The organism is Shewanella sp. M-Br (genome assembly GCF_036245925.1).
Taxonomy (GTDB): domain Bacteria; phylum Pseudomonadota; class Gammaproteobacteria; order Enterobacterales; family Shewanellaceae; genus Shewanella; species Shewanella oncorhynchi.
Window position 1 is genome coordinate 1 of sequence record NZ_BJBV01000015.1, and the last position, 57671, is coordinate 57671.

At 45.2% G+C, this 57671-nt stretch carries 53 protein-coding genes and 1 riboswitch (1 of these 54 running past the window's edge); of the genes, 26 read left to right on the top strand and 27 right to left on the bottom strand.

Annotated features, from left to right (window positions below):
• Positions 1-22: 22 nt before the first annotated feature.
• The 6 genes from AAA952_RS13505 to AAA952_RS13530 all read right to left on the bottom strand — a co-directional run bounded on the left by AAA952_RS13505 (position 23) and on the right by AAA952_RS13530 (position 4395).
• Positions 23-673 (bottom strand): hypothetical protein, encoded by a 651-nt coding sequence (locus tag AAA952_RS13505; RefSeq protein ID WP_338257722.1) that lies wholly within the window; start codon positions 671-673, stop codon positions 23-25.
• Positions 674-731: 58 nt separating this feature from the next.
• Positions 732-1241 (bottom strand): RDD family protein, encoded by a 510-nt coding sequence (locus AAA952_RS13510; protein WP_131523600.1) that lies wholly within the window; start codon positions 1239-1241, stop codon positions 732-734.
• 59 nt (positions 1242-1300) lie between these two features.
• Positions 1301-1558, bottom strand: a complete 258-nt coding sequence (locus AAA952_RS13515; protein WP_006082593.1) for a DUF2960 domain-containing protein — start codon at positions 1556-1558, stop codon at positions 1301-1303.
• Between the two features lie 29 nt (positions 1559-1587).
• Positions 1588-1938, bottom strand: coding sequence for a DMT family protein (locus AAA952_RS13520; RefSeq protein WP_006082592.1), 351 nt, complete (start codon positions 1936-1938; stop codon positions 1588-1590).
• Positions 1935-2432 (bottom strand): GNAT family N-acetyltransferase, encoded by a 498-nt coding sequence (locus AAA952_RS13525; protein ID WP_338257899.1) that lies wholly within the window; start codon positions 2430-2432, stop codon positions 1935-1937. The genes AAA952_RS13520 and AAA952_RS13525 overlap by 4 nt, the downstream gene beginning before the upstream one ends.
• 457 nt (positions 2433-2889) lie before the next feature.
• Complete coding sequence (locus tag AAA952_RS13530) at positions 2890-4395, bottom strand: carboxypeptidase M32 (protein ID WP_338257732.1); 1506 nt, start codon at positions 4393-4395, stop codon at positions 2890-2892.
• A 439-nt stretch (positions 4396-4834) separates the two neighbouring features.
• On the opposite strand from AAA952_RS13530, the gene AAA952_RS13535 reads away from it, so the two are divergent.
• A complete protein-coding gene (locus AAA952_RS13535) occupies positions 4835-5470 on the top strand; it encodes a YqiJ family protein (RefSeq protein ID WP_028761348.1) in 636 nt (211 codons plus the stop codon).
• A 36-nt stretch (positions 5471-5506) separates the two neighbouring features.
• Complete coding sequence (locus AAA952_RS13540) at positions 5507-7285, top strand: flotillin family protein (protein WP_263195724.1); 1779 nt, start codon at positions 5507-5509, stop codon at positions 7283-7285.
• 157 nt (positions 7286-7442) lie between these two features.
• Here the strand turns inward: AAA952_RS13540 and AAA952_RS13545 are convergent, their stop codons facing one another.
• Complete coding sequence (locus tag AAA952_RS13545; RefSeq protein ID WP_338257736.1) at positions 7443-9812, bottom strand: OmcA/MtrC family decaheme c-type cytochrome; 2370 nt, start codon at positions 9810-9812, stop codon at positions 7443-7445.
• Positions 9813-10167: 355 nt separating this feature from the next.
• On the opposite strand from AAA952_RS13545, the gene AAA952_RS13550 reads away from it, so the two are divergent.
• From AAA952_RS13550 to AAA952_RS13560, 3 genes are read left to right on the top strand one after another with little or no spacing between them, the layout of a single operon-like run.
• The gene (locus AAA952_RS13550; RefSeq protein WP_105251824.1) at positions 10168-10812 is read left to right on the top strand and encodes a 4Fe-4S dicluster domain-containing protein; all 645 of its coding nucleotides are present in this window, start codon (positions 10168-10170) and stop codon (positions 10810-10812) included.
• Positions 10813-10828: 16 nt separating this feature from the next.
• On the top strand, positions 10829-12952 hold the full coding sequence (locus AAA952_RS13555) for an aldehyde ferredoxin oxidoreductase (protein WP_263178123.1): 2124 nt from the start codon (positions 10829-10831) through the stop codon (positions 12950-12952).
• A gap of 18 nt (positions 12953-12970) precedes the next feature.
• Entirely contained in the window at positions 12971-13492 is a 522-nt protein-coding gene (locus AAA952_RS13560; RefSeq protein WP_028761343.1) for a hypothetical protein, read from the top strand.
• Between the two features lie 80 nt (positions 13493-13572).
• On the opposite strand, the gene AAA952_RS13565 is transcribed toward AAA952_RS13560, so the two are convergent.
• The 3 genes from AAA952_RS13565 to AAA952_RS13575 all read right to left on the bottom strand — a co-directional run bounded on the left by AAA952_RS13565 (position 13573) and on the right by AAA952_RS13575 (position 15859).
• Positions 13573-14325 (bottom strand): substrate-binding periplasmic protein, encoded by a 753-nt coding sequence (locus AAA952_RS13565; RefSeq protein WP_338257740.1) that lies wholly within the window; start codon positions 14323-14325, stop codon positions 13573-13575.
• 145 nt (positions 14326-14470) lie between these two features.
• Positions 14471-15106 (bottom strand): DUF2913 family protein, encoded by a 636-nt coding sequence (locus AAA952_RS13570; RefSeq protein ID WP_131523605.1) that lies wholly within the window; start codon positions 15104-15106, stop codon positions 14471-14473.
• A 99-nt stretch (positions 15107-15205) separates the two neighbouring features.
• Complete coding sequence (locus AAA952_RS13575) at positions 15206-15859, bottom strand: peroxiredoxin-like family protein (RefSeq protein ID WP_338257743.1); 654 nt, start codon at positions 15857-15859, stop codon at positions 15206-15208.
• A 308-nt stretch (positions 15860-16167) separates the two neighbouring features.
• On the opposite strand from AAA952_RS13575, the gene AAA952_RS13580 reads away from it, so the two are divergent.
• On the top strand, positions 16168-16506 hold the full coding sequence (locus tag AAA952_RS13580; RefSeq protein ID WP_338257745.1) for an ankyrin repeat domain-containing protein: 339 nt from the start codon (positions 16168-16170) through the stop codon (positions 16504-16506).
• A gap of 39 nt (positions 16507-16545) precedes the next feature.
• On the top strand, positions 16546-17436 hold the full coding sequence (locus tag AAA952_RS13585) for a hypothetical protein (RefSeq protein ID WP_338257747.1): 891 nt from the start codon (positions 16546-16548) through the stop codon (positions 17434-17436).
• A gap of 117 nt (positions 17437-17553) precedes the next feature.
• Here the strand turns inward: AAA952_RS13585 and AAA952_RS13590 are convergent, their stop codons facing one another.
• A complete protein-coding gene (locus AAA952_RS13590; protein WP_338257749.1) occupies positions 17554-18855 on the bottom strand; it encodes a DEAD/DEAH box helicase in 1302 nt (433 codons plus the stop codon).
• A gap of 361 nt (positions 18856-19216) precedes the next feature.
• Positions 19217-20785, bottom strand: coding sequence for a methyl-accepting chemotaxis protein (locus AAA952_RS13595; protein WP_338257752.1), 1569 nt, complete (start codon positions 20783-20785; stop codon positions 19217-19219).
• 532 nt (positions 20786-21317) lie between these two features.
• Here AAA952_RS13595 and AAA952_RS13600 point away from each other — a divergent pair.
• Complete coding sequence (locus AAA952_RS13600) at positions 21318-22583, top strand: HD-GYP domain-containing protein (RefSeq protein ID WP_168822982.1); 1266 nt, start codon at positions 21318-21320, stop codon at positions 22581-22583.
• Positions 22584-22769: 186 nt separating this feature from the next.
• On the opposite strand, the gene AAA952_RS13605 is transcribed toward AAA952_RS13600, so the two are convergent.
• The gene (locus AAA952_RS13605) at positions 22770-24557 is read right to left on the bottom strand and encodes an aminopeptidase P family protein (RefSeq protein WP_338257755.1); all 1788 of its coding nucleotides are present in this window, start codon (positions 24555-24557) and stop codon (positions 22770-22772) included.
• Between the two features lie 393 nt (positions 24558-24950).
• On the opposite strand from AAA952_RS13605, the gene AAA952_RS13610 reads away from it, so the two are divergent.
• Positions 24951-25736, top strand: a complete 786-nt coding sequence (locus AAA952_RS13610; protein WP_028761333.1) for an ROK family protein — start codon at positions 24951-24953, stop codon at positions 25734-25736.
• A gap of 349 nt (positions 25737-26085) precedes the next feature.
• Positions 26086-26174: riboswitch (cyclic di-GMP riboswitch) on the top strand.
• Between the two features lie 113 nt (positions 26175-26287).
• Entirely contained in the window at positions 26288-28894 is a 2607-nt protein-coding gene (locus AAA952_RS13615; protein WP_338257758.1) for a glycosyl hydrolase family 18 protein, read from the top strand.
• A 105-nt stretch (positions 28895-28999) separates the two neighbouring features.
• Here the strand turns inward: AAA952_RS13615 and AAA952_RS13620 are convergent, their stop codons facing one another.
• Positions 29000-29470 carry an FKBP-type peptidyl-prolyl cis-trans isomerase gene (locus AAA952_RS13620; RefSeq protein WP_338257760.1) on the bottom strand — a complete coding sequence of 157 codons (471 nt, stop codon included), beginning with the start codon at positions 29468-29470 and terminating at the stop codon, positions 29000-29002.
• Between the two features lie 250 nt (positions 29471-29720).
• Here AAA952_RS13620 and AAA952_RS13625 point away from each other — a divergent pair, with 250 nt between their 5' ends.
• Complete coding sequence (locus AAA952_RS13625; protein ID WP_338257761.1) at positions 29721-31076, top strand: short-chain fatty acid transporter; 1356 nt, start codon at positions 29721-29723, stop codon at positions 31074-31076.
• 81 nt (positions 31077-31157) lie between these two features.
• Here AAA952_RS13625 and AAA952_RS13630 read toward each other — a convergent pair whose 3' ends face one another.
• Complete coding sequence (locus tag AAA952_RS13630; RefSeq protein WP_263178143.1) at positions 31158-31637, bottom strand: HPP family protein; 480 nt, start codon at positions 31635-31637, stop codon at positions 31158-31160.
• A 276-nt stretch (positions 31638-31913) separates the two neighbouring features.
• Between AAA952_RS13630 and AAA952_RS13635 the strand changes: the two genes are divergently transcribed.
• Complete coding sequence (locus tag AAA952_RS13635) at positions 31914-32528, top strand: TetR/AcrR family transcriptional regulator (RefSeq protein ID WP_263209672.1); 615 nt, start codon at positions 31914-31916, stop codon at positions 32526-32528.
• Positions 32529-32621: 93 nt separating this feature from the next.
• Here AAA952_RS13635 and AAA952_RS13640 read toward each other — a convergent pair whose 3' ends face one another.
• From AAA952_RS13640 to AAA952_RS13655, 4 genes are all read right to left on the bottom strand, one after another.
• Positions 32622-33143, bottom strand: a complete 522-nt coding sequence (locus AAA952_RS13640; protein WP_338257767.1) for a DUF1294 domain-containing protein — start codon at positions 33141-33143, stop codon at positions 32622-32624.
• Between the two features lie 29 nt (positions 33144-33172).
• Positions 33173-34378 carry a DUF418 domain-containing protein gene (locus AAA952_RS13645; RefSeq protein ID WP_338257900.1) on the bottom strand — a complete coding sequence of 402 codons (1206 nt, stop codon included), beginning with the start codon at positions 34376-34378 and terminating at the stop codon, positions 33173-33175.
• Positions 34379-34577: 199 nt separating this feature from the next.
• Positions 34578-35015, bottom strand: coding sequence for a nucleoside deaminase (locus AAA952_RS13650; RefSeq protein ID WP_338257769.1), 438 nt, complete (start codon positions 35013-35015; stop codon positions 34578-34580).
• A 65-nt stretch (positions 35016-35080) separates the two neighbouring features.
• Positions 35081-35998, bottom strand: a complete 918-nt coding sequence (locus tag AAA952_RS13655) for a LysR family transcriptional regulator (RefSeq protein WP_338257771.1) — start codon at positions 35996-35998, stop codon at positions 35081-35083.
• A gap of 136 nt (positions 35999-36134) precedes the next feature.
• On the opposite strand from AAA952_RS13655, the gene xapA reads away from it, so the two are divergent.
• Positions 36135-36962, top strand: coding sequence for a xanthosine phosphorylase (gene xapA, locus AAA952_RS13660; RefSeq protein ID WP_338257773.1), 828 nt, complete (start codon positions 36135-36137; stop codon positions 36960-36962).
• Positions 36963-37179: 217 nt separating this feature from the next.
• Here the strand turns inward: xapA and AAA952_RS13665 are convergent, their stop codons facing one another.
• Entirely contained in the window at positions 37180-37680 is a 501-nt protein-coding gene (locus AAA952_RS13665) for a hotdog fold domain-containing protein (protein ID WP_338257776.1), read from the bottom strand.
• A 224-nt stretch (positions 37681-37904) separates the two neighbouring features.
• Here AAA952_RS13665 and AAA952_RS13670 point away from each other — a divergent pair, with 224 nt between their 5' ends.
• Together AAA952_RS13670 and AAA952_RS13675 are read left to right on the top strand one after the other, a co-directional pair.
• On the top strand, positions 37905-38819 hold the full coding sequence (locus AAA952_RS13670) for a DUF368 domain-containing protein (RefSeq protein WP_338257778.1): 915 nt from the start codon (positions 37905-37907) through the stop codon (positions 38817-38819).
• 227 nt (positions 38820-39046) lie between these two features.
• On the top strand, positions 39047-40621 hold the full coding sequence (locus tag AAA952_RS13675; RefSeq protein WP_338257780.1) for a hypothetical protein: 1575 nt from the start codon (positions 39047-39049) through the stop codon (positions 40619-40621).
• A 92-nt stretch (positions 40622-40713) separates the two neighbouring features.
• Here the strand turns inward: AAA952_RS13675 and AAA952_RS13680 are convergent, their stop codons facing one another.
• Genes AAA952_RS13680 through AAA952_RS13690 form a run of 3 tightly spaced genes read right to left on the bottom strand, consistent with a single transcriptional unit; the run spans position 40714 to position 43091 of the window.
• Positions 40714-41358, bottom strand: a complete 645-nt coding sequence (locus AAA952_RS13680; protein WP_338257782.1) for a helix-turn-helix transcriptional regulator — start codon at positions 41356-41358, stop codon at positions 40714-40716.
• Between the two features lie 50 nt (positions 41359-41408).
• Positions 41409-42683: an L-cysteine desulfidase family protein gene (locus AAA952_RS13685; RefSeq protein WP_338257784.1), complete on the bottom strand. Its 1275-nt coding sequence runs from the start codon at positions 42681-42683 to the stop codon at positions 41409-41411.
• A gap of 24 nt (positions 42684-42707) precedes the next feature.
• Entirely contained in the window at positions 42708-43091 is a 384-nt protein-coding gene (locus AAA952_RS13690; RefSeq protein ID WP_028761317.1) for a RidA family protein, read from the bottom strand.
• A 256-nt stretch (positions 43092-43347) separates the two neighbouring features.
• Between AAA952_RS13690 and AAA952_RS13695 the strand changes: the two genes are divergently transcribed.
• A complete protein-coding gene (locus tag AAA952_RS13695) occupies positions 43348-44619 on the top strand; it encodes an amino acid permease (RefSeq protein WP_028761316.1) in 1272 nt (423 codons plus the stop codon).
• 113 nt (positions 44620-44732) lie between these two features.
• Here AAA952_RS13695 and AAA952_RS13700 read toward each other — a convergent pair whose 3' ends face one another.
• The 3 genes from AAA952_RS13700 to AAA952_RS13710 are packed head-to-tail and all read right to left on the bottom strand — an operon-like array spanning position 44733 to position 47893.
• Positions 44733-46352 (bottom strand): methyl-accepting chemotaxis protein, encoded by a 1620-nt coding sequence (locus tag AAA952_RS13700; protein ID WP_168823013.1) that lies wholly within the window; start codon positions 46350-46352, stop codon positions 44733-44735.
• 44 nt (positions 46353-46396) lie between these two features.
• On the bottom strand, positions 46397-46807 hold the full coding sequence (locus AAA952_RS13705) for a phosphate ABC transporter substrate-binding protein (RefSeq protein WP_263165694.1): 411 nt from the start codon (positions 46805-46807) through the stop codon (positions 46397-46399).
• A 9-nt stretch (positions 46808-46816) separates the two neighbouring features.
• The gene (locus AAA952_RS13710) at positions 46817-47893 is read right to left on the bottom strand and encodes a porin (RefSeq protein WP_263149040.1); all 1077 of its coding nucleotides are present in this window, start codon (positions 47891-47893) and stop codon (positions 46817-46819) included.
• A 690-nt stretch (positions 47894-48583) separates the two neighbouring features.
• On the opposite strand from AAA952_RS13710, the gene AAA952_RS13715 reads away from it, so the two are divergent.
• Genes AAA952_RS13715 through AAA952_RS13725 form a run of 3 tightly spaced genes read left to right on the top strand, consistent with a single transcriptional unit; the run spans position 48584 to position 50341 of the window.
• Entirely contained in the window at positions 48584-49726 is a 1143-nt protein-coding gene (locus AAA952_RS13715; RefSeq protein WP_338257790.1) for a transglutaminase-like domain-containing protein, read from the top strand.
• A gap of 16 nt (positions 49727-49742) precedes the next feature.
• The gene (locus AAA952_RS13720; RefSeq protein WP_049821785.1) at positions 49743-50060 is read left to right on the top strand and encodes a hypothetical protein; all 318 of its coding nucleotides are present in this window, start codon (positions 49743-49745) and stop codon (positions 50058-50060) included.
• Positions 50057-50341, top strand: coding sequence for a heavy-metal-associated domain-containing protein (locus AAA952_RS13725; RefSeq protein ID WP_338257792.1), 285 nt, complete (start codon positions 50057-50059; stop codon positions 50339-50341). Before AAA952_RS13720 ends, AAA952_RS13725 begins: the two co-directional genes overlap by 4 nt.
• A 152-nt stretch (positions 50342-50493) precedes the next feature.
• Here AAA952_RS13725 and AAA952_RS13730 read toward each other — a convergent pair whose 3' ends face one another.
• Positions 50494-51018, bottom strand: a complete 525-nt coding sequence (locus AAA952_RS13730) for a hypothetical protein (protein WP_338257794.1) — start codon at positions 51016-51018, stop codon at positions 50494-50496.
• A gap of 273 nt (positions 51019-51291) precedes the next feature.
• Here AAA952_RS13730 and AAA952_RS13735 point away from each other — a divergent pair, with 273 nt between their 5' ends.
• The 7 genes from AAA952_RS13735 to AAA952_RS13765 all read left to right on the top strand — a co-directional run.
• The gene (locus tag AAA952_RS13735) at positions 51292-52245 is read left to right on the top strand and encodes a YbgA family protein (protein ID WP_173243591.1); all 954 of its coding nucleotides are present in this window, start codon (positions 51292-51294) and stop codon (positions 52243-52245) included.
• A gap of 70 nt (positions 52246-52315) precedes the next feature.
• Entirely contained in the window at positions 52316-53347 is a 1032-nt protein-coding gene (locus tag AAA952_RS13740; protein WP_338257799.1) for a MerR family transcriptional regulator, read from the top strand.
• Entirely contained in the window at positions 53334-54836 is a 1503-nt protein-coding gene (phrB, locus tag AAA952_RS13745) for a deoxyribodipyrimidine photo-lyase (protein ID WP_338257802.1), read from the top strand. The genes AAA952_RS13740 and phrB overlap by 14 nt, the downstream gene beginning before the upstream one ends.
• Positions 54837-54859: 23 nt before the next feature.
• Positions 54860-55306 (top strand): nuclear transport factor 2 family protein, encoded by a 447-nt coding sequence (locus AAA952_RS13750; protein WP_113939404.1) that lies wholly within the window; start codon positions 54860-54862, stop codon positions 55304-55306.
• Complete coding sequence (locus AAA952_RS13755) at positions 55306-56106, top strand: SDR family NAD(P)-dependent oxidoreductase (RefSeq protein ID WP_263178158.1); 801 nt, start codon at positions 55306-55308, stop codon at positions 56104-56106. The genes AAA952_RS13750 and AAA952_RS13755 overlap by 1 nt, the downstream gene beginning before the upstream one ends.
• Positions 56103-57353, top strand: coding sequence for an NAD(P)/FAD-dependent oxidoreductase (locus AAA952_RS13760; RefSeq protein WP_263178159.1), 1251 nt, complete (start codon positions 56103-56105; stop codon positions 57351-57353). The genes AAA952_RS13755 and AAA952_RS13760 overlap by 4 nt, the downstream gene beginning before the upstream one ends.
• Positions 57350-57671, top strand: the start of a protein-coding gene (locus tag AAA952_RS13765; RefSeq protein WP_131523641.1) for a DUF1365 family protein. Its footprint extends 473 nt past the window's final position; only the first 322 of its 795 coding nucleotides appear in the window; its start codon is at positions 57350-57352; its stop codon lies off the right edge, out of view. Before AAA952_RS13760 ends, AAA952_RS13765 begins: the two co-directional genes overlap by 4 nt.

The window sequence follows — 57671 nt, forward strand, 5'->3', positions numbered from 1 at the left end:
TTTTTTATTAAGTTTCATTCGTTCATTTTTTTCTTAATGCGAGTAATTCTTTCATCAGTTCAAATGAATAAATTTGAAAAGTTTCACGATTTTGTATCGTTGGTGATTGTATTATTTTTTGCATCAGAATATTTGTATTCTCAAAATAGGAAGTTCCTTCGCGCTCATTCTTTTGATATCTATATCCTTCTAAATTTTCAATATCTTCTGCAATTAAAAATGTTCTAGCCCATTGATATGATTTCTGAAATTGGTCATTAGCTTGTTCCCATGAGGCCCTGTAATCGTTTAAATTTAAAGCAATATCTCTATTTTTAGTAGAAAGTTTAGCTTCCTTTTCCAATCCACAAGAATTTATATGGGCATCAAGATAAATGTAAAAACTATCTATGTATTGTCTATAAGACTTTTCTAAATCCACTATAGCTTTATATCGTTCAGAGTGTTCAAACTGTGTTCTCCATGTATTCAAAGCTTTTCCGGCTATATATGCAGTGAACACAGTAGCAAATCCACCTAAAATAGTTACGAACTTAACAAGCCAGTCGAATAAATTTCCGATTAGTGATGAGTTTACATATTTTCCAAAAATCCAACCTAAACTTATTAACGCTATAGCTATAAAGAACATAGCCAGAATAATTAGTAAATCAGAGCTAGTTTTTTTATCCATATTGTTTATCAAAGCATATCCTTATTTAGCCCAGTTTTTTTAATCATACTTTTGACTACTAAGCGCCGTGCCAGTTACGCATTTGGTTGGCTTCTTTAGACAGTACGACCACCTCTGAGCGAGTCATCATATCCTGCAGTGCGCGCTTATCATCATTGATTAAAATCCATAAATTGCCAATGCCGAGCAGTGACCAAATGATGCGAGCGTAGGCAGTGATCAGGCTTAAGTTTTGGCCATTAGGATGCTGAATTTTAAGCCGCCAAGCGCGCATCCCTAAGGTTTGACCGCCCTTACTCCAGAATAATGCGTAGAAAGTGCCGACACACAAGGCAAGCCAGAGTTGATAAATTCCCTGATAAACTGGCGTGCCATTGAGTGCATCTGAGACATGTTCAAAGCCATTCATGCCAGCCAGTCCTGAAGCGGTGAGGCCGTAGAAAATCCCAAAGCCCATTGCGCCCGCAACCATATAGACGGCCACGGCTAACATCGAATCGTAAATTGCAGCGCCTAGGCGGCGGAAGAATCCTGCGCGGGGGAAGTTAGCATGTTCGGTATTGAGCATTACAGTGTCCTGTTATTGAAGTGCTTACAGCTAATACAAAAAACAATTAATACATTAGCCTAGGCTTCAGGTTCTTCATCTCTGACAAAGTGGATATTGCTAAAACCAAAGCGGGCAAACTCTACTTTCCTGAATTCTTTTTCAGCCTTAGCACCTTTACGAGATGTCATGGCGACTTGTTGTTCCATAGCCAAAAATTTGGTCAGATCTATGCCTTCGGCTTCGGCCACAGCTTCATATAAATCATGGTGTTTGTCGTAGCTAAAGGCGATAGTTTTAGTCTTACCTTTGAAGGTATAAGTGACTTGACGGGCCATGGGGGAGCTCTCCTGAAATAAGTCTGAAATTAATTAAATTCACTTCTAAAAATAAAATACACAGCACCTAAGATGCACAGTCCTGCCCACAGATAATCGAGCTTCAATGGTTCTTTCATATAGAAATAGGCAAAGGGGACAAACAAACTTAAGGTGATGACTTCTTGTAAAATTTTTAACTGGCCGACATTCATTACTGTGTAGCCGATACGGTTAGCAGGCACTTGCAGCAAGTATTCAAATAGGGCGATACCCCAGCTCACTAAGGCCGCAATAATCCAAGGTTTTGAGCCTAGCGTTTTCAAATGCCCGTACCAAGCAAAGGTCATAAAAATATTACTTAAGCAAAGTAAACCGATAGTGGTTAGGGTTGGATTCATTTTTCATCTCTATGATTAAATTTATAAATCATATACATAGCATCGTTAGTATAGCTGCCAAGGCATTTATCGATTGCTTTAGGTTTAAAACCCATTTTAAGCCAATAGCTGTCGGCACCTTGTACGGCTACGAGGGATAAGGAATTGAGATTATAGCGATCCGCCAATAGTGTTAGGCGGGTCAGCGCCTTAGCGCCAGCGCCTAAACCTTGGGCTTTGGCCGAAATCGCAATATCGTGTAGGTATAAGGTATCAGCCTTGGGTAAATGGGTGATGGGCTGATATAGCGCTGGCGGCATATTGGCGGTCCATGGGTGAGCCAAGCAATAACCGACAACCGACTTATCCACTTCGAACACAAAACAGGACTGAGGTGATACCTGCCATTTACTTTGCAGGACGTGCAGTGGCTCAGGATCCAGTTGTGAGTAACACTCGTCTTGGATCGCTAAAATGGCATCCCAATCCTCTGGGGTGATTGCACGCAGTAACATGGCTGACATTTATCCTGTTTCAAGAGTCCTGTTGAAGGAACTCCGTGGAAAGAGTCCTGATTCAAATAAGCTCGGCATTATAACCTCAAGCAGCGTTAAAATGCAGGCTCCAGCGGTAATATAAAGCGCTTTAAAACCCTTATAAATTGAGCTTTCAGCGCTTGTATACCCAAACAACCTGAAGATACAGGATTCAGCGGGAATTTAACGCACTTTAGGCAAGGCGGTTATTTGCAGACCTAGCGGGCTAAGTTAAAAGTAACCAACGCAGCATAAAGTGCGTTACCCCGTGGTTAACATCAGCCGCCGGGACGGAGCGCCTAGGGCACTTCACTTCCGTGTTGCATCAATTCAAAAGGTGGCCGACATTCTGTCATTGATGCGCCTTGAATTGATGCACCCTAGGCGCTCTGAAACTCGACTCTTCAGGTAGCTTGGGTATAAGTATTAGCAGCGGTTAAGTGCCCAGATATCGTTGGCGCAGGTGACGCTCAAGATATTGACCATTTAGGGTTTCGCCCGTTGCTTGGCGTATCAGTTCATCGGTTGTGAGCAAAGATCCCTTAGACCAAATGTGTTCACTCAACCATTGGAATACAGAGTTCAACTTGCCTGCATCGATCAGGGTTTCAATTGGTCCTAAGGCTTTTTCCATCGCAAAACGGCATTGGGCGGCATACATGGCGCCTAAGGTATAGCTGGGAAAATACCCTAGTTCACCAACGGCCCAATGGATATCCTGCATGCAACCGTCTTGGTAGTTGCCATCGGTATTAATCCCCAGCAGTTGTTGCATCTGCGTCGACCAAAAGTCAGGCAAATCATCTACGGTTAAGCTGCCGTCGATAAAGGCTTTTTCTGCCTCAAAGCGCAGTAAAATGTGGCAAGGATAGGTGACTTCATCGGCATCGACGCGGATAAGTTCGGGCGCTACGCGGGTGTAATGCTGTGCTAATTCTTGGGCGCTAAAATGACAATGAAGATGTTGCGCAATTTTAGGCTGCAATTGGCGTAAAAATGCCGGATTTGCCCCGAGTTGCATTTCGCAGAATAGACTCTGGCTCTCGTGGATACCCATAGAACGCGCCAGTCCTGCAGGTTGTCCACGCCACGCTTGAGGTAAACCCTGCTCATATCTGGCATGGCCTGTTTCATGGATTATGCCCATAATTGCACTACTGAAATCAGCCTCATTGTAGCGAGTCGTTATCCGTACATCGCTTGGCACGCCGCCACAGAATGGATGGCTGCTGATATCCAGCCTACCGTGGTTAAAGTCAAACCCCAGAAAATCCATTACGTCTCGGCCTAGGGCTTGCTGCGCGCTAACATCGAAGGGACCATTTAGCGTTAACTTAGGCTCGTTTGCCTGTTTAGCCAGCACTTCTTGGATAAGTGTCGGTAGCCAATTTTTCAGTCCGCCAAAGGTTTGCTCCAGCTTTGCCGAGGTCATTCCCGGCTCAAATTTATTGAGCAGGGCATCATAGGGGGAAATATTCTGGGCTTCGCCGCGGATCTGCGCTTCTTCCTTAGCAAGTGCAATTACGGCTTTAAGGTTTGGTTTAAAGCCTTGCCAGTCATTATTTTTACGTTGTTCACGCCACGCATTCTCACATTGATAGGCCATTTTAGTTTTGGCTTGCACGAGAGCGCCGGGCACTAAATTTGCCTGTTGATATTGGTACTGCATTTCCCGCAGGTTAGCTTGTTGTTCCGTTGTGAGAGATTCGTCCGTCGCGCTGTGTAAGTGTTCGGCTAAGACGGTTGAGGTTTTGAGTGTGTGGATATGTCGCGCCAGTTCAGCCATTGCATCGCCGCGATCGCTATTACCGCCCATAGGCATCATGGCTGCTTGATCCCAGTCACCTAGAGCGCTGAAATGTTCAAAGTGAGAAATTTTTTGAAAATGTGCTGTCAGTTTATCGTAACTTGGTGTTGGTACTTTGCTCTTGGGTGAGTCCATGGAATTTCCCTTCTGGCGCATCAAATTCTGCGCGAATAAATAACAATAACAGGATGATAATACAATGACGTCAACAGCATACTCAAACAACCTGAAGATGCAGGACTCAGTGGGCTGATATTAACGCTATAGTAACGCACTTGAGGCAAGGCCATTTATTGCTCCTGAAGAAATGGCATCCACGCCATATATGGCGATTACGGCTATTTGCAGCGCTAGCGGGGTAAGTTAAAAAGAGAGTTGTAGTGTTAAAGTGGTTTTCGATAGGGTACTCGTAGCGAAGATGGCCACGCGATTTTGGCGCAGCAGAGTGATAGTCAAAATCTATTTTAGGGACAATTTTTAGTTTGGAAATTGTGCTTGCCTTGCTATTCTGTTGTGGTTAAGTCGATAATTACAGTGAAATAAATGGAATGCTGTATTGTTCAAGGAGATGACTATGTGGGCGTTTTTAGTTGAACAGCCTAATTTACCTTACACCATAGCTTTTGCCTGCGTACTGGCCCTTGGTGTGTTTGAAGTCTTCGCATTATTCATAGGTTTAAGCATGTTAAGTGCGTTAGACCAATGGGTACCTGCTGATGTGGAATATGATGCTGATGTGGGCGCGGGTGGACTCACGGGCATTGCCGGTTGGCTGTGCCTAAATAGACTCCCATTACTTATTTGGTTTGTGCTTGCGCTGACCAGTTTTGCGATTGCGGGTTATATCGTCAATTTTATCAGTGTTAGTCTTGCCGGTTTTTTACTGCCGCAACTGTTCACTTTACCCATTGCTATTGTCGCCAGTGCATTTTCTTGCCGTTATTTTGGCCGAGTGCTTGCTGATCATTTGCCTAAAAATGAATCGAGTGCGATCTCGCTAGATGATCTTAGCGGCTATGTCGGCACTATCACCTTAGGTTGCGCAATTAAAGGCATGCCCTCTGAAGCTGTCGTTCGCGATAAACATCAACAAAAACATTACGTTTTAGTCGAGCCCGAAACTTCGGATATCGAGTTTGCCTCAGGCACTCAAGTCGTGCTGCTTAAGCGAGAAGGCCGAGTCTGGTCTGCTACGCGTTTTGATAATTAATCTTCCCAAGCCATAAATCAATTGAAAGGAAATCAAATGGATGTGTTAACAAACGTAGGTTCATCCGGTAGTTTTATTTTGCTCGTTGCGGGTATGGTGCTACTCGGCCTGATTGTGATCGGGTTAATTTTCGCCAAGCTATATAAACGTGCAACCAAAGAAATGGCCTTTGTGCGTACCGGCTTTGGTGGTGAGAAAATCATTAAAGATGGCGGCGCTATTGTGTTGCCTGTATTACATGAAACCATCTCGGTAAACATGAACACTCTGCGTATCGAAGTGGAGAAAACCCAGAAAGATGCGCTAATCACTAAGGACAGAATGCGTGTCGATGTGAAGGCCGATTTCTACTTGCGTGTAGCCCCACATTCCGATGGTATTTCAATGGCAGCGCAAACCTTAGGCACGCGTACAAACCGTGTTGAAGAGCTTAAAAAGCTGATGGAGTCCAAGTTTGTCGACGTGCTGCGTGCCGTGGCCGCCGAAATGACCATGACAGAAATGCATGAGCAGCGTGCCGATTTTGTGCAACGGGTGCAAAATAACGTCGCCAACGATCTTGAGAAAAACGGTCTCGAACTCGAATCGGTTTCATTAACGGGTTTCGATCAAACTGATTTGCAGTTTTTTAATGAAAACAACGCATTTGACGCCGAAGGTCGTGCGCGTCTGGCGAAGATTATCGAAGAGAAGCGCAAGGAAACCAACGATATTCAGCAGGAAAACCGCATTAAGATCGAGCAGCGTAACCTCGAAGCTGAAAAGGAATCCCTAGAGATTGAAAAGTCGGAAGAAGAAGCGCGCCTGATCCAGCAACAGTCGTTAGAATTTAAACGCGCCGATCAAAAAGCGGAGATCATTAAGCAGAAAGAAAACAAGGCTCGTGAAGAACGCGAAGCCGAGATTGCCAAAGAGCGCGCCATTGAAACCGCTGAAATCGAAAAGACCAAAGATATCGAAACCCGTGAGATTGAAAAGTATAAGTCGATTGAGCAATCGCGCATTCAACAGCAAAGGGATATCGAAGTTTCTGAGCAGGAAAAACGCATTGCGGTTGCGGCCAAATCTGAAGAAGAATCAGCAGCTCGTGCCCGTGCAGCTGAAGCCGAAAAACTGAAAGTTGAAAAAGAAGAAGCGGTAATCACAGCGCGCCAAGTGGCAGAAGCTAATCGTCGCAAAGAGATTGAAGTGATTGATGCCCGTAAGGAAGCTGAGCGTGATGCAGTCGGCGTAACAGTGCAGGCCGAAGCTGAGAAACGTGCCGCTGAAGACAGATCGAGTGCGATTCTGATTGAAGCGCGCGCCAGTGCCGATGCGAAAAAACTGCAGGCTGAAGCGGATGAAAAAGTCTATGCCGTTGAAGCTGCAGGTAAACAAGCGCTTTACGAAGCCGAAAACGTCTTGAGTGATGAGCAAATTGCCCTGCAAAAATCCCTCGCCATTTTGAAGGCCTTGCCTGAAATTGTGGCCCAAGCCGTTAAGCCGTTAGAAAACATCGAAGGTATTAAGATTCTTCAAGGTTATGGTGCAGGTCATCAATTTGCTGTGGGTGGCGAAGGTGCTCACCATCAAGGTGGCATCGCAGAGCAAGTGACCAGTGCAGCGTTAAACTATCGCGCCAATGCGCCTGTTATCGATGCCATGCTCAGGGAGTTAGGGTTAGTGAATGGCGACTCTGGAACCTTGAATGATTTATTGAACGGTAATAACACCTTAACCGCCGAAGCCTTAAGTGGTGTTACCTTGTCGAACTCTAGACCTAAGGACTATAGCCAAACGCAGGTAGTAGAGAGCCAAAGTGTGCTCAAGCCTTAATCTCAACGACATTAAACTAAGTCAAATCAAGTAAAGCGCTCGCCGTTGCTCTTTTGAGCCTTGTGCGGACAAAAGATTGATAAATAGGACGAATGAAATAAAACCGCTCACCATTATGGTGAGCGGTTTTTTTTGGCATTAAATCAAATCTAACGGCTTATTTGTGTACCTTGTCGACCCCCGATGAGCGACCTTCGGCATGACAGGTTGCGCATGACTCCTGTCCTGATTGGTAAATTCGACCACCGCTGGCATCACTTTGGTAAACCCCGCCAAAGCTGCGTGCATGGACGACTAAACTATCGATAAGCGTGTGACAAGCAGTGCAGGTTGCTAAGGTTGGTGAGTACTCAGCAATTTGCCCTATGTTGGCTGCATCGGGTGTGGCAACTAACAGGGATTGCTGTGCACTTAGCCCCTCGAGACTGAGCTGTCCTGTGCTATGACAAACACTGCAGTTATTCTTTGCATTAGGGTAAGTGAGTTCGGGACGTGGGTTATCAAAACCCACTACAGTGCGGGTTCCCGCATGCAGTGAATGCACCATTTCCCTGTAGCTCAAAGTATTGTTGATGGTGCGATAGGGCTTGATTTGGCTGGCCCCAGGAGTATGCATCACATTGGCATTGAGATACATAATTGCATCATTACTATGGCAACTTTGACATTGCCCATCGGTCAGTGCGGTTGCCGTTTGCGGTGCATGACAGGTGCCACAGCTGCTATTGGGTTCAAAAATTCCTTTCATTTGATGCGCCGACAGAACTCTATCTTCTAATCCTTGATCATGACATTGGCGACAGGCCTGTTCATCGACCTTAGCTTTTGCCGTAACAGCTTGACCTTGCAGGCTTAGCGAATTAATGGCACTGAGACTCACCTCTTGATTTGCGATATTACAGTTAACGGCAAAGCCGGTATTTTTATCGGCACAGAGCACCAGTTTACTGTAGAGTTTTGACTGACTCAGATCGCCAAAATCGGCAGCCGACAGGTTAGATATAGTGACGGTTAGCTGATTGGGCGCGGTAATTTTTAAGGCCACGTCGCTGGTGTTTGCTAATAAATCCCACACTTTACGCTGGCCGTTATTGATTGGCATATTCGCGCTATTTGTTTCACCTGTGGCAATCAACCAGAAGGATTTTATCATAGGTTGACTGGCGGGCAGTTGCTCCATTTGCTGCACTTGCAATGTCACCGCAAGGGTCTTAGCTTCAACGCTTAGCTGCGAACTCAGTAACTTAAGTTGGTAATCGCTCACCAGCTTAGTGGCTGTTTTCACGGCGGCATTGTGGAAAAGCCCGACACCTTCAGGATTAGTGCTATCAGGGTGGCAGCCGCTACAGCCCAGTGCCCATGGGTTGGCAAAAATTTCCCTGTTGTGGAATAACCCCGCTACAGTGCCATTCCAATCTGCGGGAATTTGCGCTTTGTGACAGTCAAGACACGCGGTTTTACTGGGGATATTACTATTGCCACTTTGCGCCGTTGCGCCGGGAATATGGCATTGCTGACATTGGGTCATATCACCGGGAAAGGTCACATTGGCGTAGTCATATAGCTGCCCCTTGTAACCGACAATTTGATATTTGGCTTGGTGGATCTGGTGTGTCAATGTCGCCATATCAATGCTATTACCCGTTTCAGGATCGCCAGAGTAAGTCGTGTGACAGACAACGCAGCCCTCAAAGGCAAAACGTTTATTGCCGTGCATCAAAAGGCGAGTATCGGTATTGGCTAAGTCTGGGTTATGGCATCGAAAACAGGCTTGTTCCGGCGCGATCACTTTACGGCCCATATCCGCCGCGACTGTCTGTCCTGTGGCGGGAACAAAATCGTACACGCTGTTGATCAACTGAGTGTCAATTGGGCTATTTGCTAACGGTTTTAACTCTAGGTAAATCCTGTGGGTGAGCTCAGGCGAGTACTGGGTATCTATCCCCGTAAATTGGGAGTAACCCGTGAGTGGTTTACTCAAAGTGTAACGGTATTGGCCCGCGCCTAAGGAGGTTAGACACGCCGTTTTACAGTTGCTTTCAATGCCTGCTTGCCACTGAGTCTGTGCATTCGCTTGGGCATTTGTGGCAGGTTCTACTTGATTATTGATGTAACTGGTCCATTGCAACGCAGCATCTGTCGCGCTTGCTGCAGAGTTAATGACTTCTGTGCCAGTTGTTGCCATAGCATTAGCCGCGGCTTGGGTGATTTGATAGTGCTTCTGCGGCGGTGCTAATTTGGCAATACCGACACCTAAGGTATCTAGCTCCTTCAGGTTTTCTAGTCCTGTGACCGCAATACCATTGGCATTGCTGAGGAAGAAATCGACCTGCACATGGTTTTGTGCATCGATAACCACATTTTCTATTGTCGCTTTGAGTCTATCCGCTTGTTCAATGCTGATACTCACAATCCCTGGTGGACCTTCTTTCCCATCGTCACCATCGGAACAGGCTGTCATCAGACAGACTGCGACTGCCATTGGCGTAAAGATTTTCCATTGAGAACGGGTATTCGTTTTCATCATTTTCCATTCCTTTTTAATTAGATTCTGTCGGGACTCTAATCGGAATGTATGCGGTATAGATATTAACTTAGTTATGAGTCGAGTTGCACTTAATTAACCAAATTTAAAATTTATTTGTTAATTATATTAAGGTAATTTGAAGTGAGGCATTATTTAAATTTGCTAGATGTTTAATTGTTAATTCTTGAAAACGTTACTCTGATGCATGTCGTGTAACTTGATCTAATAATGCCCCAATATGGGTAATTGTGACGCAGGTTAAAAATCAAAGACATAATTACTTTAGCATAAATTGTCGGGAATCAAAGTGTATGCATATTTTAATTATATTGCTTTGACTAATAAAGGATCAAATATGATTACCAGAAGAGGAATGCTTAAAGGCGGTATGGGCGTTGCTGTCGGTACAGTTTATAGCGGAACATTAATAAGTTTTCTGACCGGTTGTGGCAGTGACAGTAATAGCCAAGAGATAGTAGAAGTCATGCCTGGTGGACTCATGGTGGTGAACCCTACGGTTTGTGTTAGCTGCAGACGCTGTGAAATTGCCTGTGGTTGGAACCATGAAGGGGATAGCAGTCCGACACTTGCCCGCGTCAAAGTAGAAAGAAATATGAACTATGGCCCACATGGTGTGCAATTTGACTATGAAATACAACGAGGAGAATGCGGCGATAAAACCGTTGTTCCTTCCACTTGTCGCCACTGCGAAGTCTGTACTGAAGTTTGTCCACAGCAAGCTATTTCAACGAATGAACAGACTGGCGCCAAAGTGATTGATGAAGAACGTTGTGTCGGATGTGGTTATTGTGCAGATAAGTGTCCTCAGCAAGTCATTAAAGTTGTTCGCAGTAAAATGAAAGCCGTCAAATGTGATTTATGTAACGGTAAACCTGCCTGCGCGCAAGTTTGTCCTACAGGTGCAATTAAATTTTATAACTGGGAAGAGGCTGAAGCTGCATTAGAACAATACGAAAAATATACCGGCTTAGTTTCTTAAATTCAGGAGAAATAATATGAGTGATAAAATAGGTGGTTGGGCGGGTAAGGTCCTCAGAGTTAATTTAACAACTAATCATATATGGTATGAGCCAATCAATAAATATTATGACTATATCGGTGGTATGGGGATTGGTTATAAAATATTGTGGGATGATCATAAGGATAATATTACAGCAATCGACCCAGATAATATTATTGTCTTTTCTGCCGGACCATTAACGGGTTCAGGCGTTATTTGTACTGGACGAACAACCATTACTTCCCGTAGTCCCGTCATTGAAAAACATCTGATTGCCGATGGTCACTTTGGTGGGCATTTTTCACCCGCAATGAAATTTGCGGGTTTCGATGCTATTGCGATAGAAGGCAAAGCGAGCAGCCCTGTGTGGCTTAAAATTGTGGATGATAAGGTCACGATTGAACCTGCTGACGCCCTATGGGGCAAAGGTATATTTGATACCCACGCTATGATCGCGCAAATGATGGGACCCAATGCACAAGTCGCTGCGATTGGCCAAGCGGGTGAAAACCAAGTGCCTCTTTCTGTCATTATGACTCAGGGCGGGCACTCAGCAGGCGGTCATGGCTCGGTAATGGGGTCAAAAAATTGTAAAGGGATCGGCATTATCGGCACTGGCGCCGTTAAAATCGCCGCCAATAATGAAAAGATGCGTGCCTTAGATGACCATATTTTAGGTATTATCGGTGCCAACAATAATGGTGTCGTTCCTTCAACGCCGCAATCTTGGGCTGAGTACTCAGCACCCATCAGCCGCTGGAAATCTCGGCCCGGTTTGAAGTGGGGCGCTGCCGATCAAGAAATTGATTTAGGCGAAGTGCCATGGAATGAACGCAATCGTATTGGGTTTCGAACTTCAATGGCAGAAAGCTACATAGGTGTGGAATATGCCAATAAGTGGATGAAGCGTACGGGAGGCTGTCATTCATGCCCAATACGTTGCTTCTGCGAGCTAAAAGTCCCTGAATTGAAAAGCAAATACGGTCGTAAAACCGAACATATATCTAACGTCTGTATGGGATTCCTCGTACCACAGTATTTAATGGGCACCAAAAATGGTACAGAAGCACATGCGATGGCGGGCGCTTTAGGGGCTCATATTCTCGATGACTATGGTATTTGGTGTAACTATGGCTCCATTTCTCATCTATTTAAATTCCTAAAAACAAAGGATATGTTTAAGCATTTATTACCTGAAGATGAATTTAATAGTATTCCTTGGGCGCTCTGGGATAACCAAGATCCCGCTTTCTTACTTGATTTTTATCGCCGAGTGGCGTTTAAAGAAGGTGAAATTTCCCATATGGCCGACGGCTTATATGATTTGATCAAGCGCTGGGGTTTAGATGGAACCAATCCCAAGTTAGGTAATTGGGATATTCACAAAGAAAGTGCCACTAAGGTATTCAACAAGAAAACTAATGCTGCCGTGCACCATGCTAGTGAAACCGCGGGTCAGGTGGGTACGTTAATCAACGTCGTCTTTAACCGTGATGCTCAGTGCCATTCCCACATCAACATAGTTAACAGTGGTTTGCCACACGATATGACAGTGGCGATTGCCGAGAAAAAATGGGGTGAAGGTGCATTCGATAAGGTGAATTGGTATACCCCAATCAATGTGGCTAAGATCCGTTTTGCAAAATGGTCGCTGGTGAAAAACGTATTACATGACTCTCTGACACTGTGTAATTGGATGTTCCCACTGCTGGCATCACCGGATAAAAATCGCAACTATGAAGGCGATAGCACCATTGAATCGCAGATGTTCAGTTTAGTGACTGGGATTGAAACCACAGAAACGGAATTGGACTTTAAGGCGGAAAGAGTGCTGCATTTACACCGTGCCTTAACCGTATTGCAAATGAATGAAAGCAATATGCGCGAAGAGCATGATGTGCTCAGTGACTGGGTTTATGATTTGAATCCAGATAAAAACTTCGGTCAAGAGGGCACCATCAAGATGGACCGCGCTGACATGCAAACGGCGCTGGACATGTTCTATGAAGCCTTTGGTTGGGATATTCAAACCGGTGCGCCAACTCGGGCCACTCTCGACAAGTTTAGCCTAGGTTTTGTTGCCGATAGATTGGCGGCGCGAGGCCTGTTACCCAGTTGAACTCTATAGTTGGACACTATGATTGAACTTGTCGGTTATATCAGGGTATTTAGCCAACACGGACGCTTAGTCACGGCGGAGCAAATCGCCGCCGTGGCAGGGCTCGAGTGGGATAGTGAGCAAACGGTTAACAGTTATATTCGCCTGATCCTCAATGAGGCTTACAAGGATGTGCAGATGCGTTTGTCGGATAAGCGGTATTTCTTCTATTCCGACAGAAGCATAGTTGAACGTTACGCTGAGCAATGGTTAGCATTGGAGCGGGGTGAAGCGTTTGAGGCGATTATTGCCCAGATCCGTCGCAATAGTTGCCGCCATACTGAGGTCTATCTGGAGAGTGTACTGACGTTTGCCCCCTATCTTTATGATGAGCCTACATTAGCCAATGTGCGTGAGCAATTACCACAACAGCTTGGGGCCGAGGATATCCATTATGCAGTGGACAATCAGGGGAAAGGTTATTACTACTCGACTCTGGGATTGAGTCACAGCTATGCGGCCGTCCTCGCTAATTATGATCCTTGTGAATGGTCAAACTGAGATTCTGCTACCTTATTGATATTGATTAAGCGCCTTCGGGCGCTTTTTTATCGCAAATATCTCATATAGCTAGCGTGAAATTAGCTTGCCAGCGTTTGAGTGTACTTTTTGATGATTTCGTCAATTTTACCATTGGCCTTCAGTGTCGCTATGGCTTGATTGATGGCAGGAAGCAAATCGGCATGTTCTTTTCGCAACCTAAACACTAAGTCACCATCAGAATGCACTGCCGCCAGTGCGACAGGGATCCGCAACGGAGTCGACCAATACAAGGCTGGGTAATTACCAGCAATAACGGCATTGACTCTGTGTTTATCTAAGGCTTTGATCAGCTCCTGCTCTGAGGTAAAGTCAGCACGGATAAAATCTTTATCGTCGTGATATAAATAACCGCGCACTGTACCTATTTCTTGGCCTTTTATCTGGCTGATATCTTTATATTTACTGACATTCTCTGGCAATGTGACCACATATTCAGTGATTTGCATTATGGGGGCCGATTTGACAAACAGCGGCCCTAAATCCTGCTTTTCAAACCAACTAGGGCTGACGATATCAAAGTCGAGTTGACCAGTTTCTAGCGCATTATTGGTGCGCTTTGGCGGCAGGGCGAGGATTTCACCTTTGATTTCAGCCATAGATAAAATCATCGGAATAAGCTCAGTGATCATCCCCGGCGCCTCGGCTTGGTCGCCGATAAAATACGGATACCAAGAATAGGAGCCAGTGATATTGTATTTGAGCTGTTCCGCAAAGGCGTGCTGTTGAGTCAAGCAAAGGGTGAACAAGGCAAATCGAACTAAGTGTTTATACTGCAAACATCGCTTAACCATATTGCTTTTATCCTTGTTATCTCTGCTTTAGCCAAGACCTATCCGATGGTCATTCTACCTAAACTATGTGAATGAATTGTTTATTGGATCACAATCAGTCACATCCGCCATATTCAAGCTATTTTCTGCTTTTCGCTATTACACCTTAAGCCAATAGCTGACACAGGGCAGGTTGCTGATTTTTAGGGAAAATTTGATAGGTTTTATGGTGCTTAATCAAGCTAGTTTTTTTATTGCCTTGGCTGAGCAATAACCCATGGGACAGGGCGATGCGCGTTAGTGTCTGTTCATCGGCGCGGACATATAAGTTGATTGGCTTGATCAGCTGATTGTCTTTAATATGTTGATTAAATTCTTTGGCATCAATCACTAAGCTAGATTGACCATCACCATCGAGTTTCAGCTTGGCACTGATTTCAGTGTCAGTAAAGACTAACCAATCGGCTTGTTTTAAGGTTTCTATCATGGCATTTAATGCCGTGCCTAAAGCGGGTTCAGATGTCTCAACTGATTGATATTGATACACTATCCTTTCTAGTAAACGCTTGAGTTCGGCGCCCGCACCTTGGCTGCGAGCCAAACGTATCCAAGCCGTGAGATCGTCGGCTACCAGTTTAGAAAAGCGTTTTTCCTTTAAGGACTCGACCATCCAATTACACAAAAAATGACTTTCCTGCGCAGAGGTGCGCTGGGCTTTCTTGGTCTGTGCTGAAGCGGTTAAATCGGCAAGACCCGCAAGGGCGAGTTCGAGCACAGCTTGGTTATAGGTTTGAGAATTCATTATGACTCCGCCGCGGGCTGAAGTGATGTTATCTATTTGAACTTGGACGATATTGATTGCGGCGGAGCTAGTTTAGCAAAGCGGTCGTTAAACCGATATTTATTCTTGCGATCCCACCAAACTCGCGGCGGTTAAAATCAGCTTTGGCGCGGGCCTTACTTTGTAGTTTGGGTTGATATATTGAAAATGAATCAATCCCTTGTCGTCGCTGATATAAATGGCGGGTACAGGTAAGACTAAACGTTTGGCACCTTCTGGGGTTATCCATAAAGGATTCTCGAGCTTAAGGCGTGCGGTATAGGTTTCAGTCACTTTTTCGCTAGTGTAAAAAGCTAAACCAAAGGCTTGGGATGCCAGCATTTTTTCATCGGAAAGCAGCAGATATTTAAGTTCATTTTTTGCCGCCGAAGCCTTAAGTTGAGCAGGCGTATCGGGTGAAATCCCCACTAACTGAAAGCCCATTTTTAATAACTCAGGCTCAATCGCTTTTAGTTGCCCCATTTGATTGTTACAAAATGGGCACCAGCCACCGCGGTAAAAGAAAAAGATGGTCGGTTTTTGCTGGGTTAATTCTGCTAAATCGACCGTTTTGTCATTGATATCTTGTAAGTTTACCTTAGGGATTTGCTGACCATTAAGTAGCGGACTGATGGAAAACTCATCCTTAGCAATGGGTTGCGCCATAGCCGTTAGACTTGTTAGTAGTAAGATGGTTGTGAAGTAAAACCTGTGTAACATCGAAGTGGTTTGCATATAAAGTCCTTAATTTGGTTTTGTTTTCTTCGTTTTTTAAGTCGTTGTTGTTAATATTTCCCTCGTTTTAGACAAAGAGATATTGCGTAAATCTGTATTTGTTATGCCTTACTCGCTTATAGAGTGGTTCGAGTTAGCACTAAACGGGTATGAGCATTAAAAGAGCGGCAATTGCCGAACATTCTTACAAGCCAATGCAGATGATTGCACCAATGTGATACCGATGGGGTTTGTTGGTGAGGTATTTATAACGGTAACCATTTGGATTTTATCGCGATTACAGCGTAGTGTTAGAGTGGTTAAAACGAGTGAGCGACAAGCTGATGGGGCAAGCCTTAATTGATGCAGTGGTAAAACACGATATCATTACCGTAAAACAGTTGATCAAACAGGGTGTTGATGTCGAATATATCGACTCACAAAATATGACGGCTTTATTGCATTGCTGCCAACTGCAATTACTCGATATTCTCATGTTACTGGTTGAAGCTGGGGCCGATGTCCATCATGCCAATAACTTAGGTCACCTTCCTGTTGAGCTGGCCCATTGGCATGGCGAGTTTCATATGGGTAGTTATACCGCCATGAGTCAAAAAATGGTGAAGTATTTGGAGCGCTATGGTGGCGTTCAACGTGGTCATCGATAAATTGTATTGCACTTCAATATTCAATCACGGGAGCTGTAAATGGATAAGGGATTATTTAAAATATTAAAGAAAATCTATTTTAAAAAGTCTTATATCAAAGACGAAAATGGATATATGCAAAGAATAGATAATGGAGATCAGTTTGATTGCGAGTCTGGGACTACATACTATTCTAATGCCGGTTTATCTAATGCAGAAATACTAACAATTGAACAGAGTGGTTATCCTGTTAATCAGATAATCAAATATAGTCATGATGAATGTATTAACGCTTATAAAACGTTGCTTGAGCATCCTCACTTATCGATTGAGAATTTGATTTCGGCATATATATGTGGCTTTTCAAGTTTTCCAAGAGGAAGACAACCCATATTAAGTTATTTGTTCGCTCAAGCGGTTCCAGAACATAAAATGGTCAGCGAAGGGGATGTTTGCCCCGTTTGCTCAATAAGAAGAAATGTTTGGATAGAAAAAGGGCATAAAATATTCAGTTGCTATGCTGGGAGTGTATGGAATGAAAGGTGGTGTGGCAATCTCGTTGAATTAGAGGAGTTTACTGCCATTTCACCTTGTACTCCGACGTCAGAGGATATCAGTATATTGATATCGTTAATCGATATGATCCGTCAAGCTCCTCAAGATGAAACACCTGGAAAATTAGAACAGCGCATCAAGAAAGCTAAAATTATTCCTAACTATGAGAAATATAGTTTTCGCGGACAATTAATGGTATTGGCTGAATTGGGAATTATGCCAAATCCGTATGTAAAACCTTTATATGATGGATTCACCCATTTTACCGATATCTGTAGTGTGAAATACCCTGGAAGTACTCGATCGGATATTATGCTTCCTCTCGCGGGGTGGCGAGGCGAAAATAGTATAAATGAAACAAGGCTTCAAGCGTTATTGGGTAACATAATACGGTGAGATAAAGGTTACCAAGGTTATTATTGAGTGAGTATAAAAAAGCGTCCGGTTATGGACGCTTTAAAATCGCTGTTTTATCAATATTGACAAACACTGATAATATCAATCAACGGATAATTACTTAAGTTTTTTTGCCTTGCTCGGTGCTTGACCAACCTTCATTTTTACGCGGCGGCCCTGCATGTTTTTCTCAGCAGCAACTTGAGCGCCGACGTTGTCGGTTCTTTGTTGCTTTTTGGCAAAACTGCGGCGGGTTTGTAATTGCTTTAATAGCAATTCGCGGCTGCCAACTTCATAACCTGGCACAGTGACGCGGCGAATCTGTTGGCCAATCAATTTTTCGATATCGGCTAACGTGCGCTCTTCTTCGCGGCTCACAAATGAAATGGCTACGCCTGTTTTTCCTGCACGGCCTGTACGACCGATACGGTGTACATAATCTTCTGCGAGGAAAGGTAAGTCATAGTTGACTACGTATTCAAGGCTTGGAATATCCAGACCACGGGCGGCGACTTCGGTGGCAACCAGTACGCGCACATCACCCGCCACAAACTCACGCAGGGCGCGGCGACGACTGCCTTGGCCTTTTTCACCGTGGACCACTTCAGATGTGATACCATCTAAGTTTAATTCTTTGACTAGTGTATCGGCGGCTTCACGGGTCGCAGTAAACACCAATACCTGTTGCCAGTTTTTCTTGCCGATAAGCTCAGAAAGCAGTTCGCGTTTACGGCGTTGTTCAACCGGATAAACTACTTGGCTAACGGTGTCGGCTGTAGTGTTTTGTTTATCAACGCTGATCACTTGCGGTTTAACCATCATGTCGTTGGCAAGTTTTTTCACCGCACTTGAGAAAGTGGCCGAGAATAACAAGTTTTGACGTTTCTTATTTACCGCTTGAAGGATTTTTTGGATATCGGCGCTAAAGCCCATGTCGAGCATGCGATCGGCTTCGTCTAGCACTAAAAAGTCGACGTTCGACAGGCTTAAGTTACAGGCGGTAAGGTGCTCAAGTAAGCGACCTGGGGTGGCAACAATCACATCGGCGCCGCGTTTCAGCTTTTGCGCTTGAGTCTCAATCTTTACGCCGCCGTATATGGTTAAGACGCTGAAGTTTAAGTATTTGCAGTAAGCCGTAACGTTGTCAGCCACTTGAGCTGCAAGCTCACGGGTCGGCGTAAGGATTAATACGCGGGCATTCGATTTTAGCGTTTCGCTTGGTTTTTCAACCATCTTTTGCAGGATCGGCAGCGCGAAAGCGGCGGTTTTACCCGTACCGGTTTGGGCACTGGCTAAGACATCTTGGCCGCGGCGGATAGCAGGTATCGCTTGCTGCTGAATAGGCGTCATTTGTTGATAACCGCAATCTGAGATAGCGCGCAAAATCTCGGGGGAAAAACTAAAAGATTCAAATCTCATTTTGGATTCCTATCGTTCACTTATTCAAACATTCAAGCGCCACTAGCCTCTTTATCACTCGTCTAAAGGAGAGAGGTGTACCGGCTGGCTCATTCTTCCACACAGATTTTATAAGAAAAATGGCGGGCGCGGAGTATAGCAAAAATTTCGGTTAAAACCTGTACTTTTTAGTGTTTTGGCATTTTATCTGCACCATTTCATCAGGAGGGGATAAAAGGCTTGGCACTGGTTCAGGTGGGCTAGGTCTTATTGATCTATACAAGGGTTGAGTAAAATATGGACTCAACAATACGGATTAAAGCTCGCTATATTAGAAAATACCGCAACCTAGGCTGCGGTATTTTGGATCTTGTATTTATGTTTAACCGAAGGTGCGCCTCAGGCCAAGGGCTTTTTCGGCATTGTGTTTAAGAAGATGGGCTGCATCACCAATCAGATGGGTTGCGGCTAAGTTCTCGGCGCTGGCATGGGTGATGGAGTGAATATTACTGGCGATCTCATTGACCACTTGACGCTGTTGATCGGCTGCCACTGCATTTTGTTGGGCAAAGGTGTGGATATCACTCACTTCTTGGTAAATGGTGTTTACATTGTCGGCGGACAGTTGAATATCGCTGGCACAACGCTCCGCATGTTGACGGCTTTGTTCCATTTCTTTGGCCCATGCGTTGAGCATAGTGAACATCTTATCGACACTCTTAGAAATACTGTTGGTCGATAGCTGGGTTCTGCTCGATAGAGCGCGTACTTCATCGGCGACCACGGCAAACCCACGGCCTTGCTCACCCGCACGGGCAGCTTCAATCGCGGCATTGAGGGCGAGGAGATTCGTTTGCTCGGCAATCGAGTCAATTTCGCCCATCGCATTAGCGACTTGCTCGGCTTCTTTATTTAATTGATGGGCATTGTTGGTGGCATCGGCAACAGACTTTGCCAGTTGCTCCATTTTTTGAGTGTTGGCCTTCATGTTGGCACTGCTTTTAAGGCAGAGATCATAGGCGGTATTGATGCTGGTGGACGTGAGATGTGTATTCTGCGCCACTTCTGTGATGGTTGAACTCATTTCTTCCATCGCGCCAGAGAGCTGTTCTAGCTGATTTTTCTCTTGATCTAGGCTGACATAGGTTTGCTCGGTCGCGACCACTAATTGATCGGCAATTGCATGTAATTGATTGGCTTGATCTTGGGTGCGCCCCAGTACGCCATTCATTTTGGCCTGTAGCATGATGAGCTGGAAATCGAGGATAGAAGAGGTATCTGCACCCGAGTAAATGTAACGACTGATAGAGTCATATTTGTTTTGCATTTCAATCAGTTTAGCGGGAATACGAAAAGCCTCATCGTAGAAAATGGCGAGGTTTAAACTCATCAGAATTGCCCCTGCGATAATTACGCCCCAGCCCCAAAAGTAGCCAGCGATCAGTAAACCTGTGGAGGCTACAACCGCAGATACGATACGTTTTTGCATTAAACTTAAGGGTTTAGGAATGGATTTGTCTAATTTGAGTCTTTGGTAAATCTCATTAGCTTTCGTGACGTAGGTGGCTTGAGGCTGAATGCGTACCGATTGGTAACCGATAATAGTGCCGTTTTCAAACAAGGGCGAAACAAAGGCATCAACCCAATAGAAGCCACCATTCTTACAGCGGTTCTTGACTATGCCGCGCCAAGATTGGCCTGACTTAAGTTTTTCCCACATTTCTTTAAAGGCGGCGCTCGGCATATCCGGATGGCGCACCAGATTGTGGGCACTGCCAATTAATTCTTGGGCGCTATAGCCTGAGATTTCGGCGAAACGGGCGTTAACGTAAGTGATGATACCGCGGGTATCTGTAGTGGAAATGAGTTCATCCTGTGGTGTTAAGCGGATTTCTTGATCTGATCTCTGTGTATTAACTATTTTATTCGCTGAGGCGTTACTCTGGCTCATTTAGTGTGTCCATTCAGGGCCGATGTGGTTCATTAGGGTTCAGGACGCGGTGTTAGGCGCGAATTTTCTTGTGCTGACTCTCATCGGAGTAAGCTTGTTATGTGATAAGAGTATCATTTTTGTGTGGGTATAGGAGAGCGGTTTCTCATGGCTGACTGGTGAAAATCAATCGTTCGTCGTATTTATAAGCTATTGCAATATATAAAGTTTTTAAGTAGCGAGAATGTGGAGTTAAACGAGCGTTTATCCTGTTAAATCGTTAATTCTAGTATTTTGTATAGGGTTATTCTTTTATGTCTTGAGTGGGTATTTGTCATTCATCTTAAATATAAATTATGTTCGATGATATTGGGCTAATGTCGTTGATTCGGCTTGATATCGCAGTATTCATGGAGCGCTTTATTGGCCTTAGTCTATTCTTTAATGGGCAACAAAAGATGGCTTATTTTTTCCTTGCTTCAGCGGTGTATCTTGATTTTGCTCTTCTACTTCATTAGCTCACAGCGGGAATGCTACATAAGAGGAACTTCCCATGGCGATATCACTTAGGCGTGGTGTAACTAAATTAGCCACAGCGTCCTTGGGAACAGCGGCGGCACTGCCACATTGGCGACGTTTGATCTTTGAACGTTTATTTGGCTTTCTAGCGATTCTCTGCGTGCCTGTATATATCACTAGTGTGTATTTATGCGTCATCGCCGATCTCTGGTTTATGGTGGTATTTGATACGCTGGCTTATCTGTTTTTACTGCTTTTACTGTATTTTCCTAAGCTTGCTGATAGTACGCGTTTTGGCTGTGGCTGCTTGCTGGGTTTTGCTATCGGCATCGGTTTTTTAATTGCGATTGGCCCTTCGGGAGCTGGTTTTTTCTGGTTATTTATTTTCCCGCCGTTAGTCGGTATTTTTTTAGGAAATCGAGCCAGCTTATATGCCCAGTGTTTGAATGGGCTAAGTTTGGTATTGATTGGTTTTGCCTATCATTTTAATTGGCTCAATTGGCCTGAAACCCAAGGTTATAGTGTCGGTATTTGGGCCGTTGTCGTGGTCAATTTTATCGTGACCAATGCCATGTTGACGTTAACCATCACTTATTTATTAGGTAAGTTGGCTGACGCACTCGATTCAACCTTAGCATCACGCCAAGCTACCGTATTAGGCTTAGCTAAACTCGCCGAATACAGAGATAACGAAACGGGCGCGCATTTGCTACGTATGCGGCAGTATTCGAAAATGCTCGCGTCGCAGCGACTACTGGCCGCCAATCCTCCTGCAGAATTGAACGAAGATTATATTCAAGACATTAGTTTGTCGGCCATTTTGCACGATATAGGTAAAGTCGGTATTGCCGATGCGATTTTGCTTAAACCGGGTAAATTAACGCCGCAGGAGTTTGAGCAAATTAAAGCTCATCCTGTGATCGGGGGACAAGTGCTACGCAGTTTGTTGGAATATGCGCCCCAATGTACTTTTATTCAGATGGGCCGCGATATTGCCTCGGGTCACCATGAAAAGTGGGATGGTAGTGGTTATCCCCTTGGTTTGAAAGGTGAAGATATTCCGCTTTCGGCGAGGATAGTGGCCCTAGTTGATGTTTATGACGCGCTGACTTCTCCCCGATGTTATAAGCGGCCCTTTAGCCACCAAGAGGCTATCGACTTAATTATTGAAGGCAAAGGTCAGCATTTCGACCCTGAATTAGTCGATTGTTTTATTGAAATTCATCAGGACTTTGAAGTGTTGTCTAAAGCATCGCTGGATGATGCTTACCAGCCGATGGCACAACCTACTATGGTTTAGCGACTCATGTTTTTAAATCGTGTTTTTAAATCGTGTTTTGAAATCATGGTTTTGAAATAAGGCGTGGGTTTTAAAACACACAGATAGCGCTAAAAAAACGCCCAATGCTAATTGCCTTGGGCGTTCTATTTTATAGTGTGTAAGTGACTAATATAACGACTTAAATCGCTACTTATCAGCGGAGTGCTAAATTGCTTTAGTCACTTGAGTTAACCAAGCCAATTCATCACCCGACATTAACGGAGAAAGTGTATTGAAGACTTGCTGATGATAAGCATTAAACCAGTCTATTTCCCCTTGCGTTAACAGGCTCTTATCAATAAGGCGCGAATCCATAGGGATCATCGTCAGTGCATCGAACTCATACATTTCACGCTCAGCCCCTTTAAGTGCTTCACAGTGCTGAACGACGACGAGGTTTTCTAAGCGAATACCGAAATCGTCGGCGCGGTAGTAACCCGGCTCGTTGGAAAGCACCATGCCTGGCATCAGGGCAATAGCGTTAACATTCTTGCCTATGCGCTGTGGACCTTCGTGCACACTTAAAAAGTGGCCCACACCATGGCCTGTGCCGTGGTCGTAATCAAAGCCATGTTGCCATAGATATTGGCGGGCGAAGGCGTCGAGCTGCTGGCCTGAAGTGCCTTTCGGGAAGCGTGCTTGGTCTAGCGCGATATGACCTTTTAGCACCAGCGTGACCATTTTTTTATGCTCATCGGTCACTTCACCTATCGCAATGGTACGGGTCACATCTGTCGTGCCGTCAATATACTGAGCGCCAGAATCCACTAAGTAGATGCTGTCCATTGTCATCATGGCTGGTGTGCCATTGTTGTGATTGTAATGGCACATAGCGGCATTAGGACCGGCAGCTGAAATCGTGTCGAAACTTGGCTCGCGGTAACGCTCATCTTCTAGGCGAAAGCTTTCCAATTTATCCGCAAGGGTGGCTTCATCGTGCATGCGATTGGCCGCCACTTCGGCATCGAGCCATGCAAGGAATCGACTCACTGCGACGCCATCGCGGATATGGCAGGCACGCATGCCGGCCAGTTCTGCGGCGTTTTTCTGCGCTTTAGGTAAAGCGACAGGATCGATTCCAGCTATCAATTTTGCTCCTGCCTCACGGGCAATGTTTTGTGCCCAAGCGTTTGCAGAATTCGGATCGGCCAGTAGTTTTACATCCTGCATGCTGGCGAGTGTATCGGCAAGAGATGCCTCGCCCTTAAAGCTTACGCCAGCGCCAACATGCTCCTCAATGCCCTCTGGGAGTTTGCTTAAATCGGTGAAAAGCTGCATATCGCCATTGGCGTGGACCAGAGCACTGCCGAGTACAACGGGTAGTCGCGGTACATCATTGCCGCGAATGTTGAGTAGCCAGCAGAAAGAATCTAAGGCGGCGATTAAGGCAACATCACCACCGGCTTTTTTTACTAAGGCACCAATTTCAATGCGTTTTTGCAGGCTGGTTTTACCAGCACTCTCGTTGCTAAACAAAGTGATAGGCGCGTTCGACTGTGCTGGCCGATTCTGCCAATGCAAATCGATAGGGTTTTGTTCAACTGCAACTAATTCGATTTGGGATTTATTTAAGGTTGCTTTGGCATTTTCATACCAAGCTAAGGTGTGTAAGCGCGCATCGAAACCAACGCGAGATCCTGCTGGTAGCGTGTCACATAACCACTCAATTTGTGGTGTATCGGTTAGGCTTTCATAACTGAAAAGTGTGGCATCGACTTGCAAACGAACTTGAACCGTATAGCGGCCATCGGTAAATATTGCGGCTTTATCTTTCAATACGATAGCCATACCCGCCGAACCGGTAAAGTTGGTTGCCCAGTACAAACGTTCGTTATGTGCTGGCACATATTCGCCCAGATATTCGTCGGCACGGGGAATAATAAAAGCATCGAGATTAGCAGATGTTAATTCGTTACGAATAGCACCGAGACGGTTAGCGATTGATTGTGACATATGGGCTCCAATAGAGACTGGCATGCTATGCGAGTCGGTAGGCGAAGATCGCCTAAGGATGAATAGGTTTATGTTGATTTGAGTTTTAACCGGCTCGGATTATCGCAAGTCTAGCGCGCTAGATGCAAGGGTAGCGAATAAAGGATTTTGTATACAATCGTGAATTTGTGCAGGTAAGACGCTTGAGGTTATGGGGTTTGTTGTTAATTTATTTATGTGATTTTGAGCATGAAAAGTGAATTAAATAAAAGGTTGGTCATGTTTTAATTAGGACTTGTTCCTTAAAAATTAGCAACTTAAGTTTTATTCAATCGCTAACATTTGGACCCTATGCTAACATTTGCCATCTCTACTCGGGGTCAGAGTGGGGCACATGTATCAGTGGAGTAAGCGATGCAAATACTAACAATAGATGTGGGCGGTACCAAAGCCCTGTTCGAACTTCAGCTCGCGGGACATACAGAACAATATAAAATCCCCACAGGTGAAGGTTTTAAAATTGAAGAGTTAAATAATCAAATCGCGGCTTTTGAACGTGATTATGATTTACAGCATTACCAACTAGCGATTGCCGTACCTGGACTGGTACAAAATAATCGTTTGGTTTCTTGTAAATCTTTACCTGGACTCAATGGATTGAGCTTTGATACAGTCAAAACCCAGGGTGAGCTTAAGTTTATCTGCAACGATATCGATGCGGGTATGCAAGCGACTTGTGATGCCAAATATGCCTGTGAGTTATTGGTCATGTGCGGCACTGGGATCGGTATGTCTATTGCTTTTAATGGACAAGTCTTTACGGGAGCGACGGGCGTGGCGGGGGAGTTGGGGCCTTGTCGCGTGATGACAGAATCTGGCGAGTTTAGTTTAGAGCAACTGGCCAGTGGCGATTCAGTGCGCAGCCGTAAAATCTCCACTCAGGATGATTTATATCGCGCGGGCAGTTATCTCGGCATGGGATTAGCGTGGGCGGTTAATTTATTTAATCCCAATCGAATTTGGCTCGCTGGCGGTATGATGAATAGCGCTCCTTACTACAAAGGCTGTCTCGAAAGCTTAAAGCAAATGGCATTGAGCGCGCCCTTAGCTGAGATGAAAATCAATCGTGTCGATGATATGGAAACCTTGGTTTGCCGCGGTTTATCTGTGATGCTCGCAAGGGACTACCCCCGCGCATAAGAATAATAAATGCCCCGCGCATAAGGATCATAATGTTGCTCAACAATGGTTTGCGCCATGAATGTTTAGTGATTGAGTTTTAGCTGCATAAGCGACGTAAATTGTGAAATATAAAGCAGGACTTGTGATGTCTTTGGCATATCGAGTCCTGTTTTTTTATTCTTAAAGTATTCAGATGATCCTCATTACCCAAAGTAAATATTAGCGATAGTTTAATTTGCATAATTCCTTTCTTATCAGATGCCTAGTTCTATTTACGATTTTAGCCAATAACACAGTTGATAATATTTTGTTGCAATTTTATTGCGCTTACGCTTATGCTGATATTTGCAATGACAACGTTGTCATTGTGTGTAAAAGGCAAACCAGTTGAAAAACTGGGACGCAAAGCCTCCGGTCTAAGGGTTCGTCTGTACCTATGATAGCGGGGATACCACAGGTTTTTCTTCGTGCAGTTGTCAGTCGTTTTGCATGGTTTTAAGAGAGTGCTGTTTCCTGTCTACGCTTTGTTTGCCTTATTGATTCATATAAAAATTCAATAGGGATATCTCATGTTCAAGACTCAAATTTCAACATCAGCCTTGCTAGTGGCATCAGCGCTGGCATCTACCATCAGTGCCAGCGTTTTTGCAGCGGCGCCCGGTAAACCGACTTTAGGTTGGGGCGAAACTAAGTTCGCTATTATTGAAGTGAATCAAGCGGCTACCGCTTACAATCAATTAGTTACGGTGAAAGATGCCGCCGATGTCTCCGTCAGTTGGAACCTTTGGAGTGGCGATGTGGGCAATAAAGCTCAAGTGTTGCTCAACGGCAATGTAGTTTGGGAAGGCCCATCTGGCGCGTCGGGAACCGCTAACTTTAAGGTGAACAAGGGCGGCCGTTATCAGATGCAAGTACAACTGTGTAACAGCGATGGCTGTACGGCGAGTGATGCTAAACAAATCCTCGTGGCTGATACCGACGGCAGCCATTTAGTGCCACTCAATGCTCCCCTAAAAGAAAACAACCGTCCCTATGCTAATAAATCAGGCAAAGTGGTGGGAGGTTACTTTGTCGAATGGGGCGTATACGGTCGTAAATTCCCGGTCGATAAGATACCTGCGCAAAACTTAACCCATATTTTATATGGCTTTACCCCAATTTGTGGTGGTGATGGCATCAATGATAGCTTGAAAGAAATCGAAGGCAGTTTCGAAGCGTTGCAACGTGCCTGTAGTGGTCGTGGTGATTTTAAAGTTGCGATTCACGATCCTTGGGCGGCGATTCAAATACCGCAGGCGGGAGTGAGTGAGCATTCAGATCCTTACAAAGGTAACTTTGGTCAATTGATGGCACTTAAGCAAGCACATCCAGATTTGAAGATTTTACCTTCGGTCGGTGGTTGGACCCTCTCGGATCCCTTCTTTTTCTTCGGTGATAAAACCAAGCGCGATATCTTTGTCGCTTCGGTGAAAGAGTTTCTACAGACATGGAAATTCTTCGATGGCGTTGATATCGACTGGGAATTTCCAGGGGGGAATGGCGCTAACCCAAATTTAGGTAATGCCAATGACGGTGAAACCTATGTGACTCTGATGCGTGAACTGCGGGCGATGCTTGATGAACTAAGCGCCGAAACGGGTCGTACCTATGAGCTGACCTCAGCGATTAGCGCTGGTGACGATAAAATTCAAAAAGTCGATTATCAGGCTGCTCAGCAGTACATGGATTACATCTTCTTGATGAGTTACGACTTTAATGGTGGTTGGACTAATACTGAACTCGGCCATCAAACCAATCTGTATGAAGCGAGTTGGGATCCCAATACCCGTTACACCACAGCTAATGGCGTTAATGCGCTGTTAGGCCAAGGCGTGACCCCGGGGAAAATTGTGGTCGGTGCCGCTATGTACGGCCGCGGCTGGACAGGTGTGAATGGCTACAGTGGTAATAATCCTTTTACAGGGACGGCAACGGGCAAAGTGAAAGGTACTTGGGAAGCTGGTGTGGTGGATTATCGTCAGATAGCGAATGACTATATGGGAAGTGGTTGGACTTACAGTTACGACGAAACAGCTGAGGCGCCATCTTTGTTCAAGGTATCTACTGGCGATTTAATCACTTTCGATGATGCTCGTTCAGTTAAAGCCAAGGGGCAATATGTGCTTTCTAATCAACTTGGTGGGCTTTTTGCGTGGGAACTTGATGCCGATAATGGTGACATTCTGAATGCCATGCACGAAGGTTTAGGCCATGGCGAAGGAACTACACCACCGGTGAATAAAGCGCCAATTGCCAATGCGGGCGCGGATGTGAATGTCACAGGTCCCGCCGATGTGGTGCTCAATGGTAGCGGTTCGCGTGATCCTGAAAATGAGGCGCTAACGTATCTTTGGACTCAAGTGTCTGGCCCAACGATTGCCATCACAAACGCCGATATGGCGAATGCGGCGATTCAATTGGCTGCAACGCAAACTGATGTTGCCTATAGTTTTAGTCTCAAAGTGACTGATCCAGAAGGGCTATCTGCCACAGATTCAGTGACAGTGACTAACAAGGCAGATACTCCGAACCAAGCACCAGTGGTGAGTGTGGCAGCCACTGCAACAGTGGAGGCGGGTAAAACTGTCAGCATAGTGGCGAGTGCCTCTGATGCCGACGGTGATGCCTTAACCTACGCTTGGACTGTGCCCGCTGGCGTGTCGGCAACCGGACAAAATAGTGCCACCTTAGTGGTCACTGGGCCTAATGTCACCGAAGCGACCAGCTATGGTTTGAGCGTGCTGGTTTCCGATGGCGCCTTAGATGCGAGCGCATCGACGAATCTGACCGTGACGCCAAAAGTGATCGGTGGTGGTTGTGATGCAACCGATCCTAATGCCGGTAACTATCCTGCTTGGCAAACCAGTGTGGTGTACAACACGGGCGATACTGTGAGCCACAGTCAGTTGGTATGGAAAGCCAAGTACTGGACGCAGGGCAATACGCCATCTCGCACCGCTGATCAATGGCAGCTACTTAGCCAAGTTGCTCTCGGTTGGGATGCGGGTGTCGCCTATACTGGCGGGCAAACCACCAGCTATAACGGCCGTCAATGGAAGGCGAGTTACTGGACTAAAGGGGATGTACCGGGCGTTGCGGCGGTATGGGTTGATATTGGTGCTGCAAGCTGTCCTTAATTATTCAACATACTAATATTATTTGAGTTATAGAGATAAAAAGCCCTGCGATAACGCAGGGCTTTTTATTCAGCAATTGATCTTACTGGCTAATTGGAGACTGATTTAATCAATCTTAAGCAGTTCCACATCAAAAATCAGCACTGATCCACCGCCAATTTTGCCCGTGCTGCGATTGCCGTAGGCGAGTTCACTTGGGATAAAGAAACGCACTTTATCGCCAACGACCATAAGTTGCACGCCCTCGGTCCAACCTTTAATTACGCGGTTAAGCGGAAATGCGATGGGCTCACCGCGATCAACCGAACTATCGAACACAGTCCCGTCGATCAAAGTGCCATGATAATGCACTGTCACAGTATCGCTGGCTTTAGGGTGAACAGTGCCATCGCCTTGAGTTAACACTTGATATTGCAAACCCGAAGCTGTGGTGATAACACCTTCTTTAGTTTTGTTTTGCGCTAAAAATTCATTGCCTAAACGGATATTCTCTTGGGCGGCTTTTTGGCCGTTCATCGAGGTAAAGAAGTAAAAAATCACCCCAGCAATCACCACAACGGCAAGTAACATTTTCATATAAAGAGCACCTTAGTTAATTTTTGCCATATTATCAGTTTTTTAGCTTGAGATGCTATCGGCACTCGCGTGTGCGTTGAGCTGGATATCTGGTGCTACCAGTTCAAACCGTTAAAAACTCCCTCAAGACTTTATCCTGCTTTAGAGATCGCTTAATCTGTGGGCTTAAGACTCAATAAAAATTCAATAAAAACAAATAAGAACTAGGGCGTGTTGACGTTTTAGTTCAGATAATAAACAAGGAAAGTCTATGTTAAACAAAGCGGCAAAACCTTTGGTCAAACTCGTCGACCGATATCTACCCGATCCCTATATTTTCGTGCTTTTACTTACCTTAGTCGTATTAATTGCTGCTGTGGTCGCCGAACATAAAACCCCGCTGGAAGTCATCAATTATTGGGGCGATGGCTTTTGGACGCTGTTAAGTTTTTCGATGCAGATGCTGTTAGTGCTGGTTGCAGGATTTATGTTGGCAAGCTCGCCGCCGATTAAAAAGCTGCTCGATGCCATTGCTGGATTGGCTAAGTCGGCACCACAAGCCATTATTTTAGTGACTTTGGTGTCACTGGCCGCCAGTTGGATTAACTGGGGTTTTGGGCTAGTGGTGGGCGCGTTATTTGCTAAAGCCTTAGCTCGCAAAGTAAAAGTGGATTATCGGCTGCTGGTCGCCAGCGCCTATTCCGGCTTTGTGGTTTGGCATGGTGGGCTTGCGGGTTCGATCCCATTAACCATAGCGACGGTGGGGCATTTCTCTGAATCGCAAATTGGCATTATCCCCACCAGTGACACCATTTTCGCGAGTTATAATTTATTGTTAGTGGCAATTCTGTTTGTGGTCATGCCCTTAGTGAATCGCTTTATGTTGCCAGAAGAAAAAGACAGTGTTTATGTTGACCCAAGCGCCCTTGATGGCAAAGACGCTGAACTTGATTCTTCGGCCTTAGAGCTTAACTCTGCAAATATGAGCGAGCGTCAGCCTGAAAGCCGTCCTGCGGATAAGTTAGAAAATAGCCGTTTACTCGGCTGGAGCGTCGGTGGCGCTGGGCTTGTATACTTAGGTTATTACTTTTGGGTGCAGGGCGGCAGCTTAAACCTCAATTTAGTGAACTTCTTATTCCTGTTCCTCGCCATCCTTTTACATCAAACACCACGCAGTTTATTAACCAGCTTGAATGAGGCCATTAAGGGCGGCGCAGGGATTGTTATCCAATTTCCCTTTTATGCGGGCATTATGGCTGTGATGGTGCAATCGGGTTTAGCCCAAAGTATTTCGGAAGGTTTTGTGGCCATCGCTAGCGCCGAGAGCCTGCCATTTTGGAGCTTTATCAGTGCAGGAATTGTGAATATTTTTGTGCCATCGGGAGGTGGCCAATGGGCGGTGCAGGCACCGATTATGTTACCCGCCGCACAGGCTTTAGGTGCTGATGTCGCTCGGGTCGCAATGGCCGTTGCTTGGGGAGATGCGTGGACTAACTTGATTCAACCTTTCTGGGCACTGCCCGTGCTGGCGATTGCAGGCTTAAAAGCGCGGGATATTATGGGCTTTTGTTTAATGCAATTGATGATCACTGGCGTGATTATCAGTATCGCGTTGAGTTGGTTCTAAAGGCAAAGTGACAGCCAATTTTGTATTTTAGAGAAAGTGTAGGGCAATTTAAAATTGCCCTTTTTTATTGGCGATGAATGATTAAAACCACTTTTGTGGGTATTGCCGGCGACAAACTAAGTTGTGATACAGCCAACCAAAAGCCAGAATGAGCGCAACACCACTGGCGACGGGCATATACAGAAAATCCCAGTGCTGCGCCGTGAGCATAACGACCAGAGGATTCGCTCCCGCGGGTGGATGCACAGTATGGGTTAGCATCATCACCGCTATGCCTAATCCGACCGCAAGCCCTAAGGCTAGCGGGGAGACTCCTAAAGTATTTAGAATGATCAGTCCAACCAAACTCGTGAGTAAGTGGCCGCAGAGAATGTTTCTCGGTTGAGCGAGTGGACTTTCTGGCAAGGCAAACAACAACACCATAGTGGCACCAAAGGGGGCCATCAACCAAATGGTTTGCGGTGTTAGCTGTTCAAGCGTCGCTAAACTACTGATACACAACGTGGCTCCACACCCTGCGAGCAAGGCCATCTTTAGATTCTGTGGATTGATTCTTTGCATCTTCTCTCCTATTAATGGCTTGTGTTAAGCCCTTATTTTGATAATGAATTGTGGACTTGAATGCTCAGAAAACCATCGCTGCTAACATGCTGTGGTGTTCCGTGTTCATTCTTGATTTCACTATTAACTTAATCTAGTTACCGAAGTAGACAGATTTGTCTACCTATGTGAATGTTCTCATGGGTAGACTGACTTGTCTACTCGTGAGAAGATAGTACTCATATTTGTTAGCTAAAATTTGCTAACGAATGTTTACCAAAGAAGAGGAATGAGTTGATGCAGGGCACTGAGATTCAGACAGGTACGCCATCGGATAAACGGCAGCAATTGGTCACTACCGCATTTAAACTGTTTTATTTTCAAAGTGTGCATGGGGTGGGGATTAACCAGATTTTGCAGGAATCGGCGATCGCCAAAAAGACCCTGTACCACCACTTTGCCAGTAAAGATGAGTTAGTTGAAGCCGTGGTTCGCTATCGTGATGAGGTATTTTATCAATGGCTTAGCGAGCGAGTGAACGCATTGCCAGCGGGACGGGAGGGCATTGGTGGGTTATTTATCGCGCTCGATGATTGGTTTAATCAAAGAGTGCCGCAACTGTGTGAGTTTCGCGGCTGTTTTTTTATCAATGTCAGCGCCGAATTTACTGAGCCGAGCCATCCAGTGCACCAACTCTGCGCCTTGCATAAACAGCGAGTGGCGAGTTTAATTGAACAGCAAGTATCGGCATTGGGCTTGCCAGAAGCCAAGACCCAATTTCTCGTTGCAGCAATAGGTTTACTCAAAGAGGGTGCGATAGTGTCGGCACAATTAAAAGGTGACACTCAGTCAGCACTGTTGGCGTTGTCTGTGGTTGAGCAGTTGATCGATGCCGCGACTCATGCTGCTTAGAGTACCACCCTTAGATGGCGATTCTTAGATAAGGCGCCTTATATAAAAGCCTTTGTATAAAAGCTCTTACATAAAAGCCCTTAAATAAGAGCATTAGATAAACATATTTACGGCGCCAGTTTTTATGCCATAACCCAGCACGGCTAAGTTAGCGACAACGGTGATCCAAAAGACGTTTCTAAATGAGGCTTTAACGGACTTGTGTCTTAACAGGTTTTGGGCAAATAGAGCGCCGGGCCAACCGCCCATGAGGGCGAGCAGATGTAATGTGCTTTCTTTAGTGCGCCATTTATTACTTTTAGCGGCGGATTTATCGATGGCATAGGCGATAAAGGTGAGCAGGCTTAGTGTGAGGTACATGCCCGCAATCCCGACTGGCAGCATATGTTGCTGCGCTGCGCCGATTAAGCCAGCAAGAAAAATCACCACCAATAACAGCGGCATAAGGCTTGAGCCTGAAGTGGCTGCATTGGACTTTTGAGTACGGTTACTTTGGGCGCGATTGTTCTGTGTGCGACTGTTCTGAGCGCGACCGCTTTGTGCTCGACTCTTTTGCGAGCGATTGGTTTGAGGTGAAGCGCTGTTGCCCGTTTTGGCAGGTTTTTTGTTTGTCATTATCTGGTATCAATCTCGTGTCAGTGTTTTTAAGCTTGCTTGTGTTCTTGTGATGCCGTGTATTTTTTAAACACGAGGTGGCGCCACAGTTTCTCTAGCGGCCCTTGCTTGAAATAGCGTAAGTACAGGCTGGCTAACAGTAATTGCACTACTGAATAAACCAGCGCCATGGCCATGTATCCCCATCTATCTAAGCTCAATAGCAATTCGGGAGCTAAGTGTCTAAACACTAACACGCCAACGATGGATTGCAGAATATAGAGACTAAACGCGAGTTTGCCAACATTTTGCAGCGGAGTCAGTATATTAGGATTATTCTGGCAAACTTTAACTATAATATGGATGTAAATCAGCGCCATAGGAATAGCACTTAGCATGATTAACACATCTGAAAACGCAACGAGAATGGTATTTTTCGTTAAACCTAAGATGGTATCAAGCAGTGATAGCGTTACGCTTGCTAGCACTAACTTTACCAGTACCGATTTGCTAAAACCCCGCTCAAAAGTCCCCTGTTGATACAAGGCCATGCCGAGCAACATCAAGCCAGCTGTAAACCACATTATGGTAAAAGGGATCACCAGTGCCATATAGCCAACTTGCATCAATTGCAGTAATAGTTGGTCGGCATAGCCAGAGGTCCATGCACTGTATTGCTCTGCAAATAGACTCGATTCTCGAGTGAAAGGTTCATCGCTGCCCGTAAGGCTAACCAGCGTAATGATAACTAAGGCGCTTAAAATAAAAATATTCGCTTTGCGCTTAAGGGCTTCAACACTTAAATCTTTGTAACACAAAGCTAAAAATCCGCTGATGCCATAGGTGAATAAAATATCACCTGACCAAATAAAAATGCCGTGGAGTAGGCCAAATACAATTAACCATTTTAAACGTGATCGCAGTAGGGAATAAGCTTCTAGGCCTTTGGCGCTAAATCGCTGATATTGAATAAAAAGCCCGACACCAAACAGGATGGAAAATAGACTGATAAAGCGTGCCTCGATGAAAAAGTTACTGAACACTTTGATAATGTGATCCGACAGCGGCTGTGTTTCATGGGGCGCATAGCCAAAAAAAGTAATGCCCATAAAATAGATATTCATAAAAAATATCCCCAACACAGCTAAACCGCGAATAGCATCGAGGTTGGCATTACGCTGTGCGGGTATCGTCATTACAACAGGCTGCGTGGAGTCTGATCTTGACCAAGGGTCTTTAGGTAAGTTGGCTGGCACGTTAGCTGAGTTCCTTTCGCTAGTAGACATGTTCCACTTTTCACTGGGATTTGGGAGGGCTAGCCTAGCAGGCGCTAGCCTCCAATGAAATACAGTCAACACAAAAAGTAAAATACAGGAAAGGTAGAAAGTGAACTAGCGCCAACGTAAAAAGTGAAATACAAAAATGCAGAAACGGATTGAGAAGACTGTCGAACCATTACTCGCCGATATCTTCGTTCCAGAGTGTGGGATGGTTAGCGATAAAGTCATGCATCAGTTGTTTGCACTCGGCATTATCGACCACAGTGACATCGACGCCGCGGGATTTGACATAGGCTTCTGGCCCTTGAAAGGTAGCGTTTTCACCGACGATGACTTTTGGTATGCCATAAAGTAATACTGCGCCGCTGCACATATCGCAGGGCGATAGGGTGGAATACAAGGTTGCTCTTTGGTACTCGGCGGCGCTAAATCGGCCGGCATTTTCGAGGCAATCCATTTCGGCATGCAGTACTGAACTGCCTTTTTGTACCCGTTTATTGTGGCCGCGCCCGACGATTTTGCCATCGATCACTAATACCGAACCAATGGGAATGCCACCCTCGGCGAGTCCTTGTTTGGCTTCTTCAATGGCTGCCGCTAAAAATTCATCCATCTTGATATCCTTAAAATATAAACCCTGAATATTAAACTCAGCATAGCACTCGTTTGGGAGACAATCTAAATGGTTTTGATTTGTTGCTTCAATAAGTCCCTCAGGCTATCGAGAATCGGCAGCGAAGCCATTTCTGGCCGATAAATCAGGCAGATATCGGCGGGAATAGTTTGTTTTAATTTAATAAAATTTACCCTAGGCCAAGGTTGTGAAGCATAACTTTGCGGCACTATGGATACCCTGTTATCGCCAGCGATGATCGCCATCAAGCTATTGGGCTCGACCATTTCCTGTACCAGTTGCGGCATAAATCCTGCGGCCTGACAGCTGGCGATAATCAAATCGCTAGAGGCGGAATTGGCACGGCTCAGTAAGGTAAAGGGCTCATCTTTGAGTTCACTCAAGTCGATGCTTTTACGTCTGGCTAAGGGATGCTTACTTGCCAGTGCTAACACCATAGGTTCGCTGGTGATGGTTTCGGCGAGAAGGTGCGGCAAATTTAAGGTGTCGGCGTAGCGCACTAGGCCAAAATCGATTTCTTGATGTGCTAAGGCGACTTTTTGAGTTTCAGGTGATAACTCTTGAAATATCAGCTCATTATCAGGGCATTGCTTACGAAAGCTTTTCAGTATGTCACCAAATCCCATCCAAAACAGCGAGCTCATGATGCCAATCCGAATATGGTTTCTATCGAGTCGCCCAAGCTGAGCCACTTGTTCCAATGAGGTATTCACCAGTTCGAATATTTGCTCGCACTTCTCTCTTAACAATTGGCCATAGGGCGTGAGTTCGACCTGACGAGTGCTGCGGGTGAACAGGTCAACGCCAAGGAGCGATTCTAACTCTTTGATTTGTGCGCTCAGCGGAGATTTCGATAAATGCAGTTGCTCGGCGGCCGCGGTAAAGTTTTTCACTTCAGCCACTCGATGGAAATACCGCAGCATCTTCAAGGTGACGAGTTCAGGTGCGTTTATCTTGCTCATCTTTGGCTCACCATTTTCTAGTTATTGTCATTTTTATCAGCACAATAGTGCGATTAATCGCGATTATTTGCAACCCTAAGCCCGCTTATACTGAAGGGCGTTTACTCTTTCATTCTTTTGCTATGAGGTACCTTGTATGAGCCATGATCCCGTTATTAATGCCCTTGCGACGATTCGAGCCCGTAAACCGAATTTCTCTCCCCGTGCCGCTATGATTTTGGGCTCAGGGCTTGGCGCGTTTGCCGATAATTTAGATAATAAAGTGGTGATCCCCTATGAAGAGTTAGACGGTTTTCCTGTGAGTACCGTCGTCGGTCACTCGGGAGAGCTTGTGCTCGGCAGCTTACATGGCATCGATATCGTGTGCATGAAAGGCCGCGGGCATTTTTACGAGCACCAAAGCATGAAAGTGATGACGACGCCGGTGCGTACTTTCAAACGCTTAGGTTGTGAATTGTTACTGGTGACTAACGCTGCGGGGTCATTACGGCCAGAGCGGATCGGCGTGGGATCATTAGTGATTTTCAGCGATCACATTAATACTATGCCGGGTACGCCTATGACGGGCGCAAACGATGATAGTTACGGTCCACGTTTTTTTAGCCTAGCCAATGCTTATGATAAAGACCTGAGAGTAGAAGCCTTAAGTGTCGCAAAAGCCGCAGGCATTGAAGTGAATCAAGGGGTATTTGTGTCTTACTCTGGCCCGTGTTTTGAAACCGCGGCTGAAATCCGCATGATGCAAATCATCGGTGGCGATGTAGTGGGTATGTCCGTGGTGCCAGAGGTGATTTCGGCGGCGCATTGTGGTTTGCCCGTGTTGGCTGTGTGCGCCATTACCAATATGGCAGAAGGGTTGGGGGACGTGCAGTTATCCCATGAACAAACCTTAAAATGTGCCAAGCTTGCTGAAGCCGACTTTATCCGTTTAATTGAGCAATTTACCGCAAGCCATTTCGCTTAATATTTTGCATCACTGGGCTGCTATTTTAATAGCTCGTATTTAAGCATTTCGGATTTAAAAGAACAGATTTAAAAGTTTGTACTTTTATGCGAGCAAGGCGCCGCGCAATTCAGTTCACCGAATGTTTTTGCGAAATACGGCTGAAGGTTAAAAAGTAAAGGGAGCAAAGCTCCCTTTTTAAATGCTGACATTAAGTGTAAGTCTTGATTCAAAGCGTTTATTTTTGCGGTTTTTCTGAAATCCACAATTTGATATGTCCTTTCACCACAACCACTCCTTGGGTGTCGTAGGCGGTGACGGGGACCTGCATATCGCCGGGAGTCCATTGCTCTGGTGTCACTTCGGCGACACATAAAATATCGCTGCCTGCTTTAGCCGTATAATCCAAACTCATGCCCTTAGGGATCCAACGTAAATGTTTTGGAATAGAGGCTTCGGCCATCACGCCCATGGCCATTTCTAGACCATTACAAATCGCAATCACATGCACTGTTTTTATATGATTATGAACGGCATGGCGTTTTTTAATTAAACAGGCGCAATGATTAAGGCGTAATTCAGTGATCAGTGGTTTGATGGTGCCGAAATAGGGCGCCATGCGTGAAACCATGATTGAAAACAGTTTTTGGCCGAAGGGATAACGGCGAGTTTTGTGGTAGAGCGCGAGCACTTTATTAGGTTTTTGTTCTGCAGTGCTAGAAGAGTCTGTCTGGCTCATGGTCATCCTTAATAATGGTGCAAAGGGGTGTTGTTATCTTGAGCCTGTTCCAAGTTGAGCTTGGGTTGCTCTGGTCGGATGAGTGTAACATTAGGATAACAACAAATACCAGTCGGCTTAATTAAGTAAACTTCATTTCGCTGTTTTAAGTATAACACCGTATAATTGCGGCCAATTTGTCGTGTAGCGGCAATGGCATGTTGATTTAACTACAAGGACTCACAGTGAAATATTTGCTGACGTATTTTAAGGGAATGGCCATGGGCGCTGCTGATGTTGTGCCTGGCGTTTCGGGCGGCACCATAGCGTTTATTACCGGTATTCTCGATACTTTGCTCGATAGTGTAAAACGCATTAATCCTTCCCTTTGGGGCGTAATCAAGTCGCAGGGCATAAAAGGGGCATTTGCCCATATTAATGGTGGCTTTTTAGTGAGTCTGCTGGCGGGGATCCTGACCAGTATTTTTACCTTTGCTAAGCTGATTTCTTGGTTGTTGGCGGTACATCCCATCCCGATCTGGTCGTTCTTTTTTGGGCTTATTCTTATCTCTGTTGTGCATATGCTTAAGCAAGTGAGTGTTTTTACTGTGGCACGTTTAGGGCTATTTGCGCTTGGTGTGCTGGCAGCATGGGCGATTACTGTGCTGAATCCGGTCGCGGTAGAAGCCAGTTACATGAATATCTTTTTCGGCGGCGCGATTGCGATTTGCGCTATGGTATTGCCGGGGATTTCAGGCAGTTTCATCTTATTATTGTTAGGGTTATATCCTGTGGTTCTCGCAGCCGCTAAAAATATTCAGCTGGATATTTTGGCCTGTTTTGCTGCTGGTGCCGTGATGGGATTACTGACGTTCAGCCATTTATTGTCGGCGCTGCTGCGTAAATACCATGATGCCACTATCGTGTTTCTAACCGGATTAATGTTAGGTACCTTAGGTAAAATTTGGCCATGGAAAGAAATCTTAACTTGGCGGACCAACTCCCACGGCGAACAAGTACCTTTACTGGAGCAAAATATTTCCCCGCTTAATTTTGAGCAAGTAACGGGTCAGCCTTCACAACTGCTGTTCGCCATTGTGTGTATGTTAGCGGCGATTGCACTGGTTTGGGGGTTAGAGAAAGTGGGCAAAAGAGATTAGCCCTTTGTTACCTCAACATCATATCCAATAAAAGCAGCGAGATACGCTGCTTTTATTTTTTTGCTCATATGCTCATCTTACTTGAATCTGGTCAGCTTTCGACTTTAGGGCAATGTCATTTTAGCCCTGTTTTGGTTACAATCACTGTTCACATTTAGCGTACTCAGTCGACGTTATGTTCTAGTTTAAACTCAGTGAGAGTTTGCAGTTACGATAAGGATATACTTGTGGATAAAAAACAGGTCTCGTGGGGCGGTGTAGCGCTGGCGATTTTTGCTTTGGGTCATGTGGTGAACTTACTCATAGATAAACAGGATTCTGATATATCGCCCGAATTAAAACAGCAAATTTCTGACACCATCTTGGCTCACAGATCACCATCCACCGCGAATAATTTATTAACGTCCATCCCGAGCAATCTTGAGGTAGCCGACGATTCTACCAAAATCCCTATGCCTGCTCAGTTAGCCCAAGTGAGTCAAATCTACAGTAATCTCAGTGCATTTGCGGCACTCAAGCAAGACGGTACTGTGGTGGCATGGGGCGATGCTGAATGTGGTGGCGATATCAATAATGCCGCAGAGCCTTTGGTCAATGTAAAAGAGTTATACGCGGCGGAGAATACCTGTGGTTTTGCGGCCTTAACCCGTGATGACAAACTTATCCCTTGGGGGATGGGGATGAAGCAAGTGCTGACAGGCGTTCGTTCTTTTGTGTTGGCAGAAGGGCTTTATGCAGCCATCAAACAAGATGGTAGTGTAGTCAGTTGGTCTAATCTGGATTCAACATCAGCCGAACTGCTCTCGGGTCAATATGCTGCGCCTGCGATGACCAATATTGATTTTGTGTTGATTAATAAAGGTGCCTTTGCTGCTTTAAAGCTGGGGGGAGCAGTAGTGACTTGGGGCGATGCCGCTTATGGTGGCGATAGTCGCCACGTGGCCTCTGAGCTTAACCATGTCGATCTGCTCTATGCCAACAATAATGCTTTTACCGCGAGGACGGCGACGGGGAAATTAGTGTCTTGGGGCGGGGTCAGCGATGATCAAAAAGGCCGCGAACAACTGGCAAAACTCAGCCAATTAGCGCCTGCCGTGAAAGTTGTCAACACGGATCATGGGTTTGCGGCGCTGCTGGCGGATGGCAGCGTATATACCTGGGGTGAGGGCGAATTGACTGAGTATCACGTCGCGTTTCCAGCTCGTTTATCGACTACAAAACGCGCCAATAAAGTGATTGATATTTATGCAAATCGTGGCGCGTTTGCCGCCTTAACCATCAGTCGTCAACTGCACGTATGGGGCAGTAAATTCAATGGTGCCGATACATCAGTCCTACAGGATAAGTTGCAAAAAGTGCACAAGGTTTATCCCTTTGAGGAGGGGTTTGTCGCGCTACGCAAGGATAATACGGCCATTGCTTGGGAAGGTTGGGACTTGGTAGACAAGCAACCACGTTATCAAGAAGTCACTCAGGTGAGCAAAGTGGTGACCTATGAGTGGGAGTTTGCCTTTTTAAAACAGGATGGCACTGTGGTTGATGGCCACTCTGGGCCCAAAACTGAAATTACCCAAGCAACGGATATTTTCCCGACAGGCTTAGGGTTTACGGTTAAACGCCAAGATGGTTCGATTGCGGTGTGGATGGGAGGCGAGGCTGCGTTAACATTAGATAAACAAGCCGTTGATTTGAGCCAAATGCGCGACATTCGCAGCAATTTGCTCGATGCCATTGCCTTAATGGCCGATGGCACAGTGCAGGCATGGAATATGATGGGCTTTAGCGGACAAGCTGCGCAATAACAAGCGCAATCACAAGTGCAAAAATAATAAAACCAAAGGGCTAAGGTTATTTACACCTTAGCCCTTTCTATTTAGGCGAGTTTTTTCTCGCTTTAAGCTTGATTGGCTTTGATTTCCCGCAGATAGCGATAAATCGAATGCACTGAAATCCCCAATCGAGTGGCCGCGACTTGGGCACTGTCCTTGAGCTCGAAAATCCCTAACTCATGCAATTGATTGACGATTTCGCGACTCTTTTGTGAAGGTGAAATCGCGGGATTCGCGCGAACCTCATGGTTCACACTGTCGATAGTGCTATGGAGCGCTTCATCAATATTGCGGGCAAACACTTCGGGCGAGCTGGTCAGCTCGCTGCCAAGGAGTTTGCGCAGAACTGATTGTAGTGGTGCATCCATGTCGCTGTTAATACACAGTAACCCTATGGGTTGATTTTTACTGTTACGGATCACCGTCGTAATTGATCTTAGCGTCTTACCATTGGCACATTTAGTCAGGTAAGAGTTGGAAATATCCTGACCGGTTTTGAGCTTGAGCAAGGCAAGGTTGGTTATTGGAGCACCCACTTCACGGCCTGTGACATGGCCATTGGCAATTTTGACCACAGATGGATGTTTCGCATCTAGGCTGTGCAATACCACTTCTGTGTGTTGACCATACATGGCAGCGATGCCATCGACGATATTTTCGATGGATTTCAGAATATCCAGATCACTTTGCGTTAAATCTTGCAGTTTCACAATTTCAACCTTTAGTTATTAACCCGCAAATATTCAGCGGGTTAAAATCATTATGCCGACATAATATCGATAATAGTGACATCTGTGGATGACATGCCATTGAGGATCATTTTGCCAATGTTTTTAATGGTTTTCTCTACATCGGTAGCAATAATACCTTGGCCTGAGACATTGTGACTACTGAGCGCCATCAAAAATGAGCGCACGGCCGCACTGGATGAAGTACTAACCTTCATGGCGCAGGACGCTTTAGCGCCGTCACACACCATGCCAGAGCTGTCGCTGATCACGTTTTGAATCGCGAAACAGGATTGTTCGAACGAGCCACCGGCTAAATACACCATGGCCATAGAAGCGGCGGCGCTGGTGACGGTATTACCACAAAATGCTGACAGTGGTGGGTAATGGGACTTGATATAAATCGCCCCTAGATGACTCATAATCAAGGCGCGGGCGAGTTTTTCTTCCGAAACCTTATAGCATTGTGCCGTCAATACCACAGGGATAGTTGCCGCTATGCCTTGATTACCACTACCAAGATTGCTCATGGCGGGCAAGTTCGCCCCGCCCATGCGAGCATCGGATGCTGCAGCAGTTAACATGACGATTTTGTTCAGTAAGTCTTCACCGATAATGCCGGCGGCTATGCCGCTTTTCATGGTGCGGCCGACTTCCAGCCCATAGGGATTCGCCATGCCTTCATCGGATAATTTGCCGTTTAGCTCAGAGGCTTCGAGGATGAATTTGATCTCTTCGAAGGGGACTTCTTGGGCGAAGCGATAAATGGACTCGATAGAAATATCCACGCCTTCACAGATGGAACCAGTGGCTTTGGCTTGCGTGCTATCGACACTGAAGACGGATTCGCCGTTGAGGCGCTTCTCGGCGATCAGTGTATGGCCGCCGCAGATTTTCACTAGGGCTTCGCGGTCGCCTTTTTTCGCGATGACACAACAATAGATAAATTCTGCTGTTTCGGTGCGCTCGACCGTCACCTTGCCCGCATCGATAAGGGCCTGTGCTCTGGCGACTTGTTCTGGCTTGATCACAGCCAATACTTCTAAGCCCGCATCAGGATTACCCGCAATGGCGCCTGCTGCAGCGGCAATTGCCAGACCGATTTTGCCTGTGCCAGGCACAAACACGCCCATAGAGTTTTTATAAAGATTGTCAGACACTTGTACTGCAATTGAATCGGGTTCAACACCCAGCAAGGCGCGGGCGACGGCGGCGGCGTAAGCGGCGGCGATGGGCTCTGTGCAGCCTAATGCGGGCTTAACCACTTGTTTAATGATTTGAATATACTGCTGCCATTGGGGTTTCATGAGCTTACAACCTTATGTTAATGCTTAGATTTTAACGTGTGCTATCGCTTCAACTTCTACTTTAACGCCCAGCGGAAGGTCCTTCACTGCAAAACAGCTACGAGCTGGGCAGTCGGTTTTAAAATAGGTTTTATACACTTCGTTAAAGGCGGCAAAGTCATTGATCTCTGCAAGATAACAAGTGGTTTTAAGAATCGTTTCTAAGCTGCCACCACCCGCTTCGAGTACGTATTTGAGATTCTCTAATGATTGAATCGATTGCTCAGTAATCCCACCGTCAACTACGCTGCCTTTCTTTTTACAAACAGGGAGTTGGCCAGAGGTAAAAATGAGGTTGCCATAGGCTGTGCCATGGGAATAAGGGCCAATGGCCGCGGGAGCGCGTTCTGCGTGAATAATGGTTTTCATAGTCTCTCCAACTTGCAAATAAAATTGAATGCCTAGGTCGGCGTATGTGCAACATTATTTGTATTTTTATGTTTTATTGCAATTATTTTTTAATGAATTTCATTTGTCACTGCAGTTTGTGCGCTATTTATCTCGTTTTCAATCAAGTTGTGAGCTTTAACTCTTTGTTCAACAAAAGTTGAGTATTTTGATTGCCGAGTTTGTTTTGTTCAAATATATTTGCACAAAATAATACCAACTAGGTAAAGGTGAAATGATGGATGCAACAATTACTGCTGCACAGTGGAAAGCAGATACCCGCTTCGATAGTACGGATTGGGGCTGGATTATCATGAGTATCGGAATGGCGATTGGCGCGGGGATCGTATTCTTGCCTGTGCAGGTCGGTTTGATGGGGTTATGGGTTTTCTTACTGTCTGGCATTATTGGCTATCCTGCCATGTATATGTTCCAACGGTTGTTTATCAATACCTTAGCGGAATCTCCAGAATGTAAGGATTACCCGAGTGTGATTTCGGGTTATTTAGGTAAAAACTGGGGTATGTTGTTGGGTGGTTTGTATTTCATCATGCTGGTCATTTGGGTGTTCGTTTATTCAACGGCCATTACAAACGACAGTGCTTCATTTTTGCAAAGTTTTGGGGTCACTAAAGCGTTATTGTCTGAAAATCCTTTCTATGGTTTAGCCTTGATCTGCGGTCTTGTTGCTTTAGCCTCCCGCGGTGAGAATCTTTTGTTTAAGATCTCTACTTTTATGGTACTGACTAAGTTGGGCGTTGTCGCCGTGCTAGGGTTATTGATGGTGGATAAATGGGATATCAATAATATCGGCGCTATCCCAGCAACGGGAGATTGGTTAAAAGATGCGGTCGTTATGCTGCCCTTTACGCTAACATCGATTCTGTTTATTCAAAGTTTAAGCCCTATGGTGATTTCATACCGTTCGCGGGAAAAATCCCTTGCGGTAGCGCGCTTTAAAGCGATGCGCGCCATGAACATTGCCTTTGGCGTCTTGTTTGTCGTGGTGTTCTTTTATGCCGTGTCATTCACCCTAGCAATGGGACATGATCAGGCCGTGCGTGCATCGGAAGAAAATATCTCGGCTCTTGCTATGGTTGCCCAAGGTATGCAGGGACAAACACTGAAATTGCTGAGTTTAACCTTGAATATTTTTGCGGTGATGACGGCTTACTTTGGCGTATATCTCGGTTTTAGGGAAGCTTGCCAAGGATTGACCATGAATATGCTGCGCCGTTATATGCCTGAAGATCGTATCAACAAAAAGCTTGTTGGTTACGGCATTATGATTTTTACCATTCTATTATCTTGGGGCGCGATTGTGTTGAATGCGCCAGTGCTGAGCTTTACGTCGATTTGTAGTCCAATTTTTGGTTTAGTGGGTTGCTTGATCCCCGCTTATTTAGTGTACCAAGTACCTGCATTACATAAGTACAAGGGCGTGTCGCTGTACATCATTATTATCACAGGCTTATTGCTGTGCGTATCCCCCTTCTTAGCGTTTAGTTAACACGGATTAAGTGGTACAAAAAGATAAGCTTTAAGGAATTAAAAAACCGGTATTAAGTGTAAACTCAATACCGGCTTTCTGTGTTAAGTCATCATCTCGATAATGCTCTATGGTCAAAGTTTGAATTGAGATGTGGCGTTTTTCAGTTCATCGGCAAAATCGACTAATCCCTCAGAAACATTGCGAACCTGCGACAGAATTTGCAATGTCTGTTCAAATGAAGCGTTCATATTGACGACGTTATCGACCACTTGAGAAGCAACCGAGGCTTGCTCTTCCGTTGCCGAGGCAATGTGAGTATTCATACTATTGATACTGACAATCTGCTGTTGAATTGATTTCAGTGCACTCCCTGTATTTTGAGCATTGGTTTCATTTTCCGATGACTTCGACATCGCCACATTCATGGTATTGACCGAGGAAATGGCCGCCGTTTTAAGGTTTTGTAACACATGGCGAATTTCAGTGGTTGCATCGGCTGTTTTAGAGGCGAGAGCGCGGACCTCATCAGCGACTACGGCAAAGCCTCGTCCCTGCTCACCCGCGCGGGCGGCTTCGATGGCGGCATTAAGTGCCAACAGGTTGGTTTGCTCGGCAATAGAGGTAATCACATTTAAGATAGAAGTGACATTTTCAGTATCTCTGGCGAGCTCGTTGATCGAGTTAGAAGCCGCCTGAATTCCTGTATTTAATTGCTGTGAAATATCGATTGTGCGCTGAACGACTGTCATACCTTGCATCGCTTCTTTCTCCGCGACCTGTGCTGCACTGGCGGCTTGGCGGGCATTTTGTGAGATTTCGATGACAGAGTGACGCATGTCTTCCATTGAGACTTGTACTGCGCTGGCATCATGGCTTTGCCGCTGGGTGGCATGCGTCGCATCTTCCATGCGCTGTTTCAGTGAGCGCGAGCTATCAAGCAAGGGATCGGTAACATTCACCACCCTTCGAATAGAATCTCCGAGCAAGCGAAGAAATCGATTGAAGTTACTTGATACTTGGCCGAGTTCATCACTACCAGATACTTTGAGCTGATGACTAAGATCGCCTTTTCCATCGGCCAGCTCACTCAGTGACTGGGCGACATTACGCGCAGATGAGCTGATAGCACGTGCAATGGCAATAGTGACAATCAACATCACGATCAGCAAAGCGATGCCGATGGAGAGGGTGAGCCACAAACTTTGCGCAGATCTGTCGCCAGCTTCTTTTATTGATTGTTTAAATTCGAGTACTTTGCTTTGTTTGTAATCTTGTATTTCATTAAGTACAGCTTCATAGGCTTGGGATTTTTCTTGGCTGATCTGGCCAATGTTTGCCATATCAATCGTACCCGCCAACATGCCTTTAGCCAGCTTAATCGTCATGTCGTTATAGCGGGTTAATTTAGCGGATAGATTACTGAGTTTATTGGCTTGTGAGGGATCGACACTATCTAATTGTTGTAGGTTTTTACGTAAAGATTCATACATAGTACCTGCATTAGTTAACAGGTCTTCGTCGGCAAAAGAAACCGATTGAGTATAAAGTTCATCGAGTCGTTGGATAAAAAACACGTTTTGATTGGCGAGTTCAACTCTTTGGTAAACTTGCTGCTCCATATAATTAAGTGTGGTGCGATTTTTATTTATGGAGATGACACTAATGCTTAAGTTTAAAGCGAAAATGATGACAGCTAAAATAAATATCGCGATAACTTTTTTAAAAATAGAAATATCATTAAAGAAATTCATCCCTTGCCCCCAAGTTGTGCCGAGCTTGAGCTCGGCACTCCAATCTAAAACTCGGCAATAACTTTTACCGAATCATTGGCCTCACTACTATCAATATAGCCAATAATATTGGGGTTCGATGCAACTAATTTTATCATCTCCGCCCCACTAGTGACTTCCTTGGGTGGCGTTCCTTTGCCTGTAAATACTTTTTGTGACCAATATGACTTAAGTTGGCTGGATGACTTGTCCAGCACTTTAGTATCAAAGGTTTCCCTTAAGGGCATAGCACTGTCAAGATTGACCGGCACGGCCTGCGCTCCACCAGGAAAGGTCTTTGTTTTCCCTAGAAAAATATTTTCAATAACCTTTTGGTCGACAGTGTCTGCATTACTGGGATGAACGATGACAACCACACCAGCAAATAGTGGCATTGAGACTAAGCTGAGTAGGATTAAGCAAAGTAACTTATTCATTTCTCTCTCCTAAAATACTAAGTCAATGCCAAGACTGATGGATTTCGAATCCCCTGCGACTTTCATACCTGGGCCACCATTATCTTTAACGTCATCATACTGAATTTTAAAGGCCGCCGAAGGATGGAAATCCCAACGTATACCTGCAGAACTTGTATGGTGAACTTCACCGCCTTCACCATCATTGAAGTCCGAATAGGAAATGTAAGGCATCACTGAATCGATACGATAGCCGAACGAGAGAAGATAAGTATCTAGATTACTCCCATCGAGATCTAAGCGGTTAAGCTCAGATAAAAAAAGGAAATTCTCATAATCTATATTAACGGATAGGCCATAAAACTTACCCGTACGTTGGTTGCTACCATTCCATTCCTGCTGAATACCACCAATATAACGTTCGTTAGTGTATTGCATATGCGTGAGGCGAATATCTAACCAATCTTTATTGAATTGAACAACAATACCGCCTATATCCTTCCATACTTCTCGGGTATTTTTGAGGAAGAAAAAATCAGATAAAAGCTTATTAGGTTCGCTATCTTCGCTACCGTAATAGACTTGTCCAGACATAGTCCAGTCGCCAATTAAATAGTTATATAAGGCGCTGACACCTGTGTAGTTAAATATTTGCCATGTGTAATTATCTGCGGGTGGACGTATCCAAGGATAAGCATATCCAACATCAAAAAAGTCACTGTAATAGTAGAGCGGTAAGCGTTTTTTACCTCCTTGTACTGTCCAATGATCATTGATCTCATAGGACAGATAAGCCCATTCAAAACTTGCCGAAAAGTCATCAGCCCCACGGGAAACAACCTGTGCAGTGGCAGATAAACCTTCGAGCAAATCCGCTGAGAATTGAATACCAAATAAGGTATCGGGTTTGAAACTAATATCTTCATCATAGGCGCCAACGAGTGGATAGTCGGCGAGAAAGGTGGGTCCTAAATCAAACTCTGCAACGCCCGAACCCTCGAGAACTTGACCAGCAACAACTGAGGCAAAACCTGAAATGTTGACTTCTGCATAAGCGGTAGAGCTGAGCAAAAGTGAGCAAAGACCTAATGAAAGCTTATGTTTCATAAAAAAGCCCTTTAAGTGAGTATATTCGTTTTTAAGCCTAGAACAGGCACAAACATACGCAAACTTTTATTAAACATTTTTGTAACATGGTGGTCTGGCTCCCATTTTGAAAGATAAGTTTGATATTTTATGAGTAAAAAGCGTTAGGTAATTCGAGCTAACTTAAGTCAAAACTGTAAGTTCAATATTCTAAATTTGGAATGATTACTCAGCCATACCCATTAAACTGTTAAAGTGAGACTGTGATCTCCCTGAAAACTGTTTCGAAAATTTGCCAAAGAATATTATTGATTTTGCTAAATGAGAGACTCAAAGCTTGAGTGAAAAGTGGTGAGATAATTATCTTTATTAACAACATTAGCCAAAGCTAAATATGGTTGTTATTTAGCCTTTAGATTATAAAAATAACGCCATGGATACTTTTTATTAAACTAAAATTGGGCTTTTTACATAAAAATGCTCTAAATCTATCATTGATTATGCTTGTTAAGTCAACGTCGATATTTATTCCATTTTCATGTGTATGCCAACGCTGTAGCATATTTTACTGAGTTTTTTCTCCGATGTAGTGGTTTTATACTGTATGGTTAGCAGCTTGATTGCTGCACACTGCTATAGCACCTATAATCTTGCTCTCTTATGTTGAGTTTCTCTTCTTTCTAAACATGATCCAATAAAAGGAATGTCATAATGCAAAGACGCAATTTTTTAAAAAGTGCGGCTATTTTGTCGACTGCGGGTTTTATCACGCCAGTACTGGCATCTTCCTCTAAATCGAGTGTCGTTGAACATAGCTCAAGCGATGGACGCCGCCGTTTTACCTTAATTAATAGTTACCATCTTATTGCCCCAGAAGGGTCTGAGGGTGTGGTTAAGTTGTGGATCCCTTTGCCCGAAGACACGCAATTCCAATTGGTGAGTCAGTTGAATTTTACGGGCAGTTTTAAAGACGCCTATATCAGTTCAAACAACAGTTATGGTGCTAAAATCCTGTTTGCGACTTGGCCCGATGCCAAAGCGAACATGACAATAACGGTTGAGCTTGATATTGAAACGATAGATTGGGAACCCGTTAAAAGCGGCGCCTTAACCCATTACCGCACCCCAGAGCAGATACATTATCCTGCAGATGTTGGACGTTATTTGCTGCCGACTAAACACATGCCGATTAATGGTATTGTGAAGCAAACAGCAGATAAGATCGTTGGCAGCGAGACTGAACCACTGAAGCAAGCACGACTGATTTATCTTTGGGTTAGCGCTAATATGTTTCGCGATAATAGCGTGATTGGTTGTGGTACGGGTGATGTAGCAAGTATCCTCGAAAGTGGCAAGTTAGGTGGTAAGTGTACCGATATTAACTCAGTATTTGTGGCGCTAATGCGCGCAGTGGGGATCCCTGCCCGTGAGATGTTTGGGATTCGCTTAGGTCAGGCGATCAAGATGGGCGAATACTCTAAAAAGGCCTTTGGTAGTGCCGATGACAAAGGGGTTGCCGATGTCAGTGGTGGTCAACATTGTCGCGCTATGTTCTATTTAGCGGGTTATGGTTGGTTGCCAGCCGATCCTGCTGATGTGACAAAAATGCGTTTGACGGAGAAAAAAGAACACAGCGATCCCGCAGTTCAGGCCGTGAATGATTACCTCTTTGGCAATTGGGAAATGAACTGGGTTGGCTTTAACTATGGCCGCGACTTTGATTTATTCCCTACAGCCGAACAGACACCACTGAATAACTTTGGCTACCCTTATGCCGAAGTTGATGGCGATCCCGTGAACTATTATGAGCCTAAAGTGTTTGCCTATGACTACCAGTCAACCGAACAACGCTAAGGGCCTCTTAGCGACTATGGCCGCCGCAGTGGTTGCTGCGGTTGCTTCAAGCCTATGCTGTATTGCACCGCTTATTTATCTGGTGTTCGGGGTGTCGGCCGCAAGTCTGTCGGGGATTGAGCAACTGAGCTGGCTGCAAGTACCCATGTTGATACTGTCGACTGGGCTGATTCTGATGGGATTTTGGCGGCTCTATTTTGCTAAAAAACCACTGTGTACAGCGACGTTGAGTCGTACTCAGATGCTGTGGCTGTACTGGTTAACTGTACCTGTTGTGCTGGCATTTCAGTCATATCCTTTTGTATTACCTTGGTTATTAGAGGTGCTTGAATGAAGTTAGTGTTATTTCTCGCCTTAAGTCTGTGTTCAGCGTCGAGCTGGGCGGCAAACGTGCTGGTCACCTTAGATGTTAAGGGCATGACTTGTCCGCTGTGTGTCACTGTCGTGAATAAAGCGCTGCGTAAAACCGATGGGGTGATTAAGGCCAAAGCTTCGTTAAAAACGGAGCAAGCAATAGTGACTGTGCCAGAGGATTTTAATCTAGATAGTTTGCTTAAGGCTGTCGACGAAACTGGGTATAAGGGCAGTATTAATAAGGTAGAAAAACAATTTTAAGCGTCGGTGTCTTTAGTAACGGATTGAGCGACATTATAAAATATCAGTCTAGTTTCAAATGATTAGACTGATATTTCACCGAAAAATTACACTCTGTATCCCACCTGTTACTTCCTTCACTGCCTATTTTTCCTTTGCGGGTCATTTCTTCGTTAGCTGTAATACACCTCGGGCTCGATACGACGTTGCCGCTCTTCATTTTTCTCCGATGATTCCTTAATCAGATCCAATTTTTGCGCTTGCAGTAATTCTAGTTGCTTGGCTTTTTGTTCTTCAGATAGATTTTCATCGGCGGCAACCTTCGCCATTTCTTCATCTATCTTATTAATTTTATCCCTATCGACTCCTGTACGGTTATCTAAAATAGCCTGCATGGCTTTGTCCAACCTGTTGATGCTTTTGTCTGGTTCAGGCGTGCCAGCAATGGCTTGCACATTACCCGTGTAGCCTTGTTTGGCGTTAGGGGCCAGATGGCTATAGGTATCGGCAGTCGTTACCGATGCTGCAGAGGAGAGCGTTACAGTATCTTGGCTTATTGATGACGTTAGATTCGCCGCCGTCATTGAATTTGCACGAGTTCCTAGGCCATTTGTGCTCGGCTCGACTTGCTTGAGTGGCACAATGGCATAACTTTTCGCAAAGGTATTGGTATAACTATTGGGGTTAATTGTGCTCATATTCGACTCCTTTATATATGAATCTGTCCCTTGGCCACCTGCGGTTTAAAATGTTGAGCGGTTAACTAATGGGTGTTGCTGGACGTTTCAATATTATCTGATGACAACTTTGCAATTTGAATCAGCAAGTTATAGGCCAAGTTAGGTTTATTTGTGGTTGATTTATCAGGAGTCACTGTTAAACGATACTTTTAAAAAATATTTATACAAAAACTTGATCCTTGTACAACTATGGTCCGTAATTAAAGACATAGTGATACAAGGAGTCTACTTATGTACAAGTTTAACCCGCAGCGAATTCAGATTGGGATCAGCGCTTGTCTATTGGGGGAGAAAGTTCGTTTTGATGGCGGACATAAAAACTCGACCTATTGTAATCAAGAGATTAAGCAATTTTTCGATTATGTGCCCATTTGTCCTGAAATGGCGATTGGCTTAGGTGCACCCCGGAAAAGTATCCGACTAGTCCGTGATGGGGAAACCATCTTAGTGCAGAGCGGTGATGGTAGCTTAGATGTGACCGATAAGCTTAATGAATACAGCGAAAACAAGGTTGAAGAGCTCGATTTCCTCGGAGGATACTTGCTTTGCGCTAAGTCGCCAACCTGCGGCATGGAACGGGTAACAGAGTATAAAATCGGCACTAACAATGGTTCTAAGTCTGGCATTGGTGTATTTGCTCGCAAGTTGATGGAACGATATCCACTATTGCCCGTGGAAGAAGAAGGCCGCTTGCATGACATGGTGCTGCGGGAGAACTTTTTCACCCGCGTTTATGCCTATCACGATTGGCACCTGATGAAACATGAAGGGCTGACTAAGCATAAGTTAGTGAAGTTTCATTCCCGCTATAAATACCTATTAATGGCACACAGCCCGACATGGTATCGCGAGCTTGGTCCGATAGTGGCCAATATTGAGGATCTTGAGCAAAGCGCGACCCGCTACTTTGAAGGCTTTATGACGGCGCTGAAAATTAATGCGACTCGTAAAAATCATACCAGTACGCTGCAGCATATTCAGGGTTACTTTAAAAAGCATTTGAGCAAAGAGCAAAAGATAGAACTGTCTGAAACGATTATGAAATATCGCCAAGGTCTATTGCCGTTATTAGTACCTATCACGCTCATTAACCATTATTTACGCGAATTTCCAACACCTTATATTGAAGAGCAAGTGTACTTAAACCCTCATCCTGAGGCGTTAAAGCTGCGCTATGCCTATTAACGTTTATTAACGTTTATCTAATCGCATTCAGTTGATTTTAGCTTTTGATTTAGTGAGTTATTACTGAAATATGAAACAAACTATAGAGAACACGGCTCACACAGAACCCAATGGTGAGATATTACTCCCCATCGGTGAAGTGTCGGCCTTAACGGGCGTGAATGCCGTGACCTTAAGGGCATGGCAGCGCCGTTTTGGCTTAGTGATCCCTGCACGTACACCCAAGGGACACAGATTATATACGAGCGAAAATATCCAAGAAATCCATGAGATTAATGCATGGCTGGCTAAAGGTGTTGCGATCAGTAAGGTTAAACCTTTGCTGATGAGTGCTGCTAAATCTTCATTTACAGAAATAGTTCAAACTCAAGCCATTGATTTATGGTGCGAGCAAGTCACTGCGCTCAATACGGCATTATTCGACTTCAATCAGCACAAATTACAGCAGATTTTAGATGATGCATTTGGCTTATATCCTTTCCAATTGGTGAAAGAAAAGTTGCTACAACCTTGGCTTAATCAACTCGAGGACTTAGTGAATGAGCGGCTCGATGCCGAGTTGATTATTGCTTGGTTAAAGAGCGAGTTACTTAACCGAGTGGGTGGACGTCATGCCTTTAACGGACAGGCCGTGACGGCGAGAATCGCTGTGGTGAGTCTATCCCGTGGGGTACATACCTCGCTTAATTCCACCCGCACTAACATTTTGTTTTCTCTACTTCTATCGCTCGAGTTAGCGTCGCTGCGGGTATCGGTTATTGATCTTGGCGAGCAAGCCATGGGCAGTTTACCTTTGCTGCGAGACAGGCTTAACGTCGATGCACTTTTGCTTATTCCCGACTCAAATCATTCTGGTTCTGAACAGACTGAAATGCTGACTGTATTGGAGCAAATGACTTTCCCATGCTGGTTTATGGGTCCTTTTGCGCCAACGTTAAGCTCTTTATCTGCTTTTTTGGCGTCTTCGATGACGGACTTGATTGGAAAAATGCCATCTCGTTTAGCGGGGAAGGTGAATAGAAGTCGTAAGCACAGTGGAAAGATGAATACCGTGAATCAAAGCGAGCAGATAAATAGCGAGAAAAACAATGACATTAGCTAACGATTCAATGCAAATAGATTCAATTCCAATAAAAGTGCAGGGCAATAATGCACTGATGTGGTTTCGCCAAGATTTACGCCTTGCCGATAATCAGGCATTAACCGCTGCTTGCGATTGGGCGCGGGAGAATGGCGTGGCACTTAAGGCCATTTATATCGCTACGCCAACCCAGTGGCAGCGCCATGATGTGGCGCCCATTCAGTTAGATTTTATCGAACGTCACATCAATTTGCTTTCCCAAGGGCTGGCGAGTTTGGGTATTGGATTCGAGTTAATTCAGTTAGATACCTTTGCTGATGTACCTGAGTTTATCGGTCACTATTGCCAGCATCTGGGGATTGGTCGAGTGTTTGCTGGTCGCGAGCCTGAGATTAACGAGCAACAGCGCGACCAAGCCTGTATTCAATCGGGGATTCCTCTGGTGTTAACCGATGAGCATTGTTTGCTTAAGCCGGGCACTGTGCTGAATTTGTCCGGCGACATGTACAAGGTTTTCACTCCTTTTAGCCGTAAGTGGCGAGAAATTGCCGCCCGCTATGCCATTTTGCCGCTTCCTGTTCCGGCGCCGCTTGGACCTGTGTTGGCCGAGCCAAAGCCGCTTTTGTTTAACAATGTCACTAAAGTGTCGAGTGAACTTTGGGCTGCGGGAGAAGGGCAGGCAAAGCGTTTGCTCTCGGCATTTATTCAGCAGAAAGTGCAGGATTATAAGCAAGATAGGGATTTCCCCGCCATTGATGGCACTAGTTCAATTTCACCCTATCTGGCCATTGGTGTGGTTAGCCCAAGACAATGCGTTGCCGCGCTGCTGCATCACTTCCCTGAGGTGATTGTCGACGACACTAGCCCTGCTCGTACTTGGTTAAATGAGCTTACTTGGCGTGAGTTTTACCGTCATTTGCTGATGGCATTTCCCGATTTATCTAAGAATCACAATTTCAATCGTCAAGCCGACCATGTGCAGTGGCGCAATAACCCCCAAGAGTTTGCTGCTTGGTGTGAAGGTCGTACTGGCTATCCGATTGTCGATGCGGCTATGCGCCAGCTCAATCAAACGGGTTGGATGCACAATCGGCTGCGTATGGTGGTGGCGAGTTTCCTGACTAAACATCTGCTGATTGACTGGCGCTGGGGCGAGCGCTATTTCCGCCAAAAACTGATTGATGGTGACTTAGCCGCGAATAATGGCGGTTGGCAGTGGTCTGCGGGTTGTGGCTGCGATGCTCAGCCTTATTTCCGTATTTTTAATCCTATAAGCCAGAGTGAAAAATTTGATCCAGATGGCAGCTTTATCCGTAAGTATTTACCAGAGCTCGCATCTTGGGGAATTAAGCAATTACATCAACCCAGTACAGCGCAGACACCGTCTTTGTTTGAACAGCCGTTATTCAACACTAAAACGGCTTATCCAAGTGCGATTGTCGAGCACAGTGCAGCAAGAGCAAGGGCATTAACCGTATTAGGCGTATTGAAAAAGGCCACGGCCCAATAAATAGGATCAGGAGCAATAGCAAGATGACAAACCAAGCGACGACAGAGACTAATACGCTTGTTGAGCATTTTATTCAGCTTTATCAAGCTTTAAATAAAGATAACTTGCATCTGTTAGCTCAGGTTTACGACGACAATATTAGTTTTACCGATCCTATGCATCAAATCACAGGGCTAGAGGCGTTAACTCAGTACTTCGCGAAGTTATATAAGAATGTTAAGCATATTCAGTTTGAGATTAAAGAAGTGCAGCAGGATGCGAACCAAGCCGCGCTGTTTTGGCAGATGGAATATAGCCACCCTAAGTTGAATAAAGGCGGACTTATCCGTGTTGATGGCATGAGCCAACTTAAATTCAACGACAAGATTTATTTTCACAGGGATTACTTCGACTTAGGGCAAATGTTGTATGAGCATTTGCCTTGCATGGGCGGCCTTATCCGCTTGCTCAAAGACAGGGCGGCAAAGTAATGGACGCTGTTAAGCCGATGAAAGTAAATACAGTGCTGATCACAGGCGCAAGCTCAGGCATTGGGTTGCAACTGGCGCAGGATTATTTGTCCTTAGGTTGGCATGTCATTGCCTGTGGCCGCTCCCAAGAAAGGTTAGAGGCGTTAGCCTTGAATGAACTCTTAGGTGTCACGCTGTTAATTTTTGATATATCCCAGCGCGACCAAGTTCAACAAGCTGGCCAAAATGTAGCTGAGCTATTGGTGAAAACCGATTATCAGCTCGATTTGGTCATTTTGAATGCGGGCAGTTGTGAATATATTGATGATGCTAAGGCCTTCGATGATGTGTTGTTCGAGCGTGTTATCCATACCAATCTAATTGCAATGGGATATTGCCTCGGGGCATTTTTACCTTTAATGCCTAGGGGGTCACGTATTGGCTTAATGAGTTCTAGCGCTATTTATTTACCTTTCCCTCGCGCTGAAGCTTACGGTGCCTCTAAAGCTGGCGTGCAGTATTTAGCCTCGAGTCTCGCGCTCGATCTTGCCAAGAACGACATAGGCGTGAGCTTGATTTGCCCGGGTTTTGTGGCGACACCACTGACCGCAAAAAATGATTTTTCTATGCCAATGCAAGTGGGTGTACAAACCGCTTCTAAGGCGATACGTAATGGGCTGAAAGGTGGCAAGCGCGAGATCCATTTTCCGCGACGCTTTACTTATCTATTGAAGTTGATGTCGTTTTTACCTGCCTTTGTGTGGCAAAAAATGATTGCAAACGATACTCAAGCCAAGCCGCTAAAGGACAAGAGTTTATGAAAAATATCGCCATCATCGGCACTGGCATTTCTGGATTAACCTGTGGCCATCTATTAAGTGAGTCGCACAGGGTTACAGTGTTTGAGGCCAATGACTATATCGGCGGCCACACGGCGACAGTCGATGTGGAGCATCAAGGGCAAACCTACGCTATAGACACAGGTTTCATCGTGTTTAATGACAGAACATATCCACGATTTGAACGTTTATTGGCTCGCCTTAATGTCACCATATTACCGACTGAGATGAGTTTTAGCGTGCACAATGCTCTGACTGGGCTTGAATACAACGGCCACAATTTAGGCAGTTTGTTTGCCCAAAAGCGTAACCTCCTGAATCCACGCTTTTGGGCCTTTTTAAAAGAAATATTGCGCTTCAATAAAGGCTGTAAGGCACTCTATCAACAGGATATTTATCCCGAAGGTAACTTAGGTGATTATTTAGACAATGAACACTTCTCACCATTTTTCGCTGAACATTACATTTTGCCCATGGGTGCGGCGATTTGGTCTTCGAGCATAGAAGATATGCGCGCGTTTTCGTTGAAGTTTTTTATTCGTTTCTTCCAGCACCATGGTTTATTAAATGTCAGTGATAGACCCCAGTGGTATGTGCTAAAGGGTGGCTCGCGTAGCTATATTCCTGATCTTATTGCGCCCTTTAAAGACAATATCCGCCTTAACTCACCTGTGACAGGTATTGAACGCCATGGCAATGGGGTGAAGTTACAAGTTCACGGTGAATGGTTGGAATTCGATGAGGTGATTTTAGCCTGTCATAGCGACCAAGCACTGCGGATGTTAAACGATCCCACGCCAACAGAACGCGCCATTTTAGGCGACCTCAGCTACCAGAATAACGATGTGGTGCTGCACATGGATACGCGTATTTTACCGAAGCGAAAAGCCGCTTGGGCGAGTTGGAACTATCGATTAGATGGTAACCTAAAACGTCCAGCGTCAGTGACCTACAACATGAACATACTGCAACAGTTGCCAGCCAATGCGCCGACCTTTTGTGTCACCTTGAATCAGTCAGAGTTGATTGATGAGTCGAAAGTGATACGCCGCTTCAATTATGCCCACCCAGTGTTTAACGAAGCCAGTCTTAAGGCTCAGGGCCGCCGTGAGGAAATATCCGGGCAAAATCATACTCATTTTGCTGGCGCCTATTGGCACAATGGTTTCCATGAAGATGGCGTTCGCAGTGCACTTGATGTGTGTGCCCATTTTGGTGTCAGCCTATGACAGAGCTCAATAGCGGTATTTATTACGGCACTGTATCCCATAGCCGTTTTACACCGATTAAACATAGCTTTAGTTATGCCATGGCGCTGTTGGCGATTGATTTAGATGAAGTCGATAAGATCAGTGCCATGGGGCGAGTTTTTGCCAGCCAGCATCGCGCTTTATTAAGATTCAATCCTAAAGACTATTTAACTTCTTTTACGACTAAATCCAATGACAGCGGTGAAGTGGCTGTTGTTGATCCGAGCGCAGCTGCACTCAAGAGTCGCGTATTGACTCAAGTGGCAGCGTTAGGCGCAGATAAGCTGTGTGATCGAG

Bases quoted from the DNA above. Each gene is read 5' to 3' on its own strand.
- AAA952_RS13565 (WP_338257740.1), bottom strand. From the start codon at position 14,325: ATGGTTAAGCGATGTTTGCAGTATAAACACTTAGTTCGATTTGCCTTG.
- AAA952_RS13615 (WP_338257758.1), top strand. From the start codon at position 26,288: ATGTTCAAGACTCAAATTTCAACATCAGCCTTGCTAGTGGCATCAGCG.
- AAA952_RS13760 (WP_263178159.1), top strand. From the start codon at position 56,103: ATGAAAAATATCGCCATCATCGGCACTGGCATTTCTGGATTAACCTGT.
- AAA952_RS13640 (WP_338257767.1), bottom strand. From the start codon at position 33,143: ATGACAAACAAAAAACCTGCCAAAACGGGCAACAGCGCTTCACCTCAA.
- AAA952_RS13505 (WP_338257722.1), bottom strand. From the start codon at position 673: ATGGATAAAAAAACTAGCTCTGATTTACTAATTATTCTGGCTATGTTC.
- AAA952_RS13550 (WP_105251824.1), top strand. From the start codon at position 10,168: ATGATTACCAGAAGAGGAATGCTTAAAGGCGGTATGGGCGTTGCTGTC.
- AAA952_RS13545 (WP_338257736.1), bottom strand. From the start codon at position 9,812: ATGATGAAAACGAATACCCGTTCTCAATGGAAAATCTTTACGCCAATG.
- AAA952_RS13600 (WP_168822982.1), top strand. From the start codon at position 21,318: ATGGCGATATCACTTAGGCGTGGTGTAACTAAATTAGCCACAGCGTCC.
- AAA952_RS13695 (WP_028761316.1), top strand. From the start codon at position 43,348: ATGGATGCAACAATTACTGCTGCACAGTGGAAAGCAGATACCCGCTTC.
- AAA952_RS13755 (WP_263178158.1), top strand. From the start codon at position 55,306: ATGGACGCTGTTAAGCCGATGAAAGTAAATACAGTGCTGATCACAGGC.
- AAA952_RS13530 (WP_338257732.1), bottom strand. From the start codon at position 4,395: ATGGACTCACCCAAGAGCAAAGTACCAACACCAAGTTACGATAAACTG.
- AAA952_RS13555 (WP_263178123.1), top strand. From the start codon at position 10,829: ATGAGTGATAAAATAGGTGGTTGGGCGGGTAAGGTCCTCAGAGTTAAT.
- AAA952_RS13720 (WP_049821785.1), top strand. From the start codon at position 49,743: ATGGCCGCCGCAGTGGTTGCTGCGGTTGCTTCAAGCCTATGCTGTATT.
- phrB (WP_338257802.1), top strand. From the start codon at position 53,334: ATGACATTAGCTAACGATTCAATGCAAATAGATTCAATTCCAATAAAA.
- AAA952_RS13535 (WP_028761348.1), top strand. From the start codon at position 4,835: ATGTGGGCGTTTTTAGTTGAACAGCCTAATTTACCTTACACCATAGCT.
- AAA952_RS13685 (WP_338257784.1), bottom strand. From the start codon at position 42,683: ATGAAACCCCAATGGCAGCAGTATATTCAAATCATTAAACAAGTGGTT.
- AAA952_RS13710 (WP_263149040.1), bottom strand. From the start codon at position 47,893: ATGAAACATAAGCTTTCATTAGGTCTTTGCTCACTTTTGCTCAGCTCT.
- AAA952_RS13540 (WP_263195724.1), top strand. From the start codon at position 5,507: ATGGATGTGTTAACAAACGTAGGTTCATCCGGTAGTTTTATTTTGCTC.
- AAA952_RS13690 (WP_028761317.1), bottom strand. From the start codon at position 43,091: ATGAAAACCATTATTCACGCAGAACGCGCTCCCGCGGCCATTGGCCCT.
- AAA952_RS13560 (WP_028761343.1), top strand. From the start codon at position 12,971: ATGATTGAACTTGTCGGTTATATCAGGGTATTTAGCCAACACGGACGC.
- AAA952_RS13585 (WP_338257747.1), top strand. From the start codon at position 16,546: ATGGATAAGGGATTATTTAAAATATTAAAGAAAATCTATTTTAAAAAG.
- AAA952_RS13665 (WP_338257776.1), bottom strand. From the start codon at position 37,680: ATGAGCCAGACAGACTCTTCTAGCACTGCAGAACAAAAACCTAATAAA.
- AAA952_RS13635 (WP_263209672.1), top strand. From the start codon at position 31,914: ATGCAGGGCACTGAGATTCAGACAGGTACGCCATCGGATAAACGGCAG.
- xapA (WP_338257773.1), top strand. From the start codon at position 36,135: ATGAGCCATGATCCCGTTATTAATGCCCTTGCGACGATTCGAGCCCGT.
- AAA952_RS13655 (WP_338257771.1), bottom strand. From the start codon at position 35,998: ATGAGCAAGATAAACGCACCTGAACTCGTCACCTTGAAGATGCTGCGG.
- AAA952_RS13510 (WP_131523600.1), bottom strand. From the start codon at position 1,241: ATGCTCAATACCGAACATGCTAACTTCCCCCGCGCAGGATTCTTCCGC.
- AAA952_RS13515 (WP_006082593.1), bottom strand. From the start codon at position 1,558: ATGGCCCGTCAAGTCACTTATACCTTCAAAGGTAAGACTAAAACTATC.
- AAA952_RS13750 (WP_113939404.1), top strand. From the start codon at position 54,860: ATGACAAACCAAGCGACGACAGAGACTAATACGCTTGTTGAGCATTTT.
- AAA952_RS13595 (WP_338257752.1), bottom strand. From the start codon at position 20,785: ATGAGCCAGAGTAACGCCTCAGCGAATAAAATAGTTAATACACAGAGA.
- AAA952_RS13715 (WP_338257790.1), top strand. From the start codon at position 48,584: ATGCAAAGACGCAATTTTTTAAAAAGTGCGGCTATTTTGTCGACTGCG.
- AAA952_RS13735 (WP_173243591.1), top strand. From the start codon at position 51,292: ATGTACAAGTTTAACCCGCAGCGAATTCAGATTGGGATCAGCGCTTGT.
- AAA952_RS13725 (WP_338257792.1), top strand. From the start codon at position 50,057: ATGAAGTTAGTGTTATTTCTCGCCTTAAGTCTGTGTTCAGCGTCGAGC.
- AAA952_RS13620 (WP_338257760.1), bottom strand. From the start codon at position 29,470: ATGAAAATGTTACTTGCCGTTGTGGTGATTGCTGGGGTGATTTTTTAC.
- AAA952_RS13740 (WP_338257799.1), top strand. From the start codon at position 52,316: ATGAAACAAACTATAGAGAACACGGCTCACACAGAACCCAATGGTGAG.
- AAA952_RS13575 (WP_338257743.1), bottom strand. From the start codon at position 15,859: ATGCAAACCACTTCGATGTTACACAGGTTTTACTTCACAACCATCTTA.
- AAA952_RS13590 (WP_338257749.1), bottom strand. From the start codon at position 18,855: ATGAGATTTGAATCTTTTAGTTTTTCCCCCGAGATTTTGCGCGCTATC.
- AAA952_RS13650 (WP_338257769.1), bottom strand. From the start codon at position 35,015: ATGGATGAATTTTTAGCGGCAGCCATTGAAGAAGCCAAACAAGGACTC.
- AAA952_RS13605 (WP_338257755.1), bottom strand. From the start codon at position 24,557: ATGTCACAATCAATCGCTAACCGTCTCGGTGCTATTCGTAACGAATTA.
- AAA952_RS13525 (WP_338257899.1), bottom strand. From the start codon at position 2,432: ATGTTACTGCGTGCAATCACCCCAGAGGATTGGGATGCCATTTTAGCG.
- AAA952_RS13520 (WP_006082592.1), bottom strand. From the start codon at position 1,938: ATGAATCCAACCCTAACCACTATCGGTTTACTTTGCTTAAGTAATATT.
- AAA952_RS13630 (WP_263178143.1), bottom strand. From the start codon at position 31,637: ATGCAAAGAATCAATCCACAGAATCTAAAGATGGCCTTGCTCGCAGGG.
- AAA952_RS13700 (WP_168823013.1), bottom strand. From the start codon at position 46,352: ATGAATTTCTTTAATGATATTTCTATTTTTAAAAAAGTTATCGCGATA.
- AAA952_RS13570 (WP_131523605.1), bottom strand. From the start codon at position 15,106: ATGAATTCTCAAACCTATAACCAAGCTGTGCTCGAACTCGCCCTTGCG.
- AAA952_RS13730 (WP_338257794.1), bottom strand. From the start codon at position 51,018: ATGAGCACAATTAACCCCAATAGTTATACCAATACCTTTGCGAAAAGT.
- AAA952_RS13625 (WP_338257761.1), top strand. From the start codon at position 29,721: ATGTTAAACAAAGCGGCAAAACCTTTGGTCAAACTCGTCGACCGATAT.
- AAA952_RS13610 (WP_028761333.1), top strand. From the start codon at position 24,951: ATGCAAATACTAACAATAGATGTGGGCGGTACCAAAGCCCTGTTCGAA.
- AAA952_RS13705 (WP_263165694.1), bottom strand. From the start codon at position 46,807: ATGAATAAGTTACTTTGCTTAATCCTACTCAGCTTAGTCTCAATGCCA.